The organism is Vibrio hyugaensis, assembly GCF_002906655.1.
Lineage (GTDB): Bacteria > Pseudomonadota > Gammaproteobacteria > Enterobacterales > Vibrionaceae > Vibrio > Vibrio hyugaensis.
In genome coordinates, this window is the sequence record NZ_CP025794.1 from 3,109,243 (window position 1) to 3,166,913 (window position 57,671).

Genomic DNA, 57,671 nt, shown 5'->3' on the forward strand with positions numbered 1-57,671 from the left:
CGTTTTGAGCACAACCTACCTGCATGGAACCGCCTGAACGTATCGGCGCAAGAGAAAGTGATTGGTCGTACTAAACCTGATTCTATTGAATTAGAAGATGTACCTGCCGCTTCTCACGTTGGTCGCGTAGACATCAAAGAAGAAGGCAAAGGCCTCAAGATTGTTCGTCACAGCTTGCCATACGGCACGGTAACTGGCGCACACGGCTTGTTGTTCATCTCTTACTGCAACAACATCCACAACATCAAAGTGATGCTAGAGAGCATGTACGGTGTTACCGATGGTAAGACTGATCAACTGCTTCGTTTCACCAAAGCAGTAACAGGTGCATATTTCTTCGCTCCTTCACAAGAAATGCTGTCGGAATTAGCGATAAAATAATCGCTGACGAAAAGCTTCTCAAGCCCTCCAGCTCGGAGGGCTTTTTATTATCTATTGCCTTTTATCTTTTCTCTTCGGCTTTTACTTTCATCATTTTTTAAGAAATCACTAAACCTTTGCTAAGTGTGGTCGATAAGTATCCAAAGCCTTAATTTCAGGACCTTTATTCGTGGCGATCACCGTTAATACCAATGTGGCAGCACTTGTCGCACAGCGTCATTTGACCAGTGCAACCGATATGCTGAACCAATCCATGGAGCGTTTGTCTTCAGGGAAGCGTATTAATAGCGCAAAGGATGATGCTGCGGGTCTGCAAATCTCCAACCGCTTACAATCGCAAATGCGTGGTTTAGATGTTGCCGTGCGCAACGCGAACGACGGCATTTCCATCATGCAAACTGCGGAAGGCGCGATGAATGAGGTGACCAATATCATGCAGCGCATGCGTGATTTGTCGCTCCAGTCAGCCAATGGCTCAAACAGCAAAGCGGAACGCACTGCGTTGCAAGAAGAAGTCTCTGCTTTAAATGATGAGTTAAGCCGTATTGCGGAAACCACCTCATTTGGTGGGCGTAAATTACTGAATGGCACATTTGGCACATCGTCTTTTCAAATCGGTGCAACTGCTGGTGAAGCGGTACAAATTGGCTTACGGACTATGCAGCCTGAATCTTTTACTAGCTTTTCTATGAGTTCATATAAAAGGGTCGGCTCCGATTGGACGGTTCAAAACGGAAACAACGATATTGTTATCAACTATCGTGATAACAATTTTGAACAGCAGGAGATCCGTATTGAAGCTAAAGCAGGCGACGATATAGAAGAACTCGCTACTTACATTAATGGGCAAACCGATAAAGTAAAAGCGTCTGTTAATGAAGAGGGGCAACTGCAGTTACTGATGTCCCCTAAAGATGCCATAGGATACCCTGGACCAACCTTCAGTGGTGGTTTGGCTGATGAGTTAGAACTTGGCAAGTATGTCACAGTAAAAAGAACGGTAGATAAAATTGATATCAGTACGGTTGGTGGTGCTCAGATGGCGGTCGGTATTCTAGATGACGCCATGAAAACGGTGGACAGCAGTCGTGCTGAACTAGGCGCGTATCAAAACCGCTTTAATCACGCGATCAATAATCTGGATAATATCCACGAAAACCTAGCAGCATCGAACAGTCGCATTCAAGATACTGACTACGCCAAAGAAACCACGCAAATGGTGAAGCAACAAATTCTGCAGCAGGTAAGTACCTCTATTCTTGCACAAGCAAAACAAGCACCAAATCTCGCTTTAACCTTACTTGGCTAAGGCATTCTACTTCGCAATTTCAAGATAAAATCAGCCTGTATCGACAGCGAGAAAAGAAGCTTTAGCGAAAAATGAAAGTTTTTTTGCTTTTTTATCTGCTTCGTCACGATTGCCTCGCCAAACGAATTATTTTCAAAAAAATCTAAAATTTTTCCTAAAGAAATCAGGGCATGCGCCGTTAATAAAAGTAACTTTGAGAGAACTACTTGGTTTTCCGAGACGTCGGAAACCGCTACATCGGAAAATCAATTGGAGAAATCACCATGGCAGTGAATGTAAACACAAACGTATCAGCGATGACCGCTCAGCGTTACCTAAACAACGCAAACTCAGCACAACAAACTTCTATGGAGCGTTTGTCTTCAGGTTTCAAAATCAACAGCGCAAAAGACGACGCTGCGGGTCTTCAAATCTCGAACCGCTTGAACGTACAAAGCCGTGGCCTGGATGTGGCTGTTCGTAACGCGAACGACGGTATCTCGATTGCACAAACTGCTGAAGGTGCAATGAACGAGACGACTAACATCCTGCAACGTATGCGTGACCTGTCTCTTCAATCTGCGAACGGCTCTAACTCAAAATCTGAGCGTGTTGCGATTCAAGAAGAAGTAACGGCACTGAACGATGAATTAAACCGTATCGCTGAAACGACATCTTTCGGTGGTAACCGCCTACTTAACGGTACTTACGGCACTCAGTCTTTCCAAATCGGTGCGGACAACGGTGAAGCAGTAATGCTTAACCTAAAAGACATGCGCTCAGACAACCAAATGATGGGCGGCGTGAGCTACCAAGCTGAAAACGGTAAAGACAAAAACTGGAACGTTGCTGCTGATAAATCAGACATGAAAATCAGCCTGACTGACAGCTTTGGTCAAGAGCAAGAAATCAACATCAGCGCGAAAGCGGGTGACGATATCGAAGAGCTTGCGACGTACATCAACGGTCAAACAGACCTAGTGAAAGCGTCAGTAGACCAAGACGGTAAGCTGCAAGTCTTTGCGGGCAACAACAAAGTGGAAGGCGACGTGGAATTCTCTGGCGGCCTATCTGGTGAGCTAGGTCTGAGCGACGGTAAGAAAGTAACGGTTGATACTATCGACGTAACATCAGTAGGTGGCGCACAAGAATCTGTGGCTATCATTGATGCAGCATTGAAATATGTAGACAGCCACCGTGCAGAGCTAGGTGCTTTCCAAAATCGTTTCAACCACGCAATCAGCAACTTGGACAACATCAACGAGAACGTGAACGCGTCGAAGAGCCGTATCAAAGATACCGACTTCGCGAAAGAAACGACTCAGATGACCAAGTCACAAATTCTATCGCAAGCGTCAAGCTCAATCCTTGCGCAAGCGAAGCAAGCGCCAAACTCAGCGCTAAGTCTTCTAGGTTAATCCCTAACTTAAGACAAGAACCATATTGGCTCGTGGTGAGAGATGAGCGAGTAAACCCAGCTTCGGCTGGGTTTTTTTATGTCTGATTTTTTATTTTAAGCGAGTGTTATTTATCCCCAGTCGTAATATTAGAGATTCATCACACTTCATTAAGTCGAGGAAAATAATCGCAAAAAATTGAAATTTTCTCCTAAAGGATATTTATAGGCCGCCGTTAAAGGGACTGAGAGAAATGAGATGTACCTAAGTGAGGTGAGAGACACGACGGTACATCAACTAAAGCCTTAAGGAGATCAACTATGGCGATTAACGTTAATACTAACGTTTCTGCGATGACCGCACAGCGTTACCTAAACCAGGCGGCTGAAGGTCAACAAAAATCAATGGAGCGTTTGTCTTCGGGTTATAAAATCAATAGCGCGAAAGACGATGCTGCCGGTCTACAGATTTCTAACCGTTTGAACGCACAGAGCCGTGGTCTAGACATGGCTGTGAAAAATGCGAACGACGGTATTTCTATTGCACAGGTTGCTGAAGGTGCAATGAATGAATCTACCAACATCCTACAACGTATGCGTGACCTATCGCTTCAATCTGCGAACGGTTCAAACTCAAAATCAGAACGTGTAGCGATCCAAGAAGAAGTTACAGCGCTTAACGACGAACTAAACCGTATCGCTGAAACAACCTCTTTCGGTGGTAACAAGCTTCTTAACGGTACTTACGGTACTCAATCTTTCCAAATCGGTGCGGACTCAGGTGAAGCGGTCATGCTTTCTATGGGTAACCTACGTTCTGATACTTCTGCGATGGGCGGTAAGAGCTACGCAGCAGAAGACGGTAAAGATGCATCTTGGGCGGTTGGTGACAACACTGAACTTAAGCTGAACTACACCAACAAGCAAGGTGAAGAGAAAGAGCTGACTATCACGGCAAAGCAAGGCGATGATATTGAACAGCTAGCAACTTACATCAACGGTCAAAGCGAAGACGTTAAAGCGTCTGTTGGTGAAGACGGTAAGCTGCAAGTATTCGCTGCTACTCAAAAAGTAACAGGTGATGTTGAGTTCTCTGGCAACCTAGCAGGTGAAATTGGCTTCGGTGATGCGAAAGACGTAACGGTTAAAGACATCGACGTAACGTCAGTTGCAGGTTCTCAAGAAGCGGTAGCTATCATCGATGGCGCACTAAAATCAGTAGACAGCCAACGTGCGTCTCTTGGTGCATTCCAAAACCGTTTCAACCACGCAATCAGCAACCTAGACAACATTAACGAGAACGTTAACGCGTCTAACAGCCGTATTAAAGATACTGACTACGCGAAGGAAACAACGGCGATGACTAAGTCGCAAATCCTTCAACAAGCAAGTACTTCAATCTTGGCACAAGCGAAGCAGTCACCATCTGCGGCGCTGAGCTTGTTGGGCTAATTGGGTCGACTCAGCCTAGTGATACCATCACCAAAGCGATAGACCTAATCGTTAGCTCATAAGGTGGAAGGGAGATTGTAATGGAAATATCCTCCTACGCATCGAACATCCAGCCTTACGGCACACCGAGTGGCACAAAAGTTGCTAAAGAAAATGGCATAGGCACGCTTAACACAGCAAGTTCAAACGGTAATACTTCGCCTGTAAAAGCGAAGGAAACCGAACGTGACCTCTCTGTTCAAGCTGCGATTGAAATGGCGGAATCCCGCCAAAAGCTGAACAAAGAAGAGCGCGAGAAAATGGTTGAGCAAATGAATGAATTTGTGAGCGCCATGAATAAAGGAGTGGCGTTTCGAGTCGATGAAGAATCGGGTCGAGACGTCGTGACGATTTACGAAGCCACAACCGGTGATGTAATTCGTCAGATTCCTGATGAAGAAATGCTCGTGGTATTGCGTCGCCTAGCTGAGCACACAGCTAACCGCGGTTTGTTAGTTGAAAAGGTGTAAGTCGTTTTTGAGGTGATTTGATGAGTTTAGGCCCTTTGGGGATGTCTGGTGGCATGGATATCAATTCCATGGTCAGCAAAATTGTAGATGCCGAGCGTGTGCCAAAGCAGCAACGCATCGACAACGAGCGTACGACAATTGACGCCAGCATCAGTGCCTACGGGCGACTCAGAGAATCGTTGGATACGATGAAAAATCTCATGACGAACTTTCGTCAGGAGAAGGCGTTTGCCGTTCGTTCTGTAGAGACAACGGACGACGCAGTCGTATCTGCGACCGCAACAACAGACGCTATAGCCGGTAAGTATGCTATCGATGTGTTGCAGCTTGCACAGAGCCATAAAGTGGCTTCTGACGTTCTGCCAGAAGACGCAAAGTTTGGTCCTGGTAAGCTGCAGATTTCTCTTGGTGATGACACCTTCGACGTTAATGTCCGTTCTAGCTCTAAGCTAGTTGATGTCGTTCGTGGAATTAACAGCGCTAAGGATAACCCTGGCGTACGTGCTTCCTTAATTAACGACGTAGAAGGGCCGCGTTTGATCCTTGCTTCGAACCTGTCGGGCAAGGACCATCAACTTAAAGTCAGTGTGGACGCCGAAGCCGGCAGCCCTCTGAAACACTTCGAATACAAAACACTGGAAGACCGGGTGAATGCGCTTGAAGAAGCACGTGAAGCGGCTGAAGCAGTGTTAGGGCCTTTAAAAGCGCCTGAAACCGATGCAAACCAACCGGAAGCGTTGGATGCAGACGGCAATCCTATACCTCCTGAAGAACAAAAAGCGGCAGAGAATGTGCAAGATGGCGCAACGGATGAACCGATCTCTGCGGCGGGTGCTGCCGCTGCGAAAGCGGGTCAAGAAGCGATAGAAAAAGCCAATCAACGAGCGGGTATGCGTCCGCAAGACAGTATCCCTGGCTGGACTGAAACCGCTTCAGGTACACTCCTCGATTCTTACCGTTCACCGGAATTAGAGCTGGACGAAGATGCGATCGCCAAAGCGCCAGACGTACCCGGCTGGAACAATACCGCCTCAGGTACGTTGACCGATTCTTACGTCACAACCAAAGAAGCCAAGCAGCAATTAGAACAAGAAAAAGCCGAGATCGAAGAAAAGATTGCGGATGAAAAACAAGCGCTTGACCAAAAAGTGGAACGTGGAGAACTGACAGAAGAACAAGCAAAGACCATCCATCGCGCTAAATTAGAACCCGAAGAGCGTGAACGCCTTGAAAAGATAGATGTAGCAGAAGCTAAAATTGCTGAGGCTCAAAAATCCTTCGAGGCTTACACCGGTATGGCTCAAGTCCAAGCAGGACAAGACTCCATGGTGATGCTGGATGGTGTTGCGCAGTTGTCGAGTCACAACAATGTAATTGAAGATGCCATTGAGGGCGTGAACCTCACTTTGAAAGGCAAATCAGAGCTGGGTAAACCGCCTGCAGAAATCGGCGTTGAATATGACCGTCAAAGCGTGCGCTCAGATATCGAAAGCTTTGTTTCGGCTTACAACGCGTTCTATCAAACATCCAAAGCATTAGCGAACGTCGACCCAACGACAGGTCAACGCGGGCCTTTAGCGGGTGACAGTACTGTTCGTAACGCTGATTCTCGGTTGAAATCGGTCTTTTCGACCAACATTGAAAAAGCACCAGAGGACCTAAAATCGCTGACCGAATTTGGCATTACTACGACTCGTCAAGGTACGCTTGAAATCAACTACGACATGCTTGATCGTCAGCTGAACAATAACTTCAACGAGTTAGAGAAATTCTTTGGCGGCAATACCGGTTTTGCCAAACGTGTGGAAGATGCGATTCAAGGCATCACGGGCTTCACTGGCAGTATCCGTACTCGTGAAAAAAGCCTGACTGAACAAAACTATCGCCTGAGTGATGACCAAGCGGCACTCGATCGCCGCATGGACAGTTTAGAGAAGCGCACTCATGCAAAATTCGCTGCCATGCAAGACGCTACTGGCAAGATGCAAGGCCAACTTGGAGCGTTAATGAACGCGCTGGGCTAATAGATGCGAAATGAACTCATTGAAATTAGTGATACTGATCAACTAATTACGCAAGAACTGGAAAAAGTCGACGTTAATGCTGAAGAAATTCAACGTTTGGTCGATATCAGGGAACGGTTATTGCTAAACCTGCTACCCATTGTCGAGAGCAATCCGGTGCTAAAGCAGGAAGCAGAATGGCAAAATTTGCTTATTCGTACCAAAAGAATTGTCGAGCTGATGCAGACAGAGACTTCTAACGTGGGTAAAGAACTTCATAAGTTCCGTTATGGTCAACGTTCGCTTCAGCAGTACAAGAAATTTATATAAAAGAGGAATACTATGCGCGGTTCTTTGCAAGCATACAAAAAGGTATCAGTCGACAGCCAGCTAAGTGCGGCGTCTCCGCACAAAGTCATTCAAATGCTAATGGCAGGTGCGATTGAACGTCTGATCCAAGGTAAGGCAGCGATGCAAGCTGGCAATATTCCAGCAAAAGGTGAGCGTCTAGGTAAAGCGTTAGACATCATCATTGCGCTACGCAGTTGCTTATCAATGGATGACGGTGGTGATATTGCTTCAAACTTAGATTCACTATACGAGTTCATGATTACTCAGATCTCTGCAGCGAACCATCAGAATGATCCTCAGCCAATCGACGACGTTATCGATATTATCCGTGAGATCAAATCAGCTTGGGACCAGATCCCGACTGAATTCCATAACCTAACGGCAGCGGAAGTGGGCATTTAATAATCAAAACAATACCTTACTCAAATAGTAGGGTATTGCGTCTGATTGCACTGAAAGTCGTTCAGCAAAGTTACAATCAAGCTCACACCTCTTTATTGCTTGGTTGCCTTATTTTTTTATTCAAATAAAATAGAAGTCATTAGTGGCCCTAATGGCTTTTTTTTGTTGCTGATTTTCCTATTTTGTCTATCGTTAATTGAGAGTGGTCCCACCTTTCCGACACTCAATTGCGCAAATCAAGGTCTGGCCGCAACACACCCATAATAAAGGCAATCATTCTTACTTATGCAAGGTTTGGCAAAGCTGCTTGTAATTGATGACGATGCACCAAGTCGTTTAAATATAAGCAATATATTGGAATTTGTTGGAGAAAGTTGCGAAGCGGTCAGTTCTGATCAGCTAGGCGATATAGACTGGTCTAGCGTGTGGTCAGGTTGCATTGTTGGCAACATCTCTGCGGGTAGTGCCGCGACAAAGGTGATGGCTCACCTTAATGAAGCTTACCATATCCCACTTCTTGTCTTGGGCTCATTTCCACTGCCTGTTGATGACTTGCCAAACTTCGTCGGAGAGTTAGAGCAGCCGCTTAACTATCCGCAACTTAGCGAAGCTCTGCGTCACTGCAAAGATTTCCTTGGTCGTAAGGGTGTTAACGTTGTTGCAAGCGCACGCAAAAATACTCTTTTCCGTAGCCTTGTAGGCCAAAGCCGTGGCATTCAAGAAGTTCGTCATTTGATTGAACAAGTTTCTAATACTGAAGCAAACGTCCTGATCTTGGGTGAATCTGGCACGGGTAAAGAAGTTGTCGCACGTAATATTCATTACCATTCTGCTTACCGTAATGGCCCGTTTGTGCCAATTAACTGTGGCGCAATCCCGCCAGAGCTGTTGGAAAGTGAACTGTTTGGTCATGAGAAAGGTGCTTTCACGGGGGCATTGACCTCGCGTAAAGGCCGATTCGAATTGGCTGAAGGTGGTACGATCTTCCTTGATGAAATTGGCGATATGCCAATGTCGATGCAAGTGAAGTTGCTGCGCGTTCTACAAGAGCGTTGTTTTGAACGTGTAGGTGGTAACACCACGATTAAAGTAAACGTTCGTGTTGTAGCAGCAACGCACCGCAACCTAGAGAACATGATCGATGATGGCACATTCCGTGAAGATCTGTTCTACCGCCTCAATGTATTCCCAATCGAGATGCCGGCGCTGAAAGCACGTAAGCAAGATATTCCATTGCTACTGCAAGAATTGATGACGCGTTTGGAAGCCGAAGGTGGGCAACCAATTTGCTTTACGCCTCGTGCAATTAACTCCTTAATGGAACACAACTGGCCGGGTAACGTTCGCGAGCTTGCGAACCTTGTTGAACGCATGATTATTCTGTACCCGAACAGTTTGGTCGACGTAAACCATCTGCCAACCAAGTACCGTTACAGTGATATTCCTGAGTTCCAACCAGAAGGTAACCCGTTTACTTCGGTTGAAGAACAAGAGCGTGACGTGTTCCAAGATATCTTCTCTGAGAACTTCAGTTTTGAAGATCAAAGCGATCTGGACCACAACATGAATGCGCCTCAAGCACTGCCGCCAGAAGGCGTGAACTTGAAAGAGCTATTAGCCGATATGGAAGTCAATATGATCAGCCAAGCGTTAGAAGCGCAAGGTGGTGTGGTTGCACGAGCAGCAGATATGCTTGGAATGCGACGCACGACTTTGGTTGAGAAAATGCGTAAATACAACCTACAACGATAGGTAAAGTCTGACGTTCATACGGTTAAACTCTGAACGTTTTGTTATCTTTTCTGACAATAAAACCGCACTTTTCTTAGTGTCAACTTCTTGTCGATAACATAACGCTATGATAAATATAGAAAACAGCTTGGTATGCTAATTGCTTACCAAGCTGTTTTAGTATTTAAATGGCGATATTTCGACAGGCAGTGAATGGACAATAACACCAACCAATCCCATTTAGACTCAGTAGAGAATCAAGTAGAGCGTTACAAACAAGTTTTGGACGTGATGCCTGCTGGTGTGATCTTGCTCGATACACACGGTGTCGTTCGCGAAGCGAACCCAGAAGCACATCGAATTCTAGAGATTCCACTGGTCAACGAGAAATGGTTCAACATCATCCAAGCGGTCTTTGATCCGCGTGAAGATGATGGTCATGAAATCTCACTGCGTAATGGACGTAAAGTTCGCTTGGCGATCTCCGCTTCGGCGACGGGACAACTGATTCTGATCACCGACTTGACCGAAACACGCTTGCTGCAATCACGCGTGAGTGATTTGCAACGACTGTCCTCCTTAGGTCGCATGGTGGCGTCTTTGGCTCACCAAGTAAGAACGCCGTTATCGAGTGCCATGCTATATGCATCAAATTTAGGTGCGCCAAATCTCCCTCCAGCGACAAGAGAGCGATTTCAAAGCAAATTAATGGATCGACTGCACGATTTGGAGAAGCAGGTTAATGATATGCTGCTTTTTGCCAAGGGTGGTGATAATAAAGTCATTAAACCATTTAACATTGCTCAGCTTGTTGCGGAATACCAGCCGATGGTGGAAACCGCGCTGAAGAACAATAACATTGACTACTTCTTAGAAGTGGAAGAAGAACAGACTGAGCTGTTAGGCAATGCTAACGCCATTGCATCCGCACTGAGTAACTTGGTGATGAATGCGATTCAGATGTCTGGAAAGGAATCACAAATAGATGTCTTTTTCCGCCCGGTTAACGGTGAACTGCGCATTTCTGTGCAAGACAGCGGGCCGGGAGTACCAAAAGAACTACAAGCCAAAATTATGGAGCCGTTTTTTACCACGCGTTCTCAAGGAACCGGGTTGGGGCTCGCTGTAGTTCAAATGGTTTGCCGTGCCCATGACGGTCGATTGGAACTAATTTCAGAGCAGGGCGATGGAGCCTGCTTTACCATGTGCATTCCGCTAGAGCGAGTGCAAGCAGATACTGGAGAATCATAATGGCGCAAAGCAAAGTGCTGATCGTAGAAGACGATGAAGGTCTTCGTGAAGCCCTAGTAGATACTCTGGCTCTGGCAGGGTACGAATGGTTAGAAGCCGATTGTGCAGAAGATGCGTTAGTAAAGCTAAAGTCAAACGCGGTCGACATCGTGGTTTCTGACGTACAAATGGCAGGAATGGGCGGTTTGGCTCTGCTACGCAATATCAAACAGAATTGGCCGAACTTACCCGTTCTTCTTATGACGGCTTACGCAAACATTGAAGACGCAGTATCAGCAATGAAAGAAGGTGCGATTGATTACATGGCGAAGCCATTTGCACCAGAAGTACTGCTGAACATGGTGAGCCGTTACGCACCAATTAAGAGTGATGATAACGGTGACGCGGTCGTGGCGGACGAGAAAAGTCTGCGCCTATTGGCTTTGGCTGACAAAGTCGCGCGCACCGATGCAAACGTGATGATCTTGGGCCCAAGTGGCTCCGGTAAAGAAGTGATGTCCCGTTACATCCACAATGCGTCTAATCGCAAAGATGGCCCTTTTGTCGCAATCAACTGTGCGGCAATCCCAGACAACATGCTTGAAGCGACGTTGTTCGGCTACGAGAAAGGCGCGTTTACCGGTGCGGTTCAAGCGTGTCCGGGTAAGTTTGAGCAAGCACAAGGCGGTACGATTTTGCTGGATGAAATCAGTGAAATGGACTTGAGCTTACAAGCGAAACTGCTGCGTGTTTTACAAGAGCGAGAAGTGGAGCGTTTGGGTAGCCGCAAGAGCATCAAGCTCGATGTGCGTGTTCTTGCCACTAGTAACCGTGACCTCAAGCAGTACGTCTCAGAGGGTAACTTCCGTGAAGACTTGTACTACCGCTTGAACGTATTCCCAATTTCATGGCCGGCACTTTGTGAACGTAAGGGGGATATTGCGCCACTTGCAACGCATCTTGCTGAACGTCATTGCAGCAAAATGGGCATGCCAGTACCTAAGTTCTCACCAGTTGCATTAGATAAACTGCTTCAATATCCATGGCCGGGTAACGTTCGTGAGTTGGATAACGTGGTTCAGCGAGCACTCATTTTGAGCGAAAACGGTGACATCGATGCAGAACACATTTTGTTGGAAGGTGTAGATTGGCAAGATGCAAGCAGCCTGCAATCTGTTGTGCAAAATGCTGAGGTTTTGGTTCCCGATGTTAAGCCTGTTGCGCAAGTGGATCCGATCAACCGTGTTGCCGCTGGTGGTGAAGGCCTTGGTGGTGAACTGCGTGACCAAGAGTACGCGATCATTTTGGAAACCTTAATCGAATGTAACGGCCGCCGCAAAGAGATGGCAGAGAAATTAGGTATTAGTCCACGTACTCTGCGTTACAAACTCGCCAAAATGCGTGACGCTGGTATCGATATTCCTGCTTAGTACTCACATCAATAGCCATAGGACAAAAGTGTGGGTACACTACGGCACTATTGTCTTATGGCACAGTAATTGCTGTGTCAATAATCAGTTTTAGTTAATAGTCAAACTTTTGGCTTAGAGGTGACAATGAAAGTTGATGGTATTCAAGCACAAATGCGCGCCATGATGGTGGAAGCGACCAACACCGCTCCCGTTGCAACTGGTGCGAAAGTAGGGGCGGATTTTGGCGATCTCCTCACTAAAGCCATCAATAACGTTAACTCACTTCAAAAAACATCCGGCGACCTGCAAACGCGTTTCGATCGTGGTGACGCTGATGTTTCCCTTTCTGACGTTATGATTGCTCGTAACAAGTCCAGTGTTGCATTTGATGCCACTGTACAAATCCGCAATAAGCTCGTTGAGTCCTATAAGGATCTCATGAACATGCCAGTGTAATTTAGGTAATAAGTGTGGCAGACAAGTCTACAGATTTAACCGTCACCGATGGCGGCGCAGATGGTGCACTGATCGCTGGCTCAGATTTGGATGTGGATAGCCAAAACCCAGATCTTGAAGAGCGCAGTGCGTCAAAATTCGATATGGCAGTAGGTGACCTCGATTTACTTCGACAGGTTGTGCTTGTGCTGTCTATCTCTATCTGTGTTGCGTTAATTGTGATGCTGTTCTTCTGGGTGAAAGAGCCGGAAATGCGTCCTCTAGGTGCGTATGAAACCGAAGAACTGATCCCTGTGCTGGATTATCTTGATCAGCAAAAAATCAACTACAAGCTTGATGGCAATACGATCTCGGTTGAGTCGAGTGATTACAACTCGATCAAACTCGGCATGGTGCGCTCAGGTGTGAACCAAGCGACTGAGGCGGGTGATGATATTCTGCTGCAAGACATGGGCTTTGGTGTATCACAACGTTTGGAGCAAGAACGTTTGAAGCTCAGCCGTGAGCGTCAACTTGCGCAAGCGATTGAAGAGATGAAGCAAGTGCGTAAAGCTCGTGTGCTTCTTGCTTTGCCAAAACACAGTGTGTTCGTACGTCACAACCAAGAAGCGTCTGCTTCGGTATTTTTGACGCTCTCTACTGGTACAAGCCTTAAGCAACAAGAAGTTGACTCCATCGTAGACATGGTGGCGAGTGCTGTTCCCGGCATGAAGACGTCACGTATTACGGTGACCGATCAACACGGTCGTCTATTGAGCTCAGGCTCACAAGATCCTGCCTCTGCGGCTCGTCGTAAAGAGCAAGAACTTGAACGCAGCCAAGAACAAGCACTGCGAGAAAAAATTGATTCCGTTCTGCTGCCAATACTAGGTTTTGGTAACTACACCGCGCAAGTAGACATCCAAATGGATTTCAGTGCGGTAGAGCAGACTCGCAAACGTTTCGATCCAAATACACCAGCGACACGAAGCGAATACGCACTCGAAGATTACAACAACGGTAACATGGTGGCAGGCATTCCTGGCGCTTTGAGCAACCAACCGCCGGCGGACGCGTCTATCCCACAAGACGTCGCGCAGATGAAAGATGGCTCAATTACCGGCCAAGGCTCGGTGCGTAAAGAATCAACGCGCAACTTTGAACTCGATACCACCATCAGTCACGAACGTAAACAGACTGGTACGTTGGCACGCCAAACCGTTTCTGTAGCTATCAAAGACCGTCGCAGCGTGAATCCAGACACGGGTGAAGTGACCTACTCCCCAATGTCAGAATCTGAAATTAATGCCATTCGCCAAGTGCTGATCGGCACCGTCGGTTTTGACCAAAATCGTGGTGACTTACTCAACGTGTTAAGCGTGAAGTTTGCGGAGCCTGAACTTGAGCAAATGGTCGATCCACCGATTTGGGAGCATCCAAACTTCAATGATTGGGTTCGTTGGTTCGCAAGTGCGTTGGTCATCATCGTGGTTATCTTGGTCCTGGTGCGACCTGCAATGAAGAAGCTGCTCAACCCAGCGAGCAACGACGAAGACGAAATGTATGGACCAGATGGTTTGCCAATTGGTGCGGATGGCGAAACCAGCCTAATTGGTAGCGACATCGAAAGCGGAGAACTGTTTGAGTTTGGCTCAAGCATTGATTTGCCTAACCTTCACAAAGATGAAGATGTACTGAAAGCGGTTCGCGCTCTGGTTGCAAACGAGCCTGAACTCGCTGCTCAAGTTGTGAAAAATTGGATGAATGACAATGGCTAACGATATCGTTCCTCAAGATGAAAATGGCGGATTGCCGGTAGAATTTGATGCATCCACCATTACCGGTGAAGAAAAAGCAGCCATTTTGTTGCTTAGCTTAAATGAGAGCGACGCGGCAGGCATTATTCGCCACCTAGAACCAAAACAGGTTCAGCGTGTGGGTAGTGCAATGGCGAAGGCAAAAGACCTAAGCCAAGACAAAGTCTCTGCGGTTCACCGAGCGTTTTTGGAAGACATCCAGAAATACACCAACATCGGTATGGGCAGCGAAGACTTCATGCGTAATGCGCTGGTTGCTGCACTGGGTGAAGACAAAGCGAACAACTTGGTTGACCAAATCCTACTGGGTACGGGCTCGAAAGGTCTGGATTCATTGAAATGGATGGACCCTCGCCAAGTGGCAAGCATCATTGTCAATGAGCACCCGCAGATCCAAACCATTGTTTTATCTTACTTGGAAGCGGATCAGTCGGCAGAAATTCTTTCTCAGTTCCCAGAGCGTGTGCGTCTGGACCTGATGATGCGTATTGCCAACCTAGAAGAAGTTCAACCGTCTGCACTGGCAGAGCTGAACGAAATCATGGAGAAACAGTTCGCAGGTCAAGCGGGAGCACAAGCGGCGAAGATTGGCGGCCTGAAGGCAGCGGCAGAAATCATGAACTACCTAGACAACAACGTCGAAGGTATCTTGATGGAACAAATTCGCGACCAAGACGAAGACATGGCGACACAAATCCAAGACCTTATGTTCGTATTCGAGAACTTGGTGGAAGTGGACGACCAAGGTATTCAGAAATTGCTGCGTGATGTTCCTCAAGACGTTCTGCAACGTGCGCTTAAAGGTGCCGATGATTCTCTACGTGAGAAAGTCTTTAAGAACATGTCTAAGCGTGCAGCTGAGATGATGCGCGACGATATCGAAGCAATGCCTCCGGTTCGCGTAGCAGACGTAGAAGCGGCGCAGAAAGAAATCTTGGCGATTGCTCGTCGTATGGCTGACGCTGGCGAAATCATGCTGTCTGGCGGCGCAGACGAATTCTTATAATCCTATCTTGTTCCTCCTGCTTATGTGGGAGGAACGCACTTCCATAAACAACGCACTTTATTTTCAACATCAATTTCAACATAGACAGATTGTAGGTTAAGCATGGCTGGCGATAGAAAACGTGGATTTATCCGTCCTGATGAAGACGATGCGATGATCGAACCGCAGCGCTGGGGTTTGCCTGATTACGGAGAGCCGAAAGCAAAGCAGGCCAAGCAAACTGCGTTTAACTACGATCCGGGTTGGGTGCCAAACTTTGAAGAGCCAGAGGAAGAGCAAGCGCTTGAGCTGACAGAAGAGCAGATTGAATTGATCAAGCAGGGCGCTTATCAAGAGGGTCTGTACCAAGGTCAAGAAGCGGGCTTTAAACAAGGTTACGACAAGGGTAAAGAAGAAGGCATTCAAGCAGGACATGCAGAAGGTCTTGAGCTCGGCAAAGTCGAAGGTGTGACGGCGGGGCAAGAGTACATTCAGCAGCAAGTAGAAACCTTCATGAACTTGGCAAACCAGTTCGCTCAGCCTTTGGAGCTCATGAACACTCAGGTTGAAAAGCAGCTGATAGACATGGTGTTGTGCCTAGTTAAAGAAGTCGTGCACGTGGAAGTGCAAACCAATCCTCAAATTATTCTCGATACGGTGAAGCAGTCTGTAGAAGCGTTGCCTATTTCTGGTCATCCAATCACCTTGCATTTGAACCCCGATGATGTCGCGATCATCCGTTCTGCATATGGTGAAGAAGAGCTCGATTGTCGTAACTGGACTTTGGTCTCTGAACCAGCGCTAAACCGTGGCGATGTACAAATCGCAGCGGGTGAATCGAGCATTAACTACCGCATGGAAGAACGCGTGAAAAGCGTGTTGAACAGCTTTTGTGGTGCAAATCGCCATCAAGGGAGCGAGTAATCCATGCAAGCCTTGGCCGACCGCTTAAAAAACTACAAAGTTGAAGGTTTAACCACACGCCCTGTTGCTTCCGGCAAGCTTGTGCGTGTTGTTGGCTTAACTTTGGAAGCGACGGGTTGCCGTGCGCCAATTGGCAGTTTGTGTTTGGTCGAAACTATGTCCGGTCATATGGAAGCGGAAGTGGTGGGCTTTTCTGGAGACAATCTTTTCTTAATGCCGAGTGAGCAAATCACAGGCATCTTACCGGGCGCGAAAGTGACACCTTTAACCAGCGAGGCTGGTCTGCCTGTTGGTATGGAACTGCTAGGTCGCGTGATCGACGGTGTGGGTAACCCACTGGACGGTCTTGGTCCGTTTTACACCGAGCAACGCGCTTCGTTCAATGCCGAACCTATTAACCCATTGGCACGTAAACCGATATCCGAACCACTCGACGTCGGCTTGAAAGCCATCAACGGTTTATTGACGGTCGGTAAAGGTCAGCGTATTGGTCTGTTTGCCGGTTCTGGTGTGGGTAAGTCCGTTACCCTAGGTATGATGACGCGCGGCACGACAGCACAAGTGGTTGTGGTTGGTCTGATTGGTGAACGTGGACGCGAAGTAAAAGAATTCATCGAAGAGATTTTGGGTGAAGATGGACGTCGCCGCTCTGTGGTGGTAGCCGCGCCTGCCGATGCCTCCCCTTTGATGCGTTTGAAGGGTTGCCAAACTGCCCTGACGATTGCCGAATACTTCCGTGACCAAGGGTTAGATGTTCTTCTATTGATGGATTCACTGACTCGTTTTGCTCAAGCACAGCGCGAAATTGCACTGTCAGTCGGTGAGCCGCCAGCAACCAAAGGTTATCCACCTTCGGTATTTGCGAAATTACCGGCGTTGGTAGAGCGTGCGGGTAATGGCAGTGATGACCAAGGTTCGATCACCGCTTTCTTTACTGTTTTAACCGAGGGTGATGATCTACAAGATCCGATTGCCGATGCGTCACGTGCGATCCTCGATGGCCACATCGTGTTATCCCGAGAAATGGCCGATGCGGGTCACTACCCTGCGATTGACGTTGAGAAATCGGTGAGCCGCGTTATGCCGCAAATCACCACCGAAGAACACGTATTGATGTCGAAAGCTGTGCGCCAAGTGCTCTCCATTTGCCGTAAAAACCAAGACTTGGTGTCGATTGGTGCGTACAAGCCGGGTACTGATCCAGCGATCGATGGTGCGTTTACCCTCAAGCCAAGATTGGACGAATACCTACAACAACGTATGAAAGAATCCGTACCATACGATATGTGTGTCAACATGTTGAAAAGCATTTTAGGTGGGTAATAGCGCATGAATAACGCGATGGAATTCCTACTTGATCAAGCGAAAGAGCGTGAAGACCAAGCGGTGTTGGCACTGAACAAAGCACGCTCAGAGCTTGAAGACTACTACCGCCAAGTCGAACAGATTGAAAAGTACCGTTTAGATTACTGCCAACAGTTAGTCGATCGCGGTATGGCAGGTCTGACGGCCAGTCAATATGGTCACTTAAACCGATTCTTAACCCAACTTGATGAGACTCTATCCAAGCAAAAGCAAGCGGAAAACCACTTCAAAGAGCAAGTCGTTAACTGCCAAGACTATTGGCTAAACATGCGTAAAGAGCGAATGTCTTATGAGTGGATGATTGATAAGCGTGAGAAAGAAAAGCAAATTGCGGAAGCTAAGCGAGAGCAAAAGCAAATGGATGAATTCTCCACTTTACTGTATAGCCGAAAACCGCAACGTTTTTAAGCGTCTCTAGTCGCTATGTAGTATTGTTTTTGTTGGCTACATGTCGACGGATTCAAGCAAAGTGACTTTAACCGAGTCTCGCTCAATCAACTCAAACACTTTTGGACGAATGTTGCTAATCCACCAATCATTGTAAGTGTCCGCATAAAGTCTCTGACGATCGGCTTCGCTATCAAATTCTCGCAACCACACAAAATAATCGTGCCCATCTTCGCCAGTGTGAACGTAAGTGTTCAATACGCGCATGCCTTTTGAACGTTGGTAGGGTAACAACTCGTTTTTCATCCACGTTAACCATTGTTCTGTTTTGCCTGTTTTGATTTTGTATTGGCGTAATTCTGTCACTTTCACAGTCGGTCCTCGTCGGTAGAGCAAGGTTACTGTTTACGCCTTGAAAGCGTTTGAGTCAAATTCATCGCACTAAGCCGTTTCTTCTAAGGTTGATCTTGATTCCATCATTCAATCTAGCCTGATGAGCGTCAGAAAACTCACGTTATGCGTTGGCGTGATTTTTGCAATTCTATTTGCCAAACGGGTTCTCCAATCACCTAATTTTGCCATGCAAGGCAATCCGGCAGCGGAATGACTCACGCTGACGATAACGAGAGTGTCTATATGAATGTGAATTTGTCGAATGTTTCTGCAACCAGTAAGTCATCGGTTTCCGATGCGTCTTCAAAAATTGATGCAGAAAACCCTGAAAGCAAAGGTTTTTTTGAAACCTTAGCTGGGGTATTTACGGATTCACAAAAAGCAGAAAAGGCCGTCGCGAAGTCTGACACGGCAGAAGCATCAACAGAAATTGAAAGCGAAAGCCTGAAAGTGGCCTCGACAGGCTCCGGAGGTGAGAGCCAAGAAAAAGTCACAACAGAAGGTGAGAAGACCACGTCAACCGAATCGACCGATGCGTTGCTGATTCAAGGCGAGACAAAGGCAACAAGCGATCAAGGTAGTAAAGCGACGCCTGCAGACTCTGATGTTGACACTGTTGGGGTAAATTCATCGGTTTCAAAGAGCGGCAGTGAAGTCCCTGTTGATACAAAATCTGATTCTGGTCACGCAGGGCCGACCTCCGTGGTGGCGAGTGAGGCTCAAAAGAACATATCCGATACCCAAGTACAGAGCGATAACGTAAAGAATGCGATGGGAGAAGGTCAACAGTTGCTTGGTCGAATTGAGCAAGCAAACCAAGCGCTAAAAACTAATGAGTCTTTAGTTGATAGCGGCAAAGCATTGCCACCAGAGGCAGCACTTGCAGCAAAGTCAATGATGACAGTAGATGGTAAGCCGTTATCACCAGAGCAACAGATCGAACTAGCGGCGTCAAATACGTTACCGCAAGATGGGATTGCCGTGTCGAAACAAGGTGAAACGGTGACTTTGGATGCCGACGGTAAACCAATTGGCCCACACCCTAAGACAGAAGCACAAATTGATTGGAATTCACCGAACACTCAAGCCATGCATGCAGAAGCAACCGTAAACGCGACGACGCAAGCTGCGGTTAACGGCCAAGTTGTCACACAAGGTGCGCAGCCGGTTATTGAATCTGAGGCGTTTCAACAGACCTTGTCCGCCGACGCTGAAACGATTGACGTAAAACGCATCTCTATCGATGAACTGCACGTCATCGATACAAAATTAGCGCAAGGAAAGCCGCTTTCTAAGCAAGAGCTCGATATCATTGAAGGGCTAAAAACGGGCGAACTTATTGCGGATATTCCAGAGCAAGGTTTGGCTCAATTTGTTGCCTTACCGAGTGATGTAAAAGTCGCGATGGCAGAACATCAAGCAGCTCAACACAATTCTAGAGCGGTTGCTTCAACGGTGACCGCTCAGCAAGCGCATCAACTTGCCGCGCAGGAACTAAAGCATACGACCGCACAAGTGAACACTCAAACTGCAGCAACGCCAAATGTCGATAAAGCGGCAATGTCTGTGATGCCAGAGGCACTAGCGGCTTCAACGATGAACCCTGTGAATCAAGCAGCATCGAGTGCTGAATTGAGTAAGAAGGTCATGAATGCTGGCCTTGCTGCTGGCGCATTAAAAGGTGCTGCGAATAAGCAAGACAAATCAGAGCCACAACCTAGTTTAGCTGGACAAATTCAAGCCTCAGCGAGTCAGCAAGGTGTGACAGCTCAGCAACAAACGAGAGTGGATGCCGCTCAGCAAGCTCAGTTGCCGTTGCAGCTAACCAAAGAACTTGCGAATGACCAAGTCGCTGAGAAAGTGCAAATGATGATGTCGAAGAACTTAAAGAACCTCGATATTCGCTTAGACCCACCAGAACTTGGTCGTATGCAGATCCGCATGACAATGAACAACGATCTTGCCAACGTTCATTTTACGGTAGCAAACCCACAAGCACGCGACTTAATTGAACAAACACTGCCTCGTTTAAGAGAAATGTTGGCGCAACAAGGCATGCAACTGGCAGATTCTTCAGTGCAACAACAAAGCAGTGGTCAGCAGCAAGGTGGCTATGCGAATGCGGATCAAAATGGTCAAAGCGGACAAGGTCGTGGATTTTCTGGCCAGTCAGATGAAAACTTTGATGCCGACGTGAATCTTGATTTGAATGTGGCCTCAAAGCGTGATGGAATTAGTTTTTACGCATAAAATAGCGGCCTAGAAAAAGCAGAACAATAAGAGATAGTAATGGCAGAAGAACAGCTACAAGGTGTTGATGCACCGAAAGGAAAAGGCAAACTACTGATCATCATCATTGCGGTAGTGGTGTTGCTTATCGGTGGTGGTGCGGCCGCCTTCTTTTTAATGGGTTCTGACGAGCCTGCGCAAGCCGCTCAAACTCAACAAGCGCAAGCAGCAACCGCTGCAGAGCCCATTGCTTACGTTAACATTGCACAACCATTTATTTTTAACGTGACGGGTGACCGTCGCGATAGACTGGTACAAATCAAAGCACAGCTGATGGTGCGCGGTAGTGAAAATGAGCAATTGGCTCGTTACCACTCCCCACTGATTGAAAGCTCTTTGTTGTCGACTTTCGCATCGGCAACCGTAGAGCAGCTTCGTTCACCTACGGGTCGTGTGGAACTGCGAGATCGCGCTTCAGACGACATCAAAGCGGCATTGAACGCGGCAGTTGGTAAGCCAGTGATTGAGAAAGTACTGTTTACAGATTTTGTAATTCAATAGGTAAAACGTGACCGATCTATTAAGCCAAGACGAGATTGATGCGCTACTACATGGGGTTGACGATGTTGATGACGTCGATGAACCCATAGATGCCGGCGACGAAAGTGCCGTCAGTTTCGATTTCTCGTCTCAAGACAGGATTGTCCGTGGTCGGATGCCGACGCTCGAACTTATCAATGAGCGCTTTGCCCGACACATGCGAATCAGCCTGTTTAACATGTTGCGTAAAACCGCTGAGGTGTCGATTAACGGCGTACAGATGATGAAATTTGGTGAATACCAAAATACGCTGTACGTTCCGACCAGTTTGAACATGGTACGTTTTCGTCCACTCAAAGGCACAGCCTTGATCACCATGGAAGCACGTTTGGTGTTTATCTTGGTTGAAAACTTCTTCGGGGGTGATGGCCGTTTCCACGCCAAAATCGAAGGCCGAGAATTCACGCCAACCGAACGTCGCATCATTCAGCTTCTGCTGAAAATTGTTTTCGAAGATTACAAAGAAGCGTGGTCGCCAGTGATGGGGGTGGAATTTGAATACCTCGATTCCGAAGTGAACCCAAGTATGGCAAACATCGTGAGCCCGACCGAAGTGATTGTCGTGAGTTCATTCCACATCGAAGTTGATGGCGGTGGTGGTGACTTCCACGTAGTGATGCCTTACTCCATGGTTGAACCAATCCGCGAACTGCTTGATGCAGGTGTGCAATCCGACAAGATGGAAACTGACGTTCGTTGGAGCTCTGCTCTGCGCGAAGAGATCATGGATTGCCCGGTTAACTTCCGTGTGAACTTGTTAGAGAAAGACATCTCTCTTCGCGATTTGATGGAACTGCAGCCGGGTGATGTTATCCCGATTGAAATGCCAGAACACGCGACCATGTTCATCGAAGATTTGCCGACTTACCGTGTGAAAATGGGGCGTTCTGACGACAAGCTTGCCGTGCAAGTTTCTGAAGAAATCGAGCGTCCACACGTAGTCAAAACCGATTTAGCCTTCTTGGGTAAAGACATCATGTCTGAACTTGAGAATGACGACGATACAAACGATTAAAAATCCTTGCTAAAACAAGCCGCCAAGATGTCTCTCTCAATGCCATTGATGACGAGACTCAAAAAGGCGTAAGCAAGGCTTAACACAGGACAGAAAAATGGAACCAAGTGACGATCAAAAGCTAGCAGACGAATGGGCAGCCGCTCTTGGCGAAGATCCGTCTGCACCTTCAATCGATGTTGATGAGATATTGGCAGCACCATTGGAGGAGCTGAAAGATACTTCTGCTCCAATTACGGATGACGAGCGTCGTAAACTCGATACCATTATGGATATCCCAGTGACAATCTCGATGGAAGTGGGCCGCTCGCAAATCAGCATCCGTAACCTGCTGCAATTGAACCAAGGTTCGGTTGTGGAACTTGACCGTCTAGCTGGTGAGTCATTAGATGTATTGGTTAACGGTACTTTGATTGCTCATGGTGAAGTCGTTGTCGTCAATGACAAGTTTGGTATTCGTCTGACCGACGTGATCAGCCAAACTGAACGCATTAAAAAGCTGCGCTAATATGAGCAGCTCAATCAAAACGCGATTGAAGCAAATCACAGGAGCACTCGGCTTAATGCTGAGTGCTCCTTATGCATTTGCAGCCGCGCCAACGAGTCTAGATTTAGCGACCACATTAGGTTCTTTAGTGCTTGTGATTGGTGTGATTCTATTACTGGCTTGGTTGCTAAAACGCATGCAAGTTCCAGCGATGGGGCAACAGAAAGGGCTGCGTATTGTCAGTCAGTTACCAGTCGGCACCAAAGAGCGCATTGCGGTTGTTCAGGTTGGTGAAGAACAGTTCTTGGTTGGCATTACAAGCCAATCTATCCAAACCTTGGCCAAGCTTGAAACGCCATTGAAAGAGGAAGCGTTGGCGACCAGCGCATTTGCTAGTCAATTTAGCCAACTGATAAAAAAACATGACAAAGGATAATTCAATCCGCCTGATGCTGAGCACCTTTATGTTGCTCATTGGCGTGCTGTTTTCTTCGCTTTCTTTTGCACAAGCAGAGGAATCACCATTACCTGCCAATCTAGCGCAGGGCGACAGTGTGACGGTTAAGGCAATGGAGAGTGAGTCAGGCTCAAGCCGCAGTATGTCGGTGGGTAATGGTGGCGGTATTCCTGCCTTTACCATGACGACCAACGCCGACGGCAGTGAAGACTATTCGGTGACGTTACAGATTCTTGCCTTAATGACCATGCTTGGCTTCTTGCCAGCGATGGTGATTTTGATGACGTCGTTTACCCGTATTGTGGTGGTGATGTCGATTCTGCGACAAGCTATGGGTCTACAGCAAACGCCTTCTAACCAAGTCATCATTGGTATCGCGCTCTTCCTGACTTTCTTTATCATGTCGCCTGTTTTGAATGAGATTAACGATCAAGCGGTTCAACCCTATTTGAATGAGCAAGTTACGGCACGTGAAGCCTTCGACGCTGCACAAGCGCCGATGAAAGCTTTTATGCTCAAACAAACTCGCATCAAAGATTTGGAAACCTTCGTGACCATGTCAGGTGAAGAAGTGACCAATCCAGAAGATGTCTCTATGGCGGTGTTGATCCCAGCTTTCATTACGTCCGAACTTAAGACGGCATTCCAGATCGGCTTTATGCTGTTCTTACCGTTTTTGATCATCGACCTGGTTGTTGCTTCTGTTTTGATGGCGATGGGTATGATGATGCTATCGCCAATGATCGTATCGCTGCCATTTAAGCTGATGCTGTTTGTGCTGGTGGATGGGTGGAACTTGATATTGTCGACACTCGCCGGCAGTTTTGCCCTTTAGATTGGTCACAGAGAGAAGAGGGTAAGACATGACTCCAGAAATGTTTGTCGAGCTTTTCCGTGAGGCACTTTGGATGGTGCTGATCATGGTGTGTGCCATCATTATCCCCAGCTTGCTGATTGGTCTAGTCGTGGCGATTTTCCAAGCGGCAACCTCTATCAACGAACAGACGCTGAGTTTCTTGCCGCGTTTGATTGTCACTTTGTTGGCTCTGATGTTGTTCGGCCACTGGATGACGCAAATGCTGATGGAATACTTCTACGGCCTGATTGAACGCTTACCACAGGTGCTCTACTAGAGGCGCGTATGGAGTATCCAACTCATATCGTCCTCGACTGGATCGCAAACTACTTCTGGCCCTATACCCGTATCTCTGCCATGTTGATGGTGATGACGGTAACTGGGGCACGCTTCGTCTCACCTCGAATTCGCTTATACCTTGGCTTAGCGATCACCTTTGCGGTTGCGCCTGCTATTCCCGCTGTGCCACAAGACATTGAATTGCTCTCTTTCCGTGGTTTCATGACCATCGCTGAGCAAATCATTATTGGCGTTGCCATGGGCATGGTGACTCAATTTATGATCCAAACCTTTGTTCTGCTTGGTCAGATCCTCGGTATGCAATCGAGCTTGGGTTTTGCCTCCATGGTTGACCCTGCGAATGGACAGAACACGCCACTGCTTGGTCAGCTCTTTATGTTCTTGGCAACTATGTTCTTCCTTGCCACCGATGGGCACTTAAAAATGCTGCAGCTGGTGGTGTTCAGTTTTAAAACCTTGCCAATTGGTTCTGGCTCATTAGGAAGTGTCGACTTCTATGAGATGGCGAGTTGGCTAGGCATCATGTTTAAAACGGCGTTGAGTATGTCTTTATCTGGCATCATCGCATTGCTTACCATCAACTTATCATTTGGTGTAATGACGCGTGCTGCACCGCAGTTGAATATTTTCTCACTCGGTTTTGCATTCGCTTTGATGGTGGGCTTGCTGCTTTGTTGGTACATTCTGGCGGGTTTATACAGCCATTATGAATTGTTCTGGGCTGTGGGTGAGGAGCAGATTTGTAACCTCATTCGCTTGAATTGCTAGGAGGCTGGATTGGCAGAGTCAGACGGTCAAGAACGCACCGAAGAAGCCACCCCCCGACGGTTACAACAAGCCAGAGAGAAGGGGCAAGTTGCTCGATCTAAAGAGCTCGCATCCGCCTCTGTGCTGATTGTGGGCGCGATCGCCTTAATGTGGTTTGGTGATGCTTTAGCACGCTCACTGTTTTCGATCATGAGTCGTTTATTTGATCTCAAGCGAGAAGAGATCTTTGACACTGCAAAGTTGTTTGATATTGCGTTTGGCGCGATGACAGATTTGCTGTTCCCACTGTTTTTGATTCTCATCACCTTGTTTGTTGCCGCCATGATTGGAGCCGCAGGGGTCGGGGGCATCAGTTTTTCTGCTGAAGCGGCAATGCCAAAACTGTCCAAAATGAACCCGCTTAGCGGTTTAAAACGTATGGTTGGTATGCAGAGTTGGGTGGAGCTTATCAAGTCCATTCTGAAAGTCGCACTTGTTACGGGGATGGCGATATACCTCATTCAAGCCTCACAAGCGGACTTGATTCAACTCAGTATGGATGTGTATCCGCAAAACATCTTCCATGCTTTGGATATCCTGCTCAACTTCATTTTGCTTATCAGTTGTTCGTTGTTGATTGTGGTCGCGATCGATATTCCCTTTCAGATCTGGCAGCATGCCGATCAACTTAAGATGACCAAACAAGAGATCAAAGACGAATATAAAGAGACCGAAGGTAAGCCGGAAGTGAAAGGTCGTATTCGTATGTTGCAAAGGGAAGCCGCACAGCGTCGGATGATGGCGGATGTCCCACAAGCGGACGTTATCATTACCAACCCGGAGCACTTTTCTGTTGCGTTGCGTTATAAGCAGAAAACCGACCGAGCTCCAGTGGTGATCGCCAAAGGTACCGACCATATGGCGATGAAGATCCGAGAAGTGGCGCGTGAACATGACATTACCATTGTACCTGCTCCGCCATTGGCGCGAGCGCTTTACCACACCACAGAGTTAGAACAAGAAATACCCGACGGACTGTTTACTGCCGTTGCACAAGTTCTCGCATTTGTGTTCCAGCTTAAGCAATATCGCAAACGTGGCGGTCAGCGACCTAAGATCCAAGATTACGATTTGCCAATCCCACCGGAACATCGCCACTAATGAAAATAATTGCATGGGTGAAGTAGACAAAAATTCGCATTAGATCAAAGGATTGTGATTTCTTTGAGCGATTAGTCATTATTTTGGCGTTAATCATGGTACACACATTGCTTATAACGCGTTAATCAACAACAATACCTGAACTTTTAGGCTAAAGCCGTCGCGTAGTACTCATTATAAGCGTTTAATTACTGCTTTCAGTTACGTGATGCTCCAGACCGATTGAGACACCTCGCAGTATGAAGTTAAGCCTGCCATTTGCAGATAAATTGCCAAAGATCCCACAGCGTTCCATGCCTGCCATTGGTGCGCCTGTTATGGTACTGGCCACCCTTGCGATGGTGGTTTTGCCTATTCCTGCGTTCCTGCTGGATTTATTCTTCACCTTTAACATCGCCTTAGCCATGGTGGTGTTGTTAGTGACCGTTTACACACGTCGTCCACTCGACTTTGCCGCATTCCCAACAGTACTGCTTATTGCAACTTTATTGCGCCTTGCATTGAACGTGGCGTCTACGCGTGTGGTACTACTTTACGGTCATGAAGGGGGCAACGCCGCTGGTAACGTAATCGAAGCCTTTGGTAACGTTGTGATTGGCGGTAACTACGCCGTGGGTTTGGTCGTATTCCTAATCTTGATGATCATTAACTTTATGGTGGTTACCAAAGGTGCGGGTCGTATTTCTGAGGTGAGTGCTCGCTTCACTCTGGATGCCTTACCGGGTAAACAGATGGCGATCGACGCGGACTTGAATGCCGGTTTGATTGACCAAGACCAAGCACGCATACGCCGTTTTGAAGTGACCAAAGAAGCCGACTTCTACGGTTCAATGGATGGTGCGTCTAAGTTTGTTAAAGGCGATGCGATTGCCGGTATCTTAATCCTGTTCATCAACATCATCGGCGGTTTGTCGATTGGTATGGCACAGTATGGTTTGGGCTTCTCAGAAGCGATGCAAATCTACACCTTGCTGACCATCGGTGACGGCTTGGTGGCTCAAATTCCGTCGCTACTATTGTCTATCGCAGCCGCGATGATGGTAACGCGTCAAAATACTGATGAAGACATGGGTGAACAGCTGATTTTCCAGATGTTCGACAACCCGAAAGCCCTCATGATCACCGCTGCCATTCTTGGTGTGATGGGTATCGTGCCGGGTATGCCGCATTTCTCGTTCTTGTCATTAGCCGCTGTTGCTGGTGGTGCTGCTTACTGGCTTGATAAGAAGCAAAAACAAAAAGCCAAAGAACCGGCCTTACCCGCCAAAGCGGAAGATGGCAGCGAACCCATTTCTCAACGCGAATTGTCATGGGACGATGTACAACCAGTCGATATAATCGGTCTGGAAGTGGGCTACCGTTTGATCCCATTGGTGGACCGAGACCAAGGTGGCGAACTGCTTGAGCGTGTGAAAGGCGTGCGTAAAAAGCTCTCTCAAGACTTCGGTTTCCTTATTCCTGCGGTTCATATCCGCGACAACCTAGAACTGACCCCAAACAGCTATCGTATTACCTTGATGGGCGTTGCTGTTGGTGAGGCCGAAATTCGCCCTGACCAAGAGCTGGCAATCAACCCTGGTCAGGTTTATGGCATGATTGAAGGCGAACCAACCATGGACCCGGCATTCGGCCTTGAAGCGGTTTGGATTCGTGAAGAGCAACGTGAACACGCACAAGCGTTGGGTTATACCGTTGTTGACTCTTCAACCGTATTGGCGACGCACTTAAGCCAACTACTCACCAACAACGCATCGCAGTTAATTGGTCACGAAGAAGTACAGAATCTGTTGGAGATGTTGGGACGCAGTGCTCCTAAGCTGGTGGAGAACTTTGTGCCTGACCAACTTCAGCTTGGTGTGGTAGTAAAAGTGTTGCAAAACCTACTCAACGAAGCCATTCCAATTCGCGATATTCGAACTATAGTGCAGACCTTGGCCGAGTACTCAAGTAAGAGTCAAGAACCTGACATTTTAACTGCCGCTGTTCGTATCAGCTTGAAACGTCTAATTGTTCAAGAAATCAATGGTATAGAGCCAGAGCTGCCAGTGATAACACTGATTCCTGAACTGGAACAAATATTGCATCAAACCATGCAGGCATCAGGGGGCGAATCTGCAGGTATAGAGCCGGGATTAGCAGAGCGACTTCAGTCCTCCTTGAGCCAAGCGACACAAGAACAAGAACTGAAAGGTGAGCCAGCGGTTCTACTGACATCTGGCGTATTGCGTTCCACACTGGCGAAGTTTGTTAAGAACACAATACCTAACCTCCGTGTACTTTCTTACCAAGAAATACCGGACGAAAAACAGATCAGAATTGTGCAAGCCGTGGGTAACTAATCCCGCGCATCATTAATGGATTCATAGTTTGAAGATTAAACGATTTTTTGCCAAAGACATGCGAACCGCACTGCTCCAAGTGAAAGAAGAACTTGGTGCAGAAGCCGTGATCATGTCGAATAAGAAAGTGGCGGGCGGTGTAGAGATTGTTGCAGCAATAGATGGCGAGTCTAACGCAGCCCCGACTTCGCAAGCGCACTCTCTTCCCAACCGTGGCGCAGCTCAACCAAATCGTTATAGCGAACCTCGTCAAACGTCGTCATCCACGGCTGAGCGTTATCAAGATCGCCGTCTAGATGAAGACAGAATCAGCCTAAACGCGAACAATGAAAAATCAGGCTCGATGACACAACGCTTCGCGAACATGCTCAAGCAATACAGTGGCGGTGCGGCCGAGTCTGATGACCATGTGGCAGAGAACGAAGATTCTTTGTCTGCATTGCTGCAGCGCCAAAATAAGCACCGTGAAAGCTATAACCAAGAGAAGCCAGCGCCTTACCAACCAGACTCGCCCTTGGCGAAGTTGATTGCCCAAGACAGCCGTTTTGAGCGTCCGACACCAAAGTTGGATCCAACCCGTTACGACCGTCGCCGTCCTTCGGATGAGCGCGACGACTCTGCGGATGAGTTGGAGAATATGCGTGAAGAGATGACGTCGATTCGCCGTCTGCTCGAACACCAAGTCTCTGGGTTGATGTGGCAAGAAGTTGAGCGCCGAGAGCCATTGCGCGCGATGTTGATTAAGCGTTTGGAACGCATGGGTGTTTCGCCTGAGCTTGCAGACCAAATGGCTTGCTACATTCCAGAAGATACCAAACCGGCACGAGCGTGGAAGGCATTGCTTTCTCTTGTAGCGGATCAAATCACAATTCCAAAGCAAGATATTTTGAAACGTGGTGGTGTCGTTGCGTTGCTTGGTCCAACAGGTGTGGGTAAAACCACGACTGTAGCCAAGCTTGCTGCACGTGCGGCGATGGAGTTTGGGGCCGACAATGTAGCCCTTGTGACAACAGATACATATCGCATAGGTGCACATGAGCAGCTCTCAATTTACGGAAGAATTATGGGTTGTCCCGTAAGAGTTGCTAAAGATTCTAACGAGTTAGCCGATGTTATATATCAGCTACGAAGCAGAAGACTGATTTTGGTCGATACGGCAGGGATGGGGCAGCGAGACGTAAGGCTCTCTGAACAGCTCGATACGCTAATGCAAGAGAGTGGAGAAGTGATTCACAGCTACCTTGTTTTGCCGGCTACCGCACAACGTCGTGTTCTACAAGAAACACTGGATCATTTCCGACGCATTCCGTTGTCGGGCTGTATTTTGACTAAGCTTGATGAATCATTGAGCTTGGGTGAATTTATAAGCGTGGTGATTCAGAACGCGATGCCAGTGGCCTACATTGCCAATGGTCAGCGCGTGCCAGAAGACATTGTGATAGCACAACCAAAATACATGATTGCGAAAGCAAATGAACTGTTAGAGAAGTCGACAGAGAACGAACCTCACTTTTGGAACAGTGACAGCGAAGGACTCTAGGGCGGCGGACTACTATGACTGAGAATATGATACACGATCAAGCAAGCGGCCTCCGTCGCTTAACACAACCATCATTGACTAAAGTAATTGCTGTTACTGGCGGCAAAGGTGGTGTGGGTAAATCAAACGTAACACTGGGTCTGGCGATTTGTATGGCTCGCCAAGGCAAGAAGGTGATGGTTCTCGATGCTGACCTAGGTCTAGCCAATGTGGACGTTATGCTCGGAATCCGTTCAAAACGTAACCTAGGGCATGTCCTCTCGGGTGAATGTGAGCTAAAAGATGCGATTGTTGAAGGCCCTTATGGTATAAAGATAATCCCTGCAACTTCTGGCACACAAAGCATGACCGAGCTATCTCCTGCTCAACATGCTGGACTCATCCGTGCATTTGGTAGTCTTGAAGATGAAATGGACGTATTGCTGATTGATACAGCAGCGGGCATTTCCGACATGGTGATTAGTTTTTCACGAGCAGCTCAAGATGTTGTGGTTGTGGTTTGCGATGAGCCGACTTCCATCACAGATGCCTACGCATTAATCAAGCTGTTGAGTAAGGAACACCAGGTCCAACGCTTCAAAGTTGTTGCAAATATGGTCAGAAGCTACCGTGAAGGCAGAGAATTATTCGCAAAGTTGACACTAGTCACAGAGCGCTTCTTGAATGTCAGCCTTGAACTCGTAGCATGTATTCCATTAGATGATAAAGTACGACAAGCCGTTAAACGACAAAAGATCGTTGTGGATGCATTCCCTCGTTCTCCAGCGGCTTTAGCAATCAGCTCATTAGCGAATAAAGCACTAACGTGGCCACTGCCGAAAACACCAAGTGGACACTTAGAATTTTTTGTAGAAAGATTGCTAAATCGTACCGAATTCACAGAGGACCCTTTTGGTGAATAAAGCGATTACCTATGACCAACATGGCAAGTTTAATAGCCAGCAGGCGTTCATTGAACGTTATTCTGTGTTGGTCAAGCGTATTGCTCACCACCTGTTAGGCCGTTTGCCGCCGAGTGTTCAGGTAGAGGATTTAATTCAGGCCGGTATGATCGGCCTTATCGAAGCTCAGCAGAATTATGATGGTTCTAAAGGTGCGAGCTTTGAAACTTATGCAGGTATCCGCATTCGTGGTGCAATGTTAGATGACATTCGCAAAGGCGACTGGGTACCTCGTTCTGTTCATAAAAACAATCGTGAAATTAACCAAGCGGTAGCGGAGCTGGAAGGCATTCTAAATCGCGACCCGTCTGACTCTGAAGTCGCAGCACACCTTGGTATGACGTTAGATCAATACCATAGTGCACTGACCGACATAAACTGTTCAAGGTTAGTGGGCATTGAGGATTTAGGCGTCTCTGATGATGTGATTTCACCCGCGGATGAAACCGATGACAGCAACCCGTTTAAGGGCGTAGCTGATGAATCGTTTCGAAAAGCACTGGTTGAATCAATAAAACAGCTTCCAGAGCGTGAAGCTTTGGTACTTTCGCTTTATTATGACGAAGAACTCAATTTGAAAGAGATTGGCGATGTGTTGGGCGTGAGCGAATCTCGCGTAAGCCAAATACTGAGTCAAGCGATGCAACGTTTACGCACCAAGCTCAGTGCGTGGACACAAAATGACTAAACACACTGATTTTACGATTCAGTGGAGGCAATTTTGAATAAAAACATGAAGATCCTTATTGTTGACGATTTCTCAACAATGCGCCGTATTGTTAAAAACCTGCTTCGTGACTTGGGTTTCAATAACACTCAAGAAGCGGACGACGGTTTAACTGCATTACCAATGCTGAAAAAAGGTGACTTCGATTTTGTTGTAACTGACTGGAATATGCCAGGTATGCAAGGCATCGACTTGCTTAAACACATCCGTGCAGATGCAGAATTAAAGCACCTTCCTGTTCTTATGATCACAGCAGAAGCTAAGCGTGAGCAGATCATTGAAGCAGCACAAGCAGGCGTTAACGGCTACATCGTTAAGCCATTTACTGCTGCAACACTAAAAGAAAAATTAGATAAAATTTTCGAACGTTTATAACTCTCTCTTTTTCTTTGTTATTCGAGTCATCACTCCTAATACCTAATACAAAAGGGTGGCTCGGTTGACGCTCAAAAAAGCGAAAGAAAGCACTAAACGTAAAAAAGGGTCTATTCAGGATGATCTCACTAGAGCAGGCGAAGTCGCTCGTTCAGATGCTAGAAAGCGGGGAACAGGACCAAGCTAACACGCTTGTTGCCTCGATATATGAAGGCGACGGGAATCCGATGCTTAAAGAAATCGGAACATTAACCCGTGACCTTCATGATTCACTTAAGCAGTTCAACCTCGATCAACGCATGACAGAAATTGCAAAAGCCGAGATACCGGATGCAAGAGACCGTCTGCAATATGTGATTGATAAAACTGAACTGGCAGCAAACAAAACGATGGATGCGGTTGAGTGCTGTTTACCTATCGCCGATAACCTGCATGAGTGCCTTCAACAAGTTCGACCTCAGTGGAACGAACTCATGCACGGACGCATTGAATTAAGCGATTTCAAAACACTTTGTCACCGTATCGATGAACTGTTAGTTCAAGTCGAAGGTGACAGTACTGAATTGCGTGGTCAACTGACCGAAATTCTTATGGCACAGGACTTCCAAGACTTAACGGGTCAAATTATTCGCCGTGTGATCACGCTTTCTAATGAAGTGGAAGATCGCTTGGTTGAGATCTTGACCGTCTTTTCTGCAAATAAACCAGAAGAACAGACTCAAGTTTTGCCAGAACCGCCAGATAAAAAGATTAAGCAATCAAGCGAAGCTGAAGGCCCTATTCTGAATCCGGAACTTAGGGAAGATGCGGTTTCATCGCAGGACGAAGTCGACGATTTGTTGTCCAGTCTTGGATTTTAAAGGTAACGTATGAGCTACGATTTAGACGAAGATATTCTTCAGGACTTTCTCATTGAGGCTGGAGAAATCCTAGAGCTGCTGTCTGAGCAGCTGGTTGAACTGGAAAATAACCCAGAAGACAAAGATCTCCTAAACGCGATTTTCCGCGGCTTCCACACCGTAAAAGGTGGTGCTGGTTTCCTATCATTAGCAGAGCTGGTTGACACTTGTCACGGTGCTGAGAACGTGTTTGACGTGTTAAGAAACGGTCAACGTTCTGTATCGCCAAGCTTGATGGACACCATGCTAAAAGCGCTGGATACAGTCAATACGCAATTCCAAGCGGTGCAAGATCGTGAGCCACTAGATGCGGCAGATCCAGCATTGTTGGAAGAGCTTCACCGTTTGTGCAAGCCAGAGTCAGAAGACGAGGTTGTTACGGTCGCAGAAGCACCAGTTGCAACGCCAGAGATTCCTGAACCTGCTATCGAGCAGCCTGCTGTGCCAGTAGAGGCAAGCTCTGCTCCAGTGAGTGTTGGTTCCGTGGATGAAATTACTCAAGACGAGTTCGAGAAACTGCTTGATGAACTGCACGGCAAAGGCTCAGCACCAGGTGCATTGACGCCTGTACCGGCAGCTCCTGCAACGCCTACTCAAGCGAATGCTCCGGCAACCGATAGCGGTGATATTACTGACGATGAGTTCGAGAGGTTACTCGACGAGCTACATGGTGTTGGTAAGAGCCCATCTGCTTCTGAAATTGCTCCAGTTGAGCCGCCAAAAGCGGCAGAACCTGCTGCACTAGCCGGCTCTGCATTTTCGAACGACAGCGATTTGATGACGGATGAAGAGTTTGAAAAACTCCTCGACGAATTGCATGGTTCAGGCAAAGGTCCTTCTCTTGAAGAGCTCGATTTTGCGACTAAGCCTGCATCAGCAAACGTTGTTCCAGAAGCGCCAAAAGCGGAACCCGCTCCGGCTCCTCAACCTGCACCTGTTGCTGCCGCTCCTGCTCCGGCTCCAAAACCGGAAGCTAAGCCTCTTGCAGTAAAAGAAGAAGCGAAAGCACCAGCAGTTAAGAAACCTCAAGCAGAAGCGACAGTACGTGTTGATACATCAACACTAGACACCATCATGAATATGGTCGGTGAACTTGTACTGGTTCGTAACCGTCTACTGAGTCTTGGTTTGAACAGCAACGACGAAGAAATGTCAAAAGCGGTTGCTAACCTAGACGTTGTTACCGCAGACCTTCAAGGTGCGGTGATGAAAACGCGTATGCAACCGATCAAGAAAGTGTTTGGTCGCTTCCCACGTGTTGTTCGTGACTTGGCGCGTAACCTGAATAAAGACATCGTGCTTGAAATGCGCGGTGAAGAAACCGACCTAGATAAAAACCTGGTAGAAGCGCTTGCGGATCCATTGATCCACTTGGTGCGTAACTCGGTTGACCACGGCATTGAAATGCCAAACGACCGCGCGAAAGCAGGTAAATCTCGTACTGGTAAAGTTATCCTATCTGCGTCACAAGAAGGCGATCATATCGAACTGGCTATCGTTGATGATGGCGGTGGTATGGATCCGAACAAACTTCGTGGTATCGCCGTGAAACGCGGCATGATGGACGAAGATGCTGCAGCGCGTCTGTCTGACAAAGAGTGTTTCAATTTGATCTTTGCTCCTGGTTTCTCAAGCAAAGATAAGATTTCTGATATCTCAGGTCGTGGTGTTGGTATGGACGTGGTAAAAACCGCGATCAATACACTAAACGGCTCTATCGATATTGACTCTGAATTAGGTAAGGGTACGAAGATTACGATCAAAGTACCGCTGACACTGGCAATTCTACCGACGCTAATGGTTGGCGTTGGCGGTCACCCATTTGCACTACCTTTGGCTTCCGTTAACGAGATCTTCCACTTAGATCTTAGCCGCACGAATGTGGTAGATGGCCAGCTGACGATCATCGTACGTGATAAATCTATTCCACTGTTTTACTTGCAGAACTGGTTGGCTTCTAAGTCTCCACGAGTACAAGAACGTACGGGGCACGGTCATGTTGTTATCGTACAGATCGGCAGCCAACGTGTTGGTTTCGTGGTGGATACGCTTATCGGCCAAGAAGAAGTGGTTATCAAGCCATTAGACAATCTATTGCAAGGCACGCCAGGTATGGCAGGTGCGACTATCACCAGTGATGGCCACATCGCATTGATTCTTGATGTGCCAGACCTACTTAAGCAATATGCTGCGGCTTCACGCATTTAAGCGAAGCTGGGGTTTATAAAAGGAATAAAATGGCGATTAAAGTACTAGTCGTTGATGATTCGAGTTTTTTCCGTCGTCGCGTAAGCGAAATCATCAACTCAGAATCGCGCCTAGAAGTGATTGATGTTGCGGTTAACGGCAGAGAAGCGGTGGAAAAAGCCAAATCTCTCAAGCCTGACGTCATCACGATGGATATTGAAATGCCAGTCATGGATGGTATTACTGCCGTTCGTGAAATCATGGCTGCGTCTCCTACGCCAATCCTGATGTTTTCGTCCCTGACGCATGATGGGGCGAGAGCGACACTTGATGCACTAGACGCTGGTGCGTTGGATTTCTTACCGAAGAAATTCGAAGACATCGCACGTAATCGCGATGAAGCGGTATCGCTGCTCCAACAACGTGTGATCCAAATCGCTTCCAAGCGTGCGTTTATGCGCCGTCCTAGTGCGAAACCAGCGGTGACAACGGCTAATTCGACAACACGTCCTTTAGCATCTCGTGCGGCTACGCCAATAGCATCTGCGCCAAATCGCTCTATGGCAGCGAAATTCCGTGCGTCTGGTAAGAAGTATCAGTTAACGGCTATTGGTACTTCAACCGGTGGCCCTGTTGCGCTGCAAAAAATTCTAACTCGCTTACCTGTAAACTATCCGCACCCAATCGTGCTTATCCAACATATGCCAGCGACTTTTACTGCGGCGTTTGCGAGTCGTTTAAACACGCTATGCAAAATCCAAGTGAAAGAAGCGCAAGATGGTGATGTGTTGCAAGCTGGCGTTGCTTATCTTGCCCCAGGCGGTAAACAGATGATGGTTGATGGTCGTGCTGGTGCTGCTCGTCTTCGTATTATCGATGGTGGCGACCGTATGAATTACAAACCTTGTGTCGACGTAACGTTTGGCTCGGCGGCAAAAGTCTACGGCGACAAAGTCTTGTCGATGGTACTGACTGGTATGGGTGCTGATGGTCGTGAAGGTGCGCGTATGCTGAAATCGGCTGGCTCAACTATTTGGGCTCAAGACGAAGAAAGCTGCGTCGTCTACGGCATGCCTCAAGCGGTTGCGAAAGCGGGTATATCCACTGAAGATTTACCTCTCGACCGTATTGCTGAGCGCATGCTGGTCGAAGTCGGCTTAGCGTAGGAAAAATCATGATCGTTTGGAGTGTAGCGAACCAAAAAGGTGGGGTAGGCAAAACGACATCAACCGTGACGTTAGCAGGCCTATTAAGCCAAAAAGGCCATCGTGTCTTAATGGTGGATACGGACCCACATGCGTCACTGACCACGTACCTTGGTTATGATCCTGATGCTGTGACGTCGAGCTTGTTCGACCTTTTTCAGCTCAAGGCGTTTACTCGTGAGACGGTAAAACCGTTGATCGTAGAAACGGATCTTGACGGCATGGACATTATCCCTGCGCACATGTCATTAGCCACGCTCGACCGTGTAATGGGTAACCGCAGCGGAATGGGGTTGATCTTAAAGCGAGCTCTACAAGCCGTTGCTCAAGATTATGATTATGTGTTGATCGACTGTCCGCCAATTCTTGGTGTGATGATGGTGAACGCACTAGCAGCGAGTGATCGCATTTTAATTCCGGTACAGACTGAATTTTTGGCCATGAAAGGTTTAGAGCGCATGATTCGCACGTTAACCATCATGCAAAAGTCTCGTCCGGGCGGATTCAAAGTGACTATCGTGCCGACTATGTACGATAAGCGCACGAAAGCTTCGTTGCAGACGTTAACACAGCTGAAAAAGGATTATCCGAATCAGGTGTGGACCTCAGCGGTGCCGATTGACACGAAATTCCGTGATGCAAGCTTGAAGCATCTGCCAGCATCGCATTTTGCTTCTGGTAGCCGTGGCGTGTTTGCATACAAGCAACTGCTAATTTACTTGGAGAGGCTAGCGTTCGATGAGCAATAACGACGTACTTTCCAGTGAACAAGCACTTGATGATTACTTCAGTGCTTTGCTTGGCGAAGAGGTCGAAGTTATTGAGCAAGAAGAAGCACTTGACTTGCTCGCTCAAGAACTATCATCTGCAGAGCCAGAGCCAGAGCCAGAGCCAGAGCCAGAGCCAGAGCCAGAGCCAGAGCCAGAGCCAGAGCCAGAGCCAAAATTGCAACTGCATTATGCTGAACCCGAGTCTTACCAATACAGCGAAATGTATTCTCCAGCATTGGAAGCGCCCAATCTGGAGGATGTACAACGATTATTAAGCCAGCTTGAATCTACAAATGTCGTAGCAGAGTTGGATATCGATGACATTCTGGAACAAAACACCATTGATATAGCTGCTGAAGCAAAGTCAATCGTACAAGAACCAGTTATCGAAATCGAAACGGCGGTTGAAGCCGTGGAAGAAATCCAAGAGTGGAACATTGAAGAAGATTCAGTGCCTGCGATTGAGGTTGAACAACCCGAACCAATCTGGGTTCAACCAGAAGTTGAAGTGGTTGAACCAAAGTTTGATGCCGATGTGGAAATTGAACAACGCATCGAGACTGAAACAGAGCTGGAGACCGAAGCGGGAGCAAAGCTACCTGACGCTTGGGAGAGCACACAACGTAGTGAAGACTTTCAAGTATTGTACTTTGATGTAAACGACGTGACGTTCGCTGTACCGCTTGATGAGCTTGGTGGCATTCATCGCATCACAGAGCTCAATCACTTAATCGGTCGACCTGCTTGGTATTTGGGTTTACAAACCAGTCGCGAACAGCAATTTGATGTCGTAGACACTGCAAAGTGGGTGATGGCAGATAAGCTTCGTGATGAAGACTACAAAGAGAATTACCAATATGTCGTCATGCTTGGTGAAAGCATGTGGGGGTTGGCAAGTAACCAGTTAATGGGAACTGAAACACTCAATATCGACAAAGTCCGTTGGCGTGAACAAGCCGGCAAACGCCCTTGGTTAGCGGGTATGGTGAAAGAAAAAATGTGTGCTTTAATTCATGTCCAAGCACTTATAGACATGCTAAACGCCGGTTTAGATGTAAAATCACTGAATTAGATTTTGGTCGGGAACGACATTAACGAGGATTAACTATGTCTCAAGCTTTTGAAGTTGAAGTGAAGAAAGATACATCGAACGACGAAGTTCTTCAGTGGGTGACGTTCCAACTTGAAGAAGAAACTTATGGCATCAATGTGATGCAAGTTCGTGAAGTGCTTCGCTACACAGAAATCGCTCCAGTTCCGGGTGCGCCAGATTACGTGCTAGGTATCATCAACCTGCGTGGTAACGTGGTTACCGTTATTGATACTCGCTCTCGTTTTGGCCTAATGGAAGGCGAAGTGACTGACAATACACGTATTATCGTGATTGAGTCTGAGCGCCAAGTTATCGGTATCCTAGTCGACAGCGTTGCTGAAGTGGTTTACCTACGTTCTTCTGAGATCGATACAACCCCATCTGTAGGTACTGACGAAAGCGCTAAGTTCATTCAAGGCGTGAGCAACCGTGATGGTAAACTGCTTATTCTTGTTGATTTGAACAAGCTACTAAGCGATGACGAATGGGATGAGATGGCTCACCTATAATTGGCTGATGAATCATGGCTGAAGAAACCTTCCTATCTTTGCCGCTATTTGCAGGCGGCTTGGCTTTTGTTTTTCTGATTCTGCTTTTAACGCAGTTACGCGTGCGTGCTGGCTTACAAAAGCAAATGGATCAGCAGCGTGCCCATGCGCGAAATGCTGAGAAAGAAGTACAAAAGCTGAACAAACAACTGCTGGAAGTGCGTTCTGTGGTGGTTGGTTTAGGCCAAAAAGTCACTGAACAACAAGATGTAATTCAACATCTTAATGAACGCATTCGCGAACTAGAACACGCAGATACAGATGGAAGACTGTATAGTCGCGCTTCAAAAATGGTTCAACTTGGTGCTGATATCAACGAGTTGATTGAAGAGTGTGAATTGCCGAAAGCAGAAGCTGAATTAATGCTGTCTTTGCAGAAGAAACTTGCAGGGAAAGAGAAAATTCCACCACTAAGCAGTCAACCCTCTGATGACCCGACTTATCCACCTCGTGGAAGACGTCGATAAAAGATGAAAAAAGAAGCTTCGGCTTCTTTTTTATTTTTAAAATAAAAACTTATAATTACTTATGGTTAATTTTATTAAAATGTGACTATAAGTTAACAAAAACTCACGAACTTACATACATCATCGCTTTCTTATCCTGTTTTGTCACAACTAAGCTGTGTTAATATAGCCGCTCATTCATTTTTTAGTTGAAGCCCTATGTTAGAAGTCTCTAACCTAACTGCGATCCGTGACGAAAGGGTCCTGTTTGAAAACCTGCAATTTGAAATTAAGCCTGGTGAGCTTGTCCAAATAGAAGGGCGAAACGGCACAGGTAAAACGACATTGCTGCGAATCATTATCGGGTTAGGGGACAGAGAAGAGGGCACCATCAAATGGAAAGGCGAAATCACGGAAAAATCTCGTGACGTCTTTCATCAAGACTTGCTCTTCCTTGGGCATCAAACTGGCGTAAAACGCGAGTTGACGGCATTCGAAAACCTACGCTTTTATCAATCTATTCACAATAACAGCTCTTCTGATGACGAAATCTTTGCTGCATTGACTCAAGTTGGTCTTGCAGGTAGAGAAGATGTGCCTGTAGCACAACTTTCTGCCGGTCAGCAACGACGTGTTGCGCTTGCTCGATTGTGGTTGAGTAAACAAATTCTATGGATTTTAGATGAGCCGTTGACGGCAATTGATAAACAAGGTGTGAAGGTGCTTGAATCATTGTTTGCAAATCATGCTGATAATGGTGGCATCGTTATTCTGACTACACACCAAGATATGTTTGCAGATAGCCCTAAACTTAGAAAAATAAAATTGGGTGATTAGTATGATTTCGTCCATGACCACCATTATCCGCCGTGAGTTGTTGATTGCATTTCGTCGTCAGGCAGACATCCTGAACCCGCTGTGGTTCTTCATTATCGTGATCACACTTTTCCCTCTTAGCATCGGTCCAGAGCCTAATTTGTTAGCACGTATTGCAGCTGGCATCGTTTGGGTTGCTGCGTTGCTGTCTGCCTTATTATCATTAGAGCGTCTATTCCGTGATGATTTTCAAGACGGTGCGCTAGAGCAAATGATGCTGATGCCAATTCCGTTGCAACTTGTTGTGATTTCTAAGGTCATAGCACATTGGTTGTTAACTGGATTGCCGCTAATTCTGATTAGCCCATTATTGGCGATCCTGCTTTCTCTTGATTTCAATACTTGGTTGTCTGTGGTTTTGACACTCGCGATCGGAACTCCGACGCTAAGTTTTATCGGTGCCATTGGTGTGGCGCTGACAGTTGGGTTACAAAAGGGCGGCGTTCTTCTGAGTTTGCTTATTCTGCCGCTCTACATCCCAATTCTGATTTTCGCTACATCCGCGATTGATGCTGCAGCATTAGGTATCGCGTATAACGGACAACTGGCTATTTTAGGGGCCATGTTGATGGGGGCCGTCACCCTCACCCCGTTTGCTATCAGCGCGGCGCTAAGAGTTAGTGTTAACTAACTCAGTAAAGTGCGGATTAAGCGACGTTTGATCAAAGAATTATTATTAAAGCACTGCTACGGTCTCGACCCTCTAGACAGTGTCCCTGAAGTAAGAGTGAGAACTTAACATGTGGAAATGGCTACATCCTTATGCCAAGCCTGAAGCAGCTTATCACCTAAGTGGTAAGTTTCTCCCTTGGTTTTCTGTTTTGGCCCTCGTATGCCTGTCGGTTGGTACCGTATGGGGGCTTGCGTTCGCGCCTTCGGACTACCAGCAAGGCGACAGTTTCCGAATCATCTATATTCACGTGCCTTCAGCCATTTGGTCGATGGGTGTTTACATGTCGATGGCCATTGCCGCATTTATTGGCTTGGTTTGGCAGGTTCGCCTTTCAGAAATGGCCGCACTCGCCATGGCACCAATTGGTGCAGTGTTTACTTTTATCGCTTTGCTTACTGGCGCGGTGTGGGGAAAGCCAATGTGGGGCACTTGGTGGGTATGGGATGCACGCCTAACCTCAGAACTCATTCTTCTATTCCTATATCTTGGTGTTATTGCGCTGTACCACGCGTTTGACGATCAGAAAACCGCCGCAAAAGCCGCTGGTATTCTTGCGATTGTTGGCGTTGTTAACCTACCTATCATCCACTTTTCTGTGGAGTGGTGGAACACGCTACATCAAGGCGCAACCATTACGAAATTTGAAAAGCCATCCATTTCATCCAACATGCTTTGGCCGCTGTTGTTGAACATCTTTGGCTTTGCGTTCTTCTTTGGTGCAGTGACTATGGTGCGTTTCCGTAATGAAATCATCAGTAAAGAAAGTCACCGTCCTTGGGTTCGCAAACTCGCATCTGAAAAAACTCAGTGAGGTAATTAATCATGCATTTTGAATCTCTGAGCGAATTATTTGCCATGGGTGGCTACGCATCATACGTATGGAGCGCGTTTGGTATTACTTTCTTGTCTATGCTGATTCTTTTGATTTCAAGCGTCCGTCGTGGGGATGCGTTATTGAAAGAAGTTCAAGCAAAAATTGACCGCCAAGCGCGTATCGACGCGGCGAAGAATATGGAGAACACGTTATGAACCCGAGACGTAAAAAGAGGCTGGGCATTGTCCTCGCTATCTTTATCGGCATCAGTGCAACCATTGGTTTGATGTTGTATGCGCTTAACCAAAATATGGACCTTTTCTATACTCCAACAGAGTTAGTTAATGGTAAGCCTGATGGTACGAAACCGGAAGTCGGTCAACGCTTGCGTATCGGCGGTATGGTTGTTGTGGGTTCAGTTCGCCGCGACCAAGACTCTCTGAAAGTGCGTTTTGATCTACACGACGTGGGTCCAAAAGTGACGATCGTGTATGAAGGTATCCTTCCAGACTTGTTCCGTGAAGGTCAGGGTATCGTAGCTCAAGGCGTACTTAAAGATGCAACAACGGTTGAAGCGTTTGAAGTGCTAGCGAAGCACGACGAAGAGTACATGCCACCTGAAATTGCAGAAGCGATGAAGAAAACCCATGAGCCTTTGCAGTACACCACTGAACAAAAACAAGGAAGCGACCAATGATTGCTGAAATCGGTCACTTTGCCCTCATTTTATCGCTTGCGATGGCAGTACTGCTAAGCGTACTGCCGTTATGGGGCGCATCAAGCAATAACACGATGCTGATGAATACAGCACGACCGCTATCTTGGTCGATGTTCATCATGCTATTTTTCTCATTCGTGATCTTATGTTGGGGTTTCTATACCAATGATTTCACGTTGCAATACGTGGCAAGTAACTCAAACAGCCAACTACCTTGGTACTATCGTCTAACGGCAGTTTGGGGCGCGCACGAAGGTTCACTGTTGCTTTGGGTGCTTATCCAAGCTGGTTGGACTGTGGCTGTAGCGACATTTAGCCGCGGTATGCCGCAAGAATCGGTTGCACGTGTGCTTGCCGTGATGGGCATGATTTCAGTCGGTTTCTTGCTGTTCATCATTCTTACTTCAAACCCGTTCCTACGTACGTTGCCATTCTTCCCTGTTGATGGTCGTGACCTGAACCCACTTCTTCAAGATCCGGGTTTGATTGTTCACCCGCCAATGCTTTACATGGGCTATGTAGGCTTCTCGGTTGCGTTCTCGTTTGCGATTGCTTCTCTAATGACAGGCCGTCTTGATACGGCTTGGGCTCGTTGGTCTCGTCCTTGGACTACAGCTGCATGGGTTTTCCTAACACTAGGTATCGCACTAGGCTCTTGGTGGGCGTACTACGAACTTGGCTGGGGTGGCTGGTGGTTCTGGGATCCAGTAGAAAACGCATCATTCATGCCTTGGCTAGCGGGTACGGCTCTCATGCACTCTCTCGCGGTAACGGAAAAACGCGGTACGTTTAAAGCATGGACAGTATTACTGGCAATCTCTGCATTCTCATTGAGCTTGCTCGGTACTTTCTTGGTTCGCTCGGGTATTCTGGTGTCGGTACACGCGTTCGCGTCTGACCCATCTCGCGGTATGTTTATCCTAGGTTTCCTCGTTTTCGTCATTGGTGGCTCACTCCTGCTATTTGCAGTGAAAGGGGCGGCGGTTCGTGTTCGTGGTAACTTTGATTTGGTTTCGCGTGAGAACGCGCTACTTGCGAACAACGTGCTTCTGATTGCTGCGCTAGTCGTCGTATTGGTTGGTACTTTGTTGCCATTGGTTCACAAACAAATTGGTCTTGGTTCAGTATCTATCGGTGCGCCATTCTTCGACATGCTGTTCGCATGGTTGATGATGCCGTTTGCCTTCCTATTAGGTATTGGTCCTATGATTCGCTGGAAGCGCGATAATCTATCTAAGCTTATTAAGCCGATGATTGTTTCCGGTGTGCTTGCCTTCGCATTAGCGGCAGTGTGCGTGTTCCTGTTCGCTGACTTCTTCTCAGTGATGGCTTACATCGGTTGGGTGATGGCAATCTGGATCATCGCAATGCATGGCTTTGAATTGTACGAGCGTGCTACGCACCGTCACAGCTTCGGCGAAGGTGTTCGTAAATTGCAACGCAGCCACTGGGCAATGATGCTTGGTCACATTGGCTTAGCCGTTACTGTGATTGGTATTGCGATGGTGCAAAACTACAGCATCGAACGTGACGTACGTTTGGCGCCAGGTGAGCACTTCAAGATTTACGGTTACGATTTCTACTTCTCAGGTCTACGTGACAAAGATGGTCCAAACTACGATGGTTACATCGCGGACTTCGAAATCACCAATGATGGTAAGTACGTGAACACGCTACACGCTGAAAAACGTTTCTACCGCACGGCGAAATCGATGATGACTGAAGCGGCTATTGATCGCGGAATTACTCGTGATTTGTACATCGCGATGGGCGAGCGTCTAGACGACAACCGTTCGTGGGCAGTACGTATTTACTACAAACCATTCGTTCGTTGGATCTGGGCTGGTTCATTGATCATGTCTTTAGGTGGTGCGCTTGCTATCTCTGATAGACGTTACCGCTTCCGCAAGACGGCTAAGAAAGACGGAAAGTCAAAGCTAGCGGAAAAGGAAGCATAATATGAATAAGAAAGTCTTATTTATCCCGTTGGTCGCTTTTATGGTCTTGGCGGGTATCTTCGCGACTCAGTTGGTTCGTAACCAAGACGGCGACGATCCAACAAAATTGGAATCAGTACTGGTAGGTAAGCCAGTACCTGAGTTCCACCTAGAAGATTTAGCGGAACCGGGTAAGCAATACGACCAGTCGATCTTTAAAGGTGAGCCGCTGTTGCTGAACGTTTGGGCAACTTGGTGTCCAACTTGTTACGCTGAGCACAAATACTTAAACGAACTTGCAGGCAAAGGCGTGAAGATCATCGGTATGAACTACAAAGATGATCGTAATAAAGCGATTGGTTGGTTAAACGACCTTGGTAATCCATACCTAATCAGCTTGTTTGATGGAAGCGGCATGTTGGGCCTAGACCTTGGTGTTTACGGCGCTCCTGAAACGTTCATCATCGATGCCAATGGTGTGATTCGCTACCGTCATGTTGGCGATGTGAACCCTCGTAACTGGGCTGAGACCCTAGAGCCGCTTTATACCAAATTGGTTGAGGAGGCGAAGCAATGAAAAAGTTTATTCTAGCGGCGCTCGCTGCAATGACATTTTCGCTTGCAGCACACGCTGCAATCGAAGTGTATGAGTTTGATAACTTAGAGCAAGAACAACAGTTCAAAGAGCTCGGTCATACGCTTCGTTGCCCTAAATGTCAGAACAACACGATTTCTGACTCAAACGCAGAGCTTGCTCAAGACCTACGTCACAAGGTTTATGAAATGACCAAAGACGGTAAGTCTAAAGATGAAATCGTTGACTACATGATTGCCCGTTACGGTAATTTTGTGACTTATAACCCTCCGTTTACCATGGCAACCGCGATTCTTTGGCTCGGTCCATTTGCTGTTGTTTTAGGTGGCTTTGGTTTGATCGTGCTTCGCAGCCGTAAAGCCAAAGTAAAAACTGTTCAAGATAGCGATGAAAATTGGGATGAGAACAAAGAAGCTCGTCTTAAAGCGCTACTTGATGAAGAGAACAACGGAGATAAGAAGTAATGACACTATTTTGGATTTCTACCGTTGTTTTAACGCTGATTGCTTGCGTGTTGGTCGCTTTGCCACTGCTAAAGCAAAAAGCAAACAACGATGAAGTATTACGTGACGAGCTAAACAAAGCGTTCTATAAAGACCGACTTTCTGAGCTTGAAGAAGAAACCGATGAAGGCTTGGTCGAGAGCCAAGACGAGTTGATTTCTGATTTGAAACAGTCGCTACTGGATGACATCCCAAGTGAAAAAACACAAGGCGAAACCAAAGTTTCTCCAATGGCGGTATTGATTCCTTCGGTTATTTTAACAGTGGTATTGAGTTACGGTCTTTACTACAAGTTTGGTGCTTCTCAGGACGTTGTTAAGTGGCAGGAAGTCACGTCAAACCTACCTGAACTTTCGAAGAAGTTGATGTCAGCATCGTCTGAGCCTTTAAGCGAAGATGAAATGGATGACTTATCATTAGCACTTCGTACGCGTCTGCATTACCAACCAGATGATTCAACAGGTTGGCTGCTTCTTGGTCGTATCGCTCTGGCTAATCGTGATGTCACAACCTCGATTGATGCAATGGAGAAAGCGTACAAGCTGGAGCCGAAAGATCCTGACGTACAACTCGGTTACGCTCAAGCTCTAATGCTGTCTCAAGACGAGATGGATCAAGCGACAGCACGTTCTCTGCTTGGCAAGCTAATGCAGCAAGACTATGTCGACCTACGTGTATTCTCGCTGTTGGCATTCGATGCGTTTGAGCGCCAAGATTTCCCTGCAGCGATTAAATACTGGGGCATCATGCAGCAGATGATTGGTCCAGAGGATAGCCGTTACGAAATGCTAGGTCGCAGTATCGAAAGTGCGCGTAAGCAAATGGGTGAGGCGGTGTCTCCAGATAAAAGCGTGGCAGTGACGATTAACGTTGCTCCAGAAGCTCAATTGGACCCAAATGCAGTATTGATTGTATCTATTCACCGCGCAGACGGCTCCCCAATGCCAGTTGCAGCAGCGCGCTATCCACTAGGGACTTTCCCTCGTACCGTGGTTTTAGACGACGGTAATGCGATGATGGAAGGGCAGAAGCTGTCGTCGTTAGAGAAACTGATGGTACGTGTTCGTATCGACTCTGACGGTAACGTAGCGACTCGTGACCATGATTGGCACGGCGAAAGTGAAGCGGTTGAATTTGGTCAACCAGTGGATGTGATGATCGATAAGCAGTATCAATAAATCTATCCTGTCTCTGATAGTGGACACTTTGTGATTGTCCTATCGCTTTTGTGGTATGACTACCAACTATCGAGTAGAATGATGAAGGCCAGCGCTTGCTGGCCTTTCTTTATTTATATACCCAAGTGACTTTTTAAGAGCAGTATCGCGTACATCAATCTTTAAGGTTGCTTAGGTATATTAATCGTCGTTATGGAACGCAGAATGTATAACAAGGGTAAATCCACCTTCTTGTTGTTGTTTGCAGTTGGAATGGTTGGCTGTTCGACTGCGCCTGAAGAGGCGGCAACAGAAGAAAACGAAACGAATCAGACGACTTCTGGTGTTTATGATCCGTTAGAAGGCTTCAACCGCGCGATGTGGGAAATCAACTACGATTACCTTGATCCGTATTTGGTTCGTCCTATCTCTCTTGCGTATGTGGACTACACGCCAGTCCCAGTTCGCTCAGGTATCGCAAACTTTTTGGCGAACTTAGATGAGCCAGCAAGCGTGGTTAACAATTTGGTAATGGGAAACGGCACTAAAGCGGTCGATCACTTTAACCGATTCTGGATTAACTCGACTTTTGGTGTACTTGGCTTATTCGATATCGCGACAGCGGCGGGTATCACCAAATACGATAACAAAGAGTTCAGTAGTGTGGTGGGTCATTATGGAGTAGGAAATGGTCCTTACTTCATGGTACCTGGCTACGGCCCATATACGTTGCGCGAAGTAACAGATACGGTAGATGGTATGTATTTGCCGCTTTCTTACCTTAACTTCTGGGCTGGTCTTGGTAAGTGGGCATTGGAAGGTATGGAAAAGCGTGCACTGATTGTTCCACAAGAAGCGCAGTTAGAAGCCTCTCCAGATCCATACGTATTAACGCGTGATATTTATCTTCAGCGTCAAGATTTCAAAGCAGAAATCAACAATACGGATGAAGTGAACGAGGACGAAGAAGCGTACTTGGACGAGTACTTAGAAGAAGACTTCTAAACGTTTTCTACAGACAAACAAAAAGGCTTGGTGAAAACCAAGCCTTTCTTTTTATCGGTAACTTTCTTTTATCGATAAATAGCGTTCAAATTAGAACTTGTAGTTCGCTTGAACACCGATTAGCCATACGTTACCTGTTACTTCACCTGTAAACGCACCGCCTAGAAGTGCCGCTTCGTTGTCTGAAGCATCACGAGGCTCGCTGATAGACGCATCTTTTGCGAAGATATAAGTAAAGCCAGCATCTAGCGTTAAGTTTTTAGACCATTCGTAGCCTGCACCAATGCTGAGCCATAGGCGGTCAGTCTCTGGAATTGTTGTTGTACGGTATTTGTCATCAACTGCTGACATGTCGTATGCAACACCAGAGCGTAGTGCTAGCTTGCTGTCTACTTGGTAAGTCGCACCGATAGCAAAGCGGTAGTTGTCTTCCCAGTTTTCAGATTTAATCAGATCAGATGAATCAGGGAAATCTGCCACTAGCTCTTTAAAGCTGCTCCAATCTGTCCAGTTAATGCTTGCGTGTACTGCTAACTGGTCATTTAGTTGGTGGAAGCTCGCTAGTTCAGCTGTTGCTGGCAAGGTAAGGTCCATTGAACCTGCTTTTTTCGCGTTAGGGTTCACTGGGTTGAACGCAAGACCATTCGCGTGACCTTCTAGGGTCAGATCTACCGCTGATTTATATGCGAAACCGATACGGTTGTTATCGTTGATCTGCCATGTAGTACCCACTTGCCAACCCCAAGCGGTGTCATCACCTTCCATGTATTTAAGTGTTTGACCCGGTAAAGTCGGTTTCACTAAACCCATCTGAGGTGGCATCACTGCGCCAATGCTACCATCTGCGATGATGTAACGGATACCACCACCAATGCTTACCGCTTCATTCAGTTTGTAAGCAGCATTTAGGTTTGCTTCCATAGAGAAAACACTAGCTTGGTTACCAAAGTTCGTTGCCGCAAAGTCTTTACCCAGATCAGTTTCCATACCGTAGTTAGTACCAAGAGCAAAACCGACAGCTACTTTTTCATTGTATTGGTGAGAAAGGTAAAAGTTTGGTACGACTGCATCGTGTGCAAAGTCATGAGAGCTAGCAGGAAGTGTTCTATCGCCACCAAGGTGCATTTGACCATCAACATCAACGTTAGGGTTTACATAGATAGCGCCAACAGACACTTGTGTGCCTTCTAGATACGTTAGCATTGCTGGGTTACGCCATTGTGCACTTGCGTTATCAGCCATTGCTGCTTCACCAGCGTACGCACGGCCTAGGCCTGTTGCTGAGTACTCTGCAAGTTGGAAACCTGCTGCGTTTGCAACGCCTGAAGTACTTAGTAGGCCGAATGCCACTGCTGCTGAAAGGAGAGTCTTGTTGGTTTTCATTGTAATGTTCGCTGAGTTATTTATAACGTGGGGCGAAAGTTTACGTCTAGAGTTATTACTTTAAAAACGAAAAGCCAATAAAACAGTGTTTTTAGGTCAATTATCTATATATTTATATATATATAGAAGATCTATCTAACTGTAATGGCTGTGTGAAAAAATCTCAGCGAACACTTGTGAGTCATAATTGTCGTTTTTGATTACACGTGTGCGCCAAAATTCAGTGGATGAGAAATAACAGATAAGAAAAAAGGCTGGAATACCAGCCTTTTATATAGATGTTACTTATACTAGCTTAACGCGTAATGATTAGAAGCTGCGGCTGTATTGTAAGCCGAACAGAATCGCATCTGCGCGAGTTGTACCTGTGAAGGAGCCTGTTGGAGCACTTGTCTCTACAACATCTACATCTTTACCTACCAGATATGTAAAGCCAAGATCGATGTTCGAGCTTGAATCTAGATGATAAGTGAAGCCACCAGAGAACCATTGACGATCAGAATCAGGTACAGAAACTGAAGTTAGGTCAGCTTGAGCACTTGTGTCGTACATGTAGCCCGCACGTAGTGTCCAATCATTATTTAGGTAGTAAGTACCACCAATAGCGTAGTGCCAACCATCTTGCCACTCATACGGCTTGTCGTAGCTACCAGTTAGAACGGAATCTTTTAGATTGCGGAATTCGATTTGATCGAACGTACCCCAACCGATGTATTGGATGCTGTAGTGAACCGCAAACTTAGTATCTTGAATTTTGTGGTAGCCAGAGAACTCTGCCATATCAGGTAGCGGAAGAGTAATCTTTTGGCCCTTATCGTCTTTAGCTTCCATTTCTGGGCTGTAACGGTAAGAGAAACCAAAACGGTTGTTTTCATCTAGCTCAAATACAGTACCTACGTTGAAACCAACAGCCCAACCGTCTGCACCATCTACATCTAGAAGAGGCATTGGTAGAACTTCTGCTTCACGTTTCATTGTACCTTGACCGTAGATTAGGTCGATGCCTGCACCGAAGCTCCATTGGTCGTTTAGACGGTAAGAACCCGCTAGACCAAAGTTTGCGCTTTTCACATCTGTAAGGCCGCCGTATTCGCGAGCAGCAAAGCTGTCATCAAATTCAGTTTTAGTACCGAAGTTTGAGTATGCGTTTACACCCCAAGCGAATTTGTCATTAACAGGAACGATTAGGTGGATATTTGGTGCGATAGAAGTGTCACCCGCATCGTCGTAGTTAGATGATGTGCCTAGAGGAGCTGTTACACCGCGGTACGTCGCATCTTTAACTTCAATCATCGAAGTAATGCTTTCAAAACCTAGCGATAGTTCCATTTTATCAAATAGAGCCATTGCTGCTGGGTTACGAGCCATTACGGATGCGTTATCTGCAATTACTGCATCACCTGCGAATGCACGACCGATACCAGTCGCTGATTGTGCGTTTAGCTGGAAACCAGCTGCCATTGCTTGACCAGATGCCATTGCAACCGTCACTGCTAGGAGAGTCTTTTTAAACAGACGCGTATTCTGAGTCATTTTTTATTCCTTATGGGTTTCGTCTCTTTGGACGATAAGTTGAGCATTTGCTCAGTGGCGCAGATATTAGTATTAAGAGTGGACCATACAAATCCGACCATTGGATAAATTTGAATAAAAGTTGCAGAAATGATGTCTAAATGTCGGGAAATTGCACCTAAAGTGCATAATTTAGAGTTTTGACTCTAAACTCAATTGGTGGTGTGAATGTTTTTATTGGTATCTATAAGAAAAGGCCGCTAAATTTCGAAATTTAGCGGCTTTTCACGTTTTATCGATGCGGTATTAAGGAACTTGTCACATAGGTTCCATCATCGGAGCAAGCTTAGCTGCGATAGCATCGATATCTTCGCCATTGCTACCAACAAGAATCATACTGGCTTTGCCCACCGGTTTCACAACACCACTCATACCATCTTTATCAAAGTCGACTTTCTGGTCACTCTTCACATCAGTCACAAACATGGTGACTCTGCCTTCTTTACCTTGGAAGACGACATGAAGCGCATTGTTCGACTCACCAAAGCCACAATGGTTTAGGTAGTAAACGTGATATGGAAAATCACCGTTTATCTGGTAATGGAAAGGCATCATTTTCGCATTGACTTGTTTATTCGAAACATCTTCATCGATGTTACGGACAAACGGTTCTTCTGCAACTACGTGTTTCATTGCGGTGTCTGCCAGACTTGCTTGCGCTGGAGAAACAATAACGTTACCCCAGTTAATCTGACCTACGAGTAAACCAGCAGTAAATGCAACGGATGCCGCCAAAGCCATCGCTTTACGAGCGAAATTAGGTCTGACTATCTTTTCATCTTCTAATGCATTTGATGTTTGGTTAAACAAAATTTTGTCGGCGAGATCTTCTGGCACATCCACATTCATGGCTTGCTTAATTTTTAGATCGAGGTCCAAAACGTCTTCAACAAACTTACTGTTAGCGTCGTTCTCAGCTAAAGCTTGCAGAATCTCTTCATCCTTCTGTTTTGGATCCGACAAAATACGACGACGAAATTCTAAATCATCCATTTTTTTGTCCTCTCTGAGTATCTTGAGAATCCAACATCTCTTTTAGTTGATTGCGGGCGCGGAAAAGGCGCGTCATTACCGTGTTTTTGTTCAGTTCCAAAATGTTACCGATTTCTTCTCCGCTGAAACCGCCTACAACTTGGAGGAACAAAGGTTCACGATATTCGACATCAAGCTTCATTATTTGAGCTTGTAGCCATTCCTGCTGATGATGTGGGTCATCGCTGACTTTAGCATCATTGCCATAGTCATCGATATCAACCAAATCAAATTGCTTGCGTTCGAAGCGGCGCGCGTTTTCTCGTCTCAGAATAGTAATAAGCCAAGATTTCGCAGCCTTTTCATCTTGAAGGCTATCGAGAGACTTCCACGCACGCAGACAGGTTTCTTGAACCAAATCTTCTGCAACCGCCTTTTCCTTGCATAACCAGTATGCGTAGCGATATAAGTCTCTGTGATAGCCCCGAACAAGAGCTTCGTATTTTCTTTGTCTGTCCATATCAGAGTTGACCGGACTGTCGGAATTTTTCTTTCCAAACATTTTAAATATTGCCACAGGAGCCTCCGTCTTGCTCTGTGAGGTCATATATACCGCTTATATTTATAATCGATCCGACTACACTTTTTGTAGTTTAGCAGCAGCACAATATACGTCTTCAACGATCAAGCACTTATTTGAAGTGATGATAATTTATTTTTTATTGTTGTCAGTGAGGCGTTTTACCTCATTTGGTTGGCTACTTGGTCAGTCTTCAAATCCTATTCCTGCAAGAAACCATAAAATCACCATAAAAATTGATCTATTTCAAAATCTCATACAGTGAAGGGGCTATAGTACATCTTGTCATCTAGTTAGTCATTGCGACTAACATGTTGAGCAAGATGACACTTCCTTTTGAAGGCTGACTTTACTTTCTCCTAATCAGGAAACTGATTAATTTTACAATTGGCGTATGTTAATTGTTTTATAGATATTCCGACCACACAATCTTGTGTGGTTTTTTTTTTTTGCTTCAATTTTACCTACAGAACACTTCTTCTCTTTTTAAGTCACTATAGTTAAGCAATCTTAATCGCATAAGAATCAATGAACTAGAGTAATAGATCTACTCGCTTCACGTTTATTTAAACGCATGTTTGATAAATTTAACAAGTTGATTACAATGCATGAGGTCAGACCTCTTGTATTTAAGGAGAAACAATGGGCAAGCAGGAAGTAAAAACACGCCATGGTGAACGTGTTGCTATTGTCGCAGGGCTCCGAACTCCCTTTGCTCGTCAAAGCACTGAGTTCAGCCAGGTGCCAGCGGTCGATTTAGGTAAAATGGTAGTGAGCGAAATGCTTGCTCGCACAGATATCGACCCTAAGTTAATTGAACAAGTGGTATTTGGACAAGTGGTTCAAATGCCAGAAGCACCAAACATCGCACGAGAAATCGTATTGGGGACGGGTATGCATATTCATACCGACGCTTACAGTGTGACTCGCGCATGTGCGACCAGCTTCCAAGCTGCTGTCAATGTTGCCGAAAGTATTATGGCTGGCAGCATTGATGTGGGGATTGCTGGTGGTGCGGACTCTTCTTCTGTGTTGCCTATTGGTGTATCAAAAACGTTGGCTGCTAATTTACTGGCGCTCAGCAAAACCAAAACGCTGGGTCAAAAGCTCAACATTCTTAAAAAACTCAGCTTCAAAGATTTGATGCCAGTGCCGCCGGCAGTGGCTGAATACTCGACGGGTCTCTCAATGGGTCAGACTGCCGAGCAAATGGCGAAGTCATACGGAATTACTCGTGCAGAGCAAGATGCGTTGGCGCACCGTTCTCACTCTCTAGCTTCGCAAGCTTGGAAAGACGGCAAAATCCAAGACGAAGTGATGACTGCTTTCCCAGAACCTTACAAAAAATGGATCTCGGAAGATAACAACATTCGTCATGACTCGACATTAGAAGGTTACGCAAAATTGCGTCCGGCTTTTGACCGCCAATACGGCAGCGTAACAGCCGCAAACAGTACGCCATTAACCGATGGTGGTGCCGCTGTGATGCTAATGCGTGAAGGTAAAGCGAAAGAGCTTGGGATGGAAATCCTTGGCTACATTCGCGGTTATGCATTCTCGGCTATTGGCGTGGAAATGGATATGTTGATGGGGCCAACTTACGCGACATCGAAAGTATTAGAAAATACCGGATTGGAACTCTCAGACCTCACGCTTATTGATATGCATGAAGCGTTTGCTGCTCAAGCACTTGCGAATGTGAAGATGTTTGCTTCTGATAAATTTGCCCAAGAGAACCTAGGTCGTTCGAAAGCGATTGGCGAGATCGACATGGATAAGTTCAACGTCCTTGGCGGTTCAATTGCCTATGGCCACCCATTTGCTGCAACTGGCGCACGTATGATGACGCAAACGCTGCGTGAGCTGAAACGTCGTGGTGGTGGTCTTGCGTTGAATACTGCGTGTGCCGCAGGTGGTCTTGGTGCAGCAATGATTTTGGAGGTTGAGTAATGAGCGAGCAAAAAGCATTTAGTCTAAAGATTGATGAGCAGAACATTGCTTGGCTAGCCATCGATGTGCCAAACGAGAAAATGAACACGCTGCAAGCGGCGTTTGCAGATGAGATGAAAGAGATTTTCGCTCAACTGAAAGACACCAACGGCGTAAAAGGGATGATCATCCATTCCTTAAAACCAGATAACTTTGTTGCGGGTGCCGACGTACGCATGCTCGAAGCGTGCACGACGGCAAGTGAAGCTGAAGCGTTAGCCAAGCAAGGCCAAGACTTGTTCCAGCAGCTGTCTGATCTGCCTTATCCGGTTGTCGCTGCGATTCATGGTCCATGTCTAGGTGGCGGTTTAGAGCTTGCTCTCGCGTGTGACTACCGCGTGTGTACTGATTCCGATAAAACGCGTCTTGGTTTGCCTGAAGTGCAACTTGGTTTGCTGCCTGGTTCTGGTGGTACTCAACGTCTTCCGCGTTTGATTGGTCTGTTGCCTTCGTTAGATTTAACCCTTACAGGTAAACAACTGCGTGCGAAGAAAGCGAAAAAGTTGGGTGTGGTTGACGCTTGTGTGCCAGAAACGATCTTGCTTGATGTTGCTAAGAAGCATATCGAAAAAGGCAAGAAGAAAGGTAAACAGAAGCAGTCTACGAAAGAAAAACTGATGTCAGGTAGCGGTCTAGGGCGCAAGTTTGTCTTTGAGCAAGCTGCGAAAAAAACCAATGAAAAGACGCGTGGCAATTACCCAGCAACCGTGGCTATTTTGGAAGTGATTCAACACGGTCTTGAGAAAGGTTTTGCTCAAGGCCAAGAACTTGAAGCAAAGCGCTTTGGCGAATTGGTGATGAGTACGGAATCTAAAGCATTGCGTTCTATCTTCTTTGCCACCACAGAAATGAAAAAAGAGAATGGTACAGACGCTGAGCCAGCATCAGTCGGTCGAGTCGGTGTACTTGGTGGTGGTTTGATGGGGGCGGGGATTAGCCACGTTTCCGTCGCCAAAGCAAAAGTGCCAGTGCGTATTAAAGATGTTAGTAACGACGGTGTGCTTAACGCATTGAACTACAACTACAAGTTGTTTGATAAGCAACGTAAGCGCCGCATTGTCTCGAAAGCGGGTTTGCAAGCGAAGATGCTGCAACTGTCTGGTGGTATTGACTTCACAAGCTTCAACCATATTGATGTGGTTATCGAAGCCGTTTTTGAAGATCTCGACCTGAAGCAAAAGATGGTTGCGGACATTGAAGTGAATGCGAAACCAGACACTATTTTTGCAACCAATACGTCTTCTTTGCCGATTCACAAAATTGCGGAAAAAGCAGAGCGTCCAGAAAACATCGTCGGTTTGCACTATTTCAGCCCGGTAGAAAAAATGCCGCTGGTGGAAGTGATTCCTCATGAGACGACGTCGGATGAAACCATTTCTACCGTGGTTGCGCTTGCTAAGAAACAAGGTAAGACCCCGATCGTAGTGAAAGATAAAGCAGGCTTTTACGTAAACCGTATTCTTGCACCTTACATGAATGAAGCCGCGCATATCTTGTTGGCAAATGAGCCAATCGAACAACTCGACAATGCACTACTCGATTTTGGTTTCCCGGTTGGCCCAATTACTTTGCTTGATGAAGTTGGTGTCGATATTGGCGCGAAGATCATGCCAATCTTGGTTAACGAATTAGGCGAGCGATTTAAAGGTCCAGACGTATTCGAAACACTACTGAACGACGGTCGTAAAGGTCGTAAGAGTGGTAAAGGTTTCTATACCTATAAAGGTAAGAAGAAGGAAGTCGATAAGTCAGTGTACAAACTGCTGAACCTAACGCCTGAATCAAAACTGAGCGACAACGACATTGCTTTGCGCTGTGTGCTGCCAATGTTGAACGAAGCCGTTCGTTGTTTGGATGACGGTATCATCCGCTCGCCACGTGATGGTGATATCGGCGCGATCTTTGGTATTGGATTCCCACCATTCTTAGGTGGTCCATTCCGTTACATGGATCAATTTGGTTTGAAAGAACTGGTTGAGAAAATGAACGAGTTTGCATCGAAATACGGTGATCGTTACGCGCCATGCGATGGGCTACTGACTCGTGCTGGTGAAGGTCGTAACTTCTACGATTGATTGCTACCGCTAAAAAATAGAAAGGCTTGCGTGATGCAAGCCTTTTTGTGTTTGAGAATGTGAGACGTTATTTCTTCTTGTCTTTTTTGTCCTTGTCGTGACCTTTGCCAGGGTTGTTATCACCGTGGACACTAGAGTTACCCTTATGGTCTTTGTCATGCTTCCCTGATGAACAGTCATCAGATTTTATCGATACATTGTCACTATCAAGGCGCAAACAGTCGTCACTTAGCTCGAAATCATCACCTTTAATGGTGATATCAGCGTAAGCAGCAGGTGCAAGTGGTATTAGTATGGCAGCAAGTAAAAGTAGCTTTTTCATGTAGTCCTCGTGTTTGCGTAATTATTGAGCAAGGTAATTACAGCATAAACGAAATGACTACTTTTACCATTTCATGCCATTTCTGCATTTGAGTCTCTTACCCGAGACCACAATCTTTTGGACGAAGTTGAAACTCTTCAATCGATCCAATTTCTAAACCAAGATTAACTCGCGAAGCATCTGCGTGCGCTATACCTTGCGAGTGCATGACCAAACGGTTTGCGGTGCGCGGTTTTAACTCGTTGACGACAAAGCGGATCATATCGGTACGAGTAAGCCCTTTGAGCTCTTCTAGTACTTTCTCACGTTGGTTGAAATCCGTGTCTTTATTGCCAATTGCGACCCACAAGCGCTGAGCTCTACAACGCAATGTGGTGTCGGGCGTTGCGATTTGATTCCATAAACCTCGCTTGCTGCTGTGCCACTGGTATTCATTAAGCTCTAGCAACACCATGTAGAAAGCGTTCAAGAACTCATCAATTGATGTGACCAATTCAGCTGGAGCTGCATTTGGAGACTGAACGTAAAGCACAATACCTGGATGGCGATTGAGAGGCATATTCCCCGTACCGACCATATAGCCAAGTTGCTGCTTGGTGCGGATTTCATGGAAGAAGGTCGCCGACATCAAATGGTTAGCCAGTGTATACAAGGCGATATTGCGTGGCTCGATATCTTCACATTGGTGGTAAATCACCACCGCGGAATCTTGCTGGTTACAGTGGACTTCACGTTGGAAACTGCCATTTTCGCCAAGCATGACCAACGGGCGGAGTGCCTCTTCGTAGCGTTGTTCTTTTACTCTAAGGGCATCTTTCAACGTTGTTGCCATCTCTTGTGCGTGCTGACGCTGCCAGTCGCCGTAAACGAACATTTCTACATGTAACTCGGCCAAAATCGATTCAACAAACACCGACAGTTCATCCACTTCGATTTCTTCCAGCGCTTCAACGAGTGTTGCGAAAGGCGGATTGTTGGGTTGAAGAAGACCAGTTAGTGCATTAAATAGCTGCGAAATAGGACGGTCCTGAGATGAATTTCGCCAATTACGTAATAGTTGTTGTTTGATGGTTTCGAATCGAGCGGGGCTGAACTCACGTGCTGCGAAGCGATGCAG

At 46.7% G+C, this 57,671-nt stretch carries 57 protein-coding genes (2 of these 57 only partly in view); 50 read left to right on the forward strand and 7 right to left on the reverse strand.

Annotated features, from left to right (window positions below; translation table 11 throughout):
* From C1S74_RS15330 to fliJ, 17 genes are all read left to right on the forward strand, one after another.
* Nucleotides 1-381 carry the final stretch of a Dyp-type peroxidase gene (locus tag C1S74_RS15330; protein ID WP_045404054.1) on the forward strand. 522 nt of this gene lie to the left of the window's left edge, so 381 of the gene's 903 nt are visible here — the last part of the coding sequence; its start codon lies off the left edge, out of view; the stop codon is at nt 379-381.
* 169 nt (nt 382-550) lie between these two features.
* Nucleotides 551-1,690, forward strand: coding sequence for a flagellin (locus tag C1S74_RS15335; protein WP_045404056.1), 1,140 nt, complete (start codon nt 551-553; stop codon nt 1,688-1,690).
* 263 nt (nt 1,691-1,953) lie between these two features.
* Nucleotides 1,954-3,087: a flagellin gene (locus C1S74_RS15345; RefSeq protein WP_045464157.1), complete on the forward strand. Its 1,134-nt coding sequence runs from the start codon at nt 1,954-1,956 to the stop codon at nt 3,085-3,087.
* Nucleotides 3,088-3,386: 299 nt separating this feature from the next.
* Entirely contained in the window at nt 3,387-4,517 is a 1,131-nt protein-coding gene (locus C1S74_RS15350; protein WP_045397792.1) for a flagellin, read from the forward strand.
* An 80-nt stretch (nt 4,518-4,597) separates the two neighbouring features.
* Nucleotides 4,598-5,026 carry a flagellar protein FlaG gene (gene flaG, locus C1S74_RS15355; RefSeq protein WP_045397795.1) on the forward strand — a complete coding sequence of 143 codons (429 nt, stop codon included), beginning with the start codon at nt 4,598-4,600 and terminating at the stop codon, nt 5,024-5,026.
* A 20-nt stretch (nt 5,027-5,046) separates the two neighbouring features.
* The gene (gene fliD, locus C1S74_RS15360; protein WP_045397798.1) at nt 5,047-7,050 is read left to right on the forward strand and encodes a flagellar filament capping protein FliD; all 2,004 of its coding nucleotides are present in this window, start codon (nt 5,047-5,049) and stop codon (nt 7,048-7,050) included.
* Nucleotides 7,051-7,053: 3 nt separating this feature from the next.
* Complete coding sequence (locus C1S74_RS15365) at nt 7,054-7,359, forward strand: flagellar protein FliT (RefSeq protein WP_045397800.1); 306 nt, start codon at nt 7,054-7,056, stop codon at nt 7,357-7,359.
* Between the two features lie 12 nt (nt 7,360-7,371).
* The gene (fliS, locus tag C1S74_RS15370; protein ID WP_005438665.1) at nt 7,372-7,782 is read left to right on the forward strand and encodes a flagellar export chaperone FliS; all 411 of its coding nucleotides are present in this window, start codon (nt 7,372-7,374) and stop codon (nt 7,780-7,782) included.
* Nucleotides 7,783-8,067: 285 nt separating this feature from the next.
* The gene (locus C1S74_RS15375; RefSeq protein ID WP_045397802.1) at nt 8,068-9,534 is read left to right on the forward strand and encodes a sigma-54 dependent transcriptional regulator; all 1,467 of its coding nucleotides are present in this window, start codon (nt 8,068-8,070) and stop codon (nt 9,532-9,534) included.
* Between the two features lie 192 nt (nt 9,535-9,726).
* Nucleotides 9,727-10,764, forward strand: a complete 1,038-nt coding sequence (locus C1S74_RS15380; protein ID WP_038882126.1) for a sensor histidine kinase — start codon at nt 9,727-9,729, stop codon at nt 10,762-10,764.
* Nucleotides 10,764-12,173 (forward strand): sigma-54-dependent transcriptional regulator, encoded by a 1,410-nt coding sequence (locus C1S74_RS15385; protein WP_038882128.1) that lies wholly within the window; start codon nt 10,764-10,766, stop codon nt 12,171-12,173. The genes C1S74_RS15380 and C1S74_RS15385 overlap by 1 nt, the downstream gene beginning before the upstream one ends.
* A 126-nt stretch (nt 12,174-12,299) precedes the next feature.
* A complete protein-coding gene (fliE, locus tag C1S74_RS15390; protein ID WP_038872101.1) occupies nt 12,300-12,611 on the forward strand; it encodes a flagellar hook-basal body complex protein FliE in 312 nt (103 codons plus the stop codon).
* Nucleotides 12,612-12,625: 14 nt separating this feature from the next.
* Nucleotides 12,626-14,368, forward strand: a complete 1,743-nt coding sequence (gene fliF, locus C1S74_RS15395) for a flagellar basal-body MS-ring/collar protein FliF (protein WP_103415300.1) — start codon at nt 12,626-12,628, stop codon at nt 14,366-14,368.
* A complete protein-coding gene (gene fliG / locus C1S74_RS15400; RefSeq protein ID WP_038872096.1) occupies nt 14,361-15,413 on the forward strand; it encodes a flagellar motor switch protein FliG in 1,053 nt (350 codons plus the stop codon). Before fliF ends, fliG begins: the two co-directional genes overlap by 8 nt.
* 102 nt (nt 15,414-15,515) lie before the next feature.
* A complete protein-coding gene (gene fliH / locus C1S74_RS15405) occupies nt 15,516-16,316 on the forward strand; it encodes a flagellar assembly protein FliH (protein WP_045397807.1) in 801 nt (266 codons plus the stop codon).
* A 3-nt stretch (nt 16,317-16,319) separates the two neighbouring features.
* A complete protein-coding gene (fliI, locus tag C1S74_RS15410) occupies nt 16,320-17,639 on the forward strand; it encodes a flagellar protein export ATPase FliI (RefSeq protein WP_045397809.1) in 1,320 nt (439 codons plus the stop codon).
* 6 nt (nt 17,640-17,645) lie between these two features.
* Entirely contained in the window at nt 17,646-18,089 is a 444-nt protein-coding gene (gene fliJ / locus C1S74_RS15415; protein ID WP_039974184.1) for a flagellar export protein FliJ, read from the forward strand.
* 36 nt (nt 18,090-18,125) lie between these two features.
* On the opposite strand, the gene C1S74_RS15420 is transcribed toward fliJ, so the two are convergent.
* Nucleotides 18,126-18,440 carry an NIPSNAP family protein gene (locus tag C1S74_RS15420; protein WP_045397812.1) on the reverse strand — a complete coding sequence of 105 codons (315 nt, stop codon included), beginning with the start codon at nt 18,438-18,440 and terminating at the stop codon, nt 18,126-18,128.
* Between the two features lie 264 nt (nt 18,441-18,704).
* Between C1S74_RS15420 and C1S74_RS15425 the strand changes: the two genes are divergently transcribed.
* From C1S74_RS15425 to C1S74_RS15575, 31 genes are all read left to right on the forward strand, one after another.
* Nucleotides 18,705-20,711 (forward strand): flagellar hook-length control protein FliK, encoded by a 2,007-nt coding sequence (locus tag C1S74_RS15425; RefSeq protein WP_045398005.1) that lies wholly within the window; start codon nt 18,705-18,707, stop codon nt 20,709-20,711.
* A 39-nt stretch (nt 20,712-20,750) separates the two neighbouring features.
* A complete protein-coding gene (gene fliL / locus C1S74_RS15430) occupies nt 20,751-21,251 on the forward strand; it encodes a flagellar basal body-associated protein FliL (RefSeq protein WP_045397814.1) in 501 nt (166 codons plus the stop codon).
* Nucleotides 21,252-21,258: 7 nt separating this feature from the next.
* On the forward strand, nt 21,259-22,305 hold the full coding sequence (fliM, locus tag C1S74_RS15435) for a flagellar motor switch protein FliM (RefSeq protein ID WP_038872083.1): 1,047 nt from the start codon (nt 21,259-21,261) through the stop codon (nt 22,303-22,305).
* Between the two features lie 97 nt (nt 22,306-22,402).
* Nucleotides 22,403-22,813, forward strand: a complete 411-nt coding sequence (gene fliN, locus C1S74_RS15440; RefSeq protein WP_045397817.1) for a flagellar motor switch protein FliN — start codon at nt 22,403-22,405, stop codon at nt 22,811-22,813.
* A gap of 1 nt (nt 22,814) precedes the next feature.
* Nucleotides 22,815-23,228 (forward strand): flagellar biosynthetic protein FliO, encoded by a 414-nt coding sequence (fliO, locus tag C1S74_RS15445; RefSeq protein ID WP_038872081.1) that lies wholly within the window; start codon nt 22,815-22,817, stop codon nt 23,226-23,228.
* Nucleotides 23,215-24,084, forward strand: coding sequence for a flagellar type III secretion system pore protein FliP (fliP, locus tag C1S74_RS15450; RefSeq protein WP_045397819.1), 870 nt, complete (start codon nt 23,215-23,217; stop codon nt 24,082-24,084). Before fliO ends, fliP begins: the two co-directional genes overlap by 14 nt.
* Nucleotides 24,085-24,112: 28 nt before the next feature.
* Entirely contained in the window at nt 24,113-24,382 is a 270-nt protein-coding gene (gene fliQ / locus C1S74_RS15455) for a flagellar biosynthesis protein FliQ (RefSeq protein ID WP_005380488.1), read from the forward strand.
* 8 nt (nt 24,383-24,390) lie between these two features.
* Nucleotides 24,391-25,173, forward strand: a complete 783-nt coding sequence (fliR, locus tag C1S74_RS15460; protein ID WP_038872076.1) for a flagellar biosynthetic protein FliR — start codon at nt 24,391-24,393, stop codon at nt 25,171-25,173.
* Nucleotides 25,174-25,182: 9 nt separating this feature from the next.
* On the forward strand, nt 25,183-26,313 hold the full coding sequence (gene flhB, locus C1S74_RS15465; RefSeq protein ID WP_038872074.1) for a flagellar biosynthesis protein FlhB: 1,131 nt from the start codon (nt 25,183-25,185) through the stop codon (nt 26,311-26,313).
* A 239-nt stretch (nt 26,314-26,552) separates the two neighbouring features.
* Nucleotides 26,553-28,652 (forward strand): flagellar biosynthesis protein FlhA, encoded by a 2,100-nt coding sequence (gene flhA / locus C1S74_RS15470; protein WP_038872072.1) that lies wholly within the window; start codon nt 26,553-26,555, stop codon nt 28,650-28,652.
* A 28-nt stretch (nt 28,653-28,680) separates the two neighbouring features.
* Nucleotides 28,681-30,192, forward strand: a complete 1,512-nt coding sequence (gene flhF / locus C1S74_RS15475) for a flagellar biosynthesis GTPase FlhF (protein WP_045397822.1) — start codon at nt 28,681-28,683, stop codon at nt 30,190-30,192.
* 14 nt (nt 30,193-30,206) lie between these two features.
* Nucleotides 30,207-31,094 carry a MinD/ParA family protein gene (locus C1S74_RS15480; protein ID WP_045397824.1) on the forward strand — a complete coding sequence of 296 codons (888 nt, stop codon included), beginning with the start codon at nt 30,207-30,209 and terminating at the stop codon, nt 31,092-31,094.
* Nucleotides 31,087-31,821 (forward strand): RNA polymerase sigma factor FliA, encoded by a 735-nt coding sequence (locus C1S74_RS15485; RefSeq protein WP_038882136.1) that lies wholly within the window; start codon nt 31,087-31,089, stop codon nt 31,819-31,821. Before C1S74_RS15480 ends, C1S74_RS15485 begins: the two co-directional genes overlap by 8 nt.
* 45 nt (nt 31,822-31,866) lie before the next feature.
* Nucleotides 31,867-32,235: a chemotaxis response regulator CheY gene (gene cheY / locus C1S74_RS15490; RefSeq protein WP_017635949.1), complete on the forward strand. Its 369-nt coding sequence runs from the start codon at nt 31,867-31,869 to the stop codon at nt 32,233-32,235.
* Nucleotides 32,236-32,354: 119 nt separating this feature from the next.
* Nucleotides 32,355-33,095 (forward strand): protein phosphatase CheZ, encoded by a 741-nt coding sequence (locus C1S74_RS15495; protein ID WP_045397826.1) that lies wholly within the window; start codon nt 32,355-32,357, stop codon nt 33,093-33,095.
* A 9-nt stretch (nt 33,096-33,104) separates the two neighbouring features.
* Nucleotides 33,105-35,342 (forward strand): chemotaxis protein CheA, encoded by a 2,238-nt coding sequence (locus C1S74_RS15500; RefSeq protein ID WP_045397828.1) that lies wholly within the window; start codon nt 33,105-33,107, stop codon nt 35,340-35,342.
* A 29-nt stretch (nt 35,343-35,371) separates the two neighbouring features.
* Complete coding sequence (locus C1S74_RS15505) at nt 35,372-36,487, forward strand: protein-glutamate methylesterase/protein-glutamine glutaminase (RefSeq protein ID WP_045397830.1); 1,116 nt, start codon at nt 35,372-35,374, stop codon at nt 36,485-36,487.
* Between the two features lie 8 nt (nt 36,488-36,495).
* The gene (locus C1S74_RS15510) at nt 36,496-37,275 is read left to right on the forward strand and encodes a ParA family protein (protein WP_045397833.1); all 780 of its coding nucleotides are present in this window, start codon (nt 36,496-36,498) and stop codon (nt 37,273-37,275) included.
* Complete coding sequence (locus C1S74_RS15515) at nt 37,265-38,368, forward strand: chemotaxis protein CheW (RefSeq protein WP_045397835.1); 1,104 nt, start codon at nt 37,265-37,267, stop codon at nt 38,366-38,368. The genes C1S74_RS15510 and C1S74_RS15515 overlap by 11 nt, the downstream gene beginning before the upstream one ends.
* A 35-nt stretch (nt 38,369-38,403) precedes the next feature.
* Nucleotides 38,404-38,898 carry a chemotaxis protein CheW gene (locus C1S74_RS15520; protein WP_038864816.1) on the forward strand — a complete coding sequence of 165 codons (495 nt, stop codon included), beginning with the start codon at nt 38,404-38,406 and terminating at the stop codon, nt 38,896-38,898.
* A gap of 14 nt (nt 38,899-38,912) precedes the next feature.
* The gene (locus C1S74_RS15525; RefSeq protein ID WP_045397837.1) at nt 38,913-39,404 is read left to right on the forward strand and encodes a DUF2802 domain-containing protein; all 492 of its coding nucleotides are present in this window, start codon (nt 38,913-38,915) and stop codon (nt 39,402-39,404) included.
* A gap of 198 nt (nt 39,405-39,602) precedes the next feature.
* Nucleotides 39,603-40,220: a cytochrome c biogenesis heme-transporting ATPase CcmA gene (ccmA, locus tag C1S74_RS15530; RefSeq protein WP_045397838.1), complete on the forward strand. Its 618-nt coding sequence runs from the start codon at nt 39,603-39,605 to the stop codon at nt 40,218-40,220.
* A 1-nt stretch (nt 40,221) separates the two neighbouring features.
* The gene (gene ccmB, locus C1S74_RS15535; RefSeq protein WP_038864811.1) at nt 40,222-40,890 is read left to right on the forward strand and encodes a heme exporter protein CcmB; all 669 of its coding nucleotides are present in this window, start codon (nt 40,222-40,224) and stop codon (nt 40,888-40,890) included.
* A gap of 109 nt (nt 40,891-40,999) precedes the next feature.
* A complete protein-coding gene (locus C1S74_RS15540; RefSeq protein WP_038864810.1) occupies nt 41,000-41,743 on the forward strand; it encodes a heme ABC transporter permease in 744 nt (247 codons plus the stop codon).
* A gap of 11 nt (nt 41,744-41,754) precedes the next feature.
* Nucleotides 41,755-41,961, forward strand: coding sequence for a heme exporter protein CcmD (ccmD, locus tag C1S74_RS15545; RefSeq protein WP_038864808.1), 207 nt, complete (start codon nt 41,755-41,757; stop codon nt 41,959-41,961).
* Complete coding sequence (gene ccmE, locus C1S74_RS15550) at nt 41,958-42,443, forward strand: cytochrome c maturation protein CcmE (RefSeq protein ID WP_038864807.1); 486 nt, start codon at nt 41,958-41,960, stop codon at nt 42,441-42,443. Before ccmD ends, ccmE begins: the two co-directional genes overlap by 4 nt.
* A complete protein-coding gene (locus tag C1S74_RS15555) occupies nt 42,440-44,422 on the forward strand; it encodes a heme lyase CcmF/NrfE family subunit (RefSeq protein ID WP_045397840.1) in 1,983 nt (660 codons plus the stop codon). The genes ccmE and C1S74_RS15555 overlap by 4 nt, the downstream gene beginning before the upstream one ends.
* Before the next feature lies 1 nt (nt 44,423).
* Entirely contained in the window at nt 44,424-44,978 is a 555-nt protein-coding gene (locus C1S74_RS15560; protein WP_010449576.1) for a DsbE family thiol:disulfide interchange protein, read from the forward strand.
* Nucleotides 44,975-45,460, forward strand: coding sequence for a cytochrome c-type biogenesis protein (locus C1S74_RS15565; protein WP_038882176.1), 486 nt, complete (start codon nt 44,975-44,977; stop codon nt 45,458-45,460). Before C1S74_RS15560 ends, C1S74_RS15565 begins: the two co-directional genes overlap by 4 nt.
* On the forward strand, nt 45,460-46,677 hold the full coding sequence (gene ccmI / locus C1S74_RS15570) for a c-type cytochrome biogenesis protein CcmI (protein WP_039974175.1): 1,218 nt from the start codon (nt 45,460-45,462) through the stop codon (nt 46,675-46,677). The genes C1S74_RS15565 and ccmI overlap by 1 nt, the downstream gene beginning before the upstream one ends.
* 204 nt (nt 46,678-46,881) lie before the next feature.
* The gene (locus C1S74_RS15575) at nt 46,882-47,661 is read left to right on the forward strand and encodes an MlaA family lipoprotein (protein ID WP_038871377.1); all 780 of its coding nucleotides are present in this window, start codon (nt 46,882-46,884) and stop codon (nt 47,659-47,661) included.
* Nucleotides 47,662-47,751: 90 nt separating this feature from the next.
* On the opposite strand, the gene C1S74_RS15580 is transcribed toward C1S74_RS15575, so the two are convergent.
* From C1S74_RS15580 to C1S74_RS15595, 4 genes are all read right to left on the reverse strand, one after another.
* Nucleotides 47,752-49,044, reverse strand: coding sequence for an outer membrane protein transport protein (locus C1S74_RS15580; RefSeq protein ID WP_045397844.1), 1,293 nt, complete (start codon nt 49,042-49,044; stop codon nt 47,752-47,754).
* A gap of 309 nt (nt 49,045-49,353) precedes the next feature.
* Nucleotides 49,354-50,577 carry an outer membrane protein transport protein gene (locus C1S74_RS15585; RefSeq protein ID WP_038871371.1) on the reverse strand — a complete coding sequence of 408 codons (1,224 nt, stop codon included), beginning with the start codon at nt 50,575-50,577 and terminating at the stop codon, nt 49,354-49,356.
* Between the two features lie 297 nt (nt 50,578-50,874).
* Nucleotides 50,875-51,609: a DUF3379 domain-containing protein gene (locus C1S74_RS15590; protein WP_038871368.1), complete on the reverse strand. Its 735-nt coding sequence runs from the start codon at nt 51,607-51,609 to the stop codon at nt 50,875-50,877.
* Nucleotides 51,602-52,150 carry a sigma-70 family RNA polymerase sigma factor gene (locus C1S74_RS15595; RefSeq protein ID WP_038871392.1) on the reverse strand — a complete coding sequence of 183 codons (549 nt, stop codon included), beginning with the start codon at nt 52,148-52,150 and terminating at the stop codon, nt 51,602-51,604. Before C1S74_RS15595 ends, C1S74_RS15590 begins: the two co-directional genes overlap by 8 nt.
* A 660-nt stretch (nt 52,151-52,810) precedes the next feature.
* Between C1S74_RS15595 and fadI the strand changes: the two genes are divergently transcribed.
* Both fadI and fadJ read left to right on the forward strand, forming a co-directional pair.
* Nucleotides 52,811-54,118 carry an acetyl-CoA C-acyltransferase FadI gene (gene fadI, locus C1S74_RS15600; RefSeq protein ID WP_045397848.1) on the forward strand — a complete coding sequence of 436 codons (1,308 nt, stop codon included), beginning with the start codon at nt 52,811-52,813 and terminating at the stop codon, nt 54,116-54,118.
* Nucleotides 54,118-56,232 (forward strand): fatty acid oxidation complex subunit alpha FadJ, encoded by a 2,115-nt coding sequence (gene fadJ / locus C1S74_RS15605; protein ID WP_045397857.1) that lies wholly within the window; start codon nt 54,118-54,120, stop codon nt 56,230-56,232. Before fadI ends, fadJ begins: the two co-directional genes overlap by 1 nt.
* 67 nt (nt 56,233-56,299) lie before the next feature.
* On the opposite strand, the gene C1S74_RS15610 is transcribed toward fadJ, so the two are convergent.
* Both C1S74_RS15610 and C1S74_RS15615 read right to left on the reverse strand, forming a co-directional pair.
* Nucleotides 56,300-56,554: a hypothetical protein gene (locus tag C1S74_RS15610; protein ID WP_045397859.1), complete on the reverse strand. Its 255-nt coding sequence runs from the start codon at nt 56,552-56,554 to the stop codon at nt 56,300-56,302.
* Nucleotides 56,555-56,651: 97 nt separating this feature from the next.
* On the reverse strand, nt 56,652-57,671 hold the final stretch of the coding sequence (locus tag C1S74_RS15615) for an insulinase family protein (RefSeq protein ID WP_045397861.1). 1,758 nt of this gene lie beyond the right edge of the window; only the last 1,020 of its 2,778 coding nucleotides appear in the window; its start codon lies off the right edge, out of view — the gene reads right to left on this strand; it ends in the stop codon at nt 56,652-56,654.

Bases quoted from the DNA above. Each gene is read 5' to 3' on its own strand.
- C1S74_RS15345 (WP_045464157.1), top strand. From the start codon at position 1,954: ATGGCAGTGAATGTAAACACAAACGTATCAGCGATGACCGCTCAGCGT.
- C1S74_RS15350 (WP_045397792.1), top strand. From the start codon at position 3,387: ATGGCGATTAACGTTAATACTAACGTTTCTGCGATGACCGCACAGCGT.
- flaG (WP_045397795.1), top strand. From the start codon at position 4,598: ATGGAAATATCCTCCTACGCATCGAACATCCAGCCTTACGGCACACCG.
- fliD (WP_045397798.1), top strand. From the start codon at position 5,047: ATGAGTTTAGGCCCTTTGGGGATGTCTGGTGGCATGGATATCAATTCC.
- C1S74_RS15365 (WP_045397800.1), top strand. From the start codon at position 7,054: ATGCGAAATGAACTCATTGAAATTAGTGATACTGATCAACTAATTACG.
- fliS (WP_005438665.1), top strand. From the start codon at position 7,372: ATGCGCGGTTCTTTGCAAGCATACAAAAAGGTATCAGTCGACAGCCAG.
- C1S74_RS15375 (WP_045397802.1), top strand. From the start codon at position 8,068: ATGCAAGGTTTGGCAAAGCTGCTTGTAATTGATGACGATGCACCAAGT.
- C1S74_RS15380 (WP_038882126.1), top strand. From the start codon at position 9,727: ATGGACAATAACACCAACCAATCCCATTTAGACTCAGTAGAGAATCAA.
- C1S74_RS15385 (WP_038882128.1), top strand. From the start codon at position 10,764: ATGGCGCAAAGCAAAGTGCTGATCGTAGAAGACGATGAAGGTCTTCGT.
- fliE (WP_038872101.1), top strand. From the start codon at position 12,300: ATGAAAGTTGATGGTATTCAAGCACAAATGCGCGCCATGATGGTGGAA.
- fliG (WP_038872096.1), top strand. From the start codon at position 14,361: ATGGCTAACGATATCGTTCCTCAAGATGAAAATGGCGGATTGCCGGTA.
- fliH (WP_045397807.1), top strand. From the start codon at position 15,516: ATGGCTGGCGATAGAAAACGTGGATTTATCCGTCCTGATGAAGACGAT.
- fliI (WP_045397809.1), top strand. From the start codon at position 16,320: ATGCAAGCCTTGGCCGACCGCTTAAAAAACTACAAAGTTGAAGGTTTA.
- fliJ (WP_039974184.1), top strand. From the start codon at position 17,646: ATGAATAACGCGATGGAATTCCTACTTGATCAAGCGAAAGAGCGTGAA.
- C1S74_RS15425 (WP_045398005.1), top strand. From the start codon at position 18,705: ATGAATGTGAATTTGTCGAATGTTTCTGCAACCAGTAAGTCATCGGTT.
- fliL (WP_045397814.1), top strand. From the start codon at position 20,751: ATGGCAGAAGAACAGCTACAAGGTGTTGATGCACCGAAAGGAAAAGGC.
- fliN (WP_045397817.1), top strand. From the start codon at position 22,403: ATGGAACCAAGTGACGATCAAAAGCTAGCAGACGAATGGGCAGCCGCT.
- fliO (WP_038872081.1), top strand. From the start codon at position 22,815: ATGAGCAGCTCAATCAAAACGCGATTGAAGCAAATCACAGGAGCACTC.
- fliP (WP_045397819.1), top strand. From the start codon at position 23,215: ATGACAAAGGATAATTCAATCCGCCTGATGCTGAGCACCTTTATGTTG.
- fliQ (WP_005380488.1), top strand. From the start codon at position 24,113: ATGACTCCAGAAATGTTTGTCGAGCTTTTCCGTGAGGCACTTTGGATG.
- fliR (WP_038872076.1), top strand. From the start codon at position 24,391: ATGGAGTATCCAACTCATATCGTCCTCGACTGGATCGCAAACTACTTC.
- flhA (WP_038872072.1), top strand. From the start codon at position 26,553: ATGAAGTTAAGCCTGCCATTTGCAGATAAATTGCCAAAGATCCCACAG.
- C1S74_RS15480 (WP_045397824.1), top strand. From the start codon at position 30,207: ATGACTGAGAATATGATACACGATCAAGCAAGCGGCCTCCGTCGCTTA.
- cheY (WP_017635949.1), top strand. From the start codon at position 31,867: ATGAAGATCCTTATTGTTGACGATTTCTCAACAATGCGCCGTATTGTT.
- C1S74_RS15495 (WP_045397826.1), top strand. From the start codon at position 32,355: ATGATCTCACTAGAGCAGGCGAAGTCGCTCGTTCAGATGCTAGAAAGC.
- C1S74_RS15500 (WP_045397828.1), top strand. From the start codon at position 33,105: ATGAGCTACGATTTAGACGAAGATATTCTTCAGGACTTTCTCATTGAG.
- C1S74_RS15505 (WP_045397830.1), top strand. From the start codon at position 35,372: ATGGCGATTAAAGTACTAGTCGTTGATGATTCGAGTTTTTTCCGTCGT.
- C1S74_RS15510 (WP_045397833.1), top strand. From the start codon at position 36,496: ATGATCGTTTGGAGTGTAGCGAACCAAAAAGGTGGGGTAGGCAAAACG.
- C1S74_RS15515 (WP_045397835.1), top strand. From the start codon at position 37,265: ATGAGCAATAACGACGTACTTTCCAGTGAACAAGCACTTGATGATTAC.
- C1S74_RS15520 (WP_038864816.1), top strand. From the start codon at position 38,404: ATGTCTCAAGCTTTTGAAGTTGAAGTGAAGAAAGATACATCGAACGAC.
- C1S74_RS15525 (WP_045397837.1), top strand. From the start codon at position 38,913: ATGGCTGAAGAAACCTTCCTATCTTTGCCGCTATTTGCAGGCGGCTTG.
- ccmA (WP_045397838.1), top strand. From the start codon at position 39,603: ATGTTAGAAGTCTCTAACCTAACTGCGATCCGTGACGAAAGGGTCCTG.
- ccmB (WP_038864811.1), top strand. From the start codon at position 40,222: ATGATTTCGTCCATGACCACCATTATCCGCCGTGAGTTGTTGATTGCA.
- C1S74_RS15540 (WP_038864810.1), top strand. From the start codon at position 41,000: ATGTGGAAATGGCTACATCCTTATGCCAAGCCTGAAGCAGCTTATCAC.
- ccmD (WP_038864808.1), top strand. From the start codon at position 41,755: ATGCATTTTGAATCTCTGAGCGAATTATTTGCCATGGGTGGCTACGCA.
- ccmE (WP_038864807.1), top strand. From the start codon at position 41,958: ATGAACCCGAGACGTAAAAAGAGGCTGGGCATTGTCCTCGCTATCTTT.
- C1S74_RS15555 (WP_045397840.1), top strand. From the start codon at position 42,440: ATGATTGCTGAAATCGGTCACTTTGCCCTCATTTTATCGCTTGCGATG.
- C1S74_RS15560 (WP_010449576.1), top strand. From the start codon at position 44,424: ATGAATAAGAAAGTCTTATTTATCCCGTTGGTCGCTTTTATGGTCTTG.
- C1S74_RS15565 (WP_038882176.1), top strand. From the start codon at position 44,975: ATGAAAAAGTTTATTCTAGCGGCGCTCGCTGCAATGACATTTTCGCTT.
- ccmI (WP_039974175.1), top strand. From the start codon at position 45,460: ATGACACTATTTTGGATTTCTACCGTTGTTTTAACGCTGATTGCTTGC.
- C1S74_RS15575 (WP_038871377.1), top strand. From the start codon at position 46,882: ATGTATAACAAGGGTAAATCCACCTTCTTGTTGTTGTTTGCAGTTGGA.
- C1S74_RS15580 (WP_045397844.1), bottom strand. From the start codon at position 49,044: ATGAAAACCAACAAGACTCTCCTTTCAGCAGCAGTGGCATTCGGCCTA.
- C1S74_RS15585 (WP_038871371.1), bottom strand. From the start codon at position 50,577: ATGACTCAGAATACGCGTCTGTTTAAAAAGACTCTCCTAGCAGTGACG.
- C1S74_RS15590 (WP_038871368.1), bottom strand. From the start codon at position 51,609: ATGGATGATTTAGAATTTCGTCGTCGTATTTTGTCGGATCCAAAACAG.
- C1S74_RS15595 (WP_038871392.1), bottom strand. From the start codon at position 52,150: ATGTTTGGAAAGAAAAATTCCGACAGTCCGGTCAACTCTGATATGGAC.
- fadI (WP_045397848.1), top strand. From the start codon at position 52,811: ATGGGCAAGCAGGAAGTAAAAACACGCCATGGTGAACGTGTTGCTATT.
- fadJ (WP_045397857.1), top strand. From the start codon at position 54,118: ATGAGCGAGCAAAAAGCATTTAGTCTAAAGATTGATGAGCAGAACATT.
- C1S74_RS15610 (WP_045397859.1), bottom strand. From the start codon at position 56,554: ATGAAAAAGCTACTTTTACTTGCTGCCATACTAATACCACTTGCACCT.